The organism is Streptosporangium sp. NPDC048886 (genome assembly GCF_055586905.1).
The window spans coordinates 52,364-106,697 of the sequence record NZ_JBVJHH010000022.1 but is presented as its reverse complement, the minus strand read 5'-3'; the positions used below and the strand labels follow the sequence as shown (position 1 = coordinate 106,697).

The following is a 54,334-nucleotide window of genomic DNA, read 5'->3' as shown; positions in this document are numbered from 1 at the left end:
CCTGCGATACCCCGACGTCCCGCACCTGCTCATGGTCAAGATCGGCACGGGGGTTGGGACCGGCCTCATCGCCGGTGGCCAGGTGCACCGCGGCGCCGACGGCGCGGCCGGCGACGTCGGCCACATCCAGGTGACCGTCGACGATGTGAACGAGCCTCCTCTGTGCCGGTGCGGCAACGCCGGCTGCGTGGAGGCCCACGCCGGCGGATGGGCCCTCGTCCGCGACCTGCGGGAGGCCGGCCGCGACGTCGTAACCGTCGACGACGCCGTACGGCTCATCCGCAGCGGCGACCTCGTCGCGGTACGGCTCGCCCGGCGGGCGGCCCGCATCCTCGGCGGCGCCATCGCCGACACCGTCAACCTGTTCAACCCCCGGGTCATCGCGATCGGTGGCCAGCTCGCCCACACCGACGAGCAGCTCTTCGCCGGCATCCGCGAGATCGTCTACCGGCGGTCTCTGCCCCTGGCCACCCGTAACCTGCAGATCGTCCGCAGCGACCTCGACCCCCACGCGGGAATCCTCGGGCTCGCGCAGCTCCTCGTGGATGGGATCTACACCCCGCAACGAGTGCAGGAGCTCGTCGACGGCACGGTGACGTAGCCTCTGGGCGAATCGGCACTCGAAGACCGTTGTGCCGCGTGATCCGGCCGGGCAGAAGTGGCTCACCCCGGCCGACCGGCGGGGCCTGTCGGCCCTGTTCCGGACCTGTCTGAACCTGTACGGGCGCTCCGAGCTCGACATGGGCCGCCACCTGGAGCTGGAAGCACTGTCACTGACCGCCTCTCGACCGCGGCGCCGGACCATGGCGGGGCGGGGATCGCCCTTATGGTGATCTTCGCGGAGAACGGGGCGCTGAGACGGTCGCTGCCAGGCGGACGACGGGACACCGGGGGGAGGCGGACGACGGGACACCGGGGGATGGGCATGCGCCCGCGCCGCCGGTGAATCGGATATCCGAACAGGAATCCGGCGGCGTCCGGGAGTGCCGACGGCTGCCGGCACTCCGCGCGACCGGCCACCGGTTACCGGCCGAACCTGCCCTACCGGGCGGGGCTGGGCGCACTGGGCGCCGACGCCTGGCACGTGATGGGGATGCTTACCCGTCACCTACGTGGCAGCCGTCAGCGCACCCGCGCCTGAACCTGAATCCGCCGGCTTCCTTCCCCGTCCGGCCTCACACGACAGGCTGATTTGACTTCCATCAAAGCAGTGGCGCATGATGGCTCCTACTTAGATGAACTTCTATTCAAGGGGGTGCGCGATGCGCGCTCTGCTCACCCGACGACACCGCCCCGCCGCCGAGCGGGCGAGCATCACCTTCGATGAAGCCACCTCGCAGGTGTGCGACATCGAGTGCCGCGCCGGGGCCGCCGTCGAGCGCGCCCGCACCTCCGCCCTGTCGTTCCGCTAACCCACTAACCCACTTGCGCACCTGGAGAGCAGTCATGAGTGACAGTTGCTGCGGCACCACCCCGATCGCGATCGAGCAGTTCACCCCCCTCCAGCAGGCCCCCTCCGGGCAGAGGGGCGACCTGCCCGTGGTGGTGATCGGCGCGGGCCCGGTCGGCCTGGCCGCCGCCGCCCACCTGGCCGAGCGCGGCATCGACTTCCTGGTCCTGGAGGCCGGCGACCGGGTGGCCGCCTCGGTGGCCCAGTGGGGACACGTGCGGGTGTTCAGCCCGTGGAAGTACGACATCGACGCCGCCGCCCGCCGCCTGCTCCAGGCCGGCGGCTGGACGGCCCCGGACGGCGACTGGCTGCCCACCGGCACCGAACTCGTCGACGACTACCTCGCCCCGCTGGCCGAGCTGTTCGGCGACAGGGTTCGCCTGGGGGCGAAGGTGACCGCGATCAGCCGCCTCGGCCACGACCGGATGCGCACGGCGGGCCGCGAGAAGGTGCCCTTCCTGATCCGCCTGGCCGATGGCGGTGAGCTGCAGGCGCGGGCGATCGTCGACGCCTCCGGCAGCTACACCACGCCGAACGTGCTGGGCGCGAGCGGCCTGCCCGCCCACGGCGAGGACGAGGTGTCCGTCGATCACATCGACCACGCCCTGCCGGACGTGCTCGGCGCCGACCGGGAGCGGTACGAGGGCAGGCACACCCTGGTGGTCGGGGCCGGCCATTCGGCGGCGACCACCCTGCTGGCCCTGGCCGAGCTGGCCGAGGACACGCAGATCACCTGGGCGATCCGCGCCGGCGGCGCCAGCCGTACCTACGGCGGCGGCGACGCCGACGCGCTGCCGGCCCGCGGCGCACTCGGCACCCGCCTGCGCGCCCATGTCGAATCCGGCCGTATCCGGCTGCTGACCGGGTTCTTCACCCACCAGGTCCGCCGGAGCGAGGCCGGCATCGAGGTCATCAGCCGCGACCCGTCCGGGAACGAGCAGTCCGTCGTCGTCGACCAGATCGTGGCGGCCACCGGTTACCGGCCCGACCACACGATCGCCTCGGAGCTGCGCCTGGACCTGGACCCGATCCTCGGGTCCACCCGCGCGCTGGCCCCGCTGATCGACCCCAACCAGCACTCCTGCGGCACCGTCCCCGCCCACGGCGTGGATGAACTGGCCCACCCCGAAAGCGGCTACTACGCCGTCGGCGTGAAGTCCTATGGCCGCGCCCCGACCTTCCTGATGGCCACCGGCTATGAGCAGGTCCGCTCCGTCGTCGCCGCGCTGGCGGGGGACTGGGAGGCGGCCCGGGATGTGCGGCTGGAGCTGCCGGAGACCGGGGTGTGCTCCTCGAGCCTGGTCGAGGCCCAGGAGCAGCGGGTCGGCCTGGCCACCGGCATCGGCGGCGGCCTGCTGGCCGCCCCGCTGCCGCTGGCCACGGTGGGGGCCTCCGGGGAGTCCGGCGGCTGCTGCGGCTGAGCCGTTACGTGCCCCTGTCGGCGTGCTCTACTACGCCTTCTCCGTCTTCCTGGTCCCGATGAGCGGCGCGTTGAGGGCCGGCGGCACGCAGGTCGCCGCCGCGCTCACCGGTGCCGTGCTCACCATGGCACTGTGCGCGCCGCCGGCCGGCCGCCGGCTGGACGCCCACGGCGTCGCGGTCTGCGGGGCGCCGGCGCGCTGCCGCTGCCGCTGATCGGGAGCAGCACGGCAGGAGCGGTCGGCTGCGTGCTGCTGTTCGGCCTCGGCTTCGGGGTGCACCATCACGTTGCCGCACCTGCTGGCCGAGCGGTACGGCATCGCCGCCTACGCCGGCCTGTCCGGCCGGATCGCGGTGTTCTCCGTCGCCGGCAAGCCCGTCGCCCCGCTGGGCCCGGTGACACTTGCCCAGGCGGCCGGGTACGGGTGGGTGATGGGCGCGGTGGCCGCGGCCTGCGCACTCGCGGCGTTCGCGCCGTTCGCCTACCACCGCCTATAATTTAGACCAGCATCGAAGTAAGGAGTCGCGTCATGGTCGCCCCCGCCACCACCCAGTGCTGCGCGCCGATCGCCCGCGAGCCGCTCGGCGAGGCCGACGCGGCCGAGCTGGCAACGCTGCTCAAGGCCGTCGCCGACCCGGTGCGGCTGCGCCTGCTGTCGATGATCGGCTCGCACGCCGGCGGCGAGGCGTGCGTGTGCGACCTGACCGGCGTTTTCGACCTGACCGCGCCGACCATCTCCCACCACCTGAAGGTGTTGCGCACCGCCGGGCTGATCGACGGCGAACGCCGCGGCACCTGGGTCTACTACCGGATCATCCCGGAGGTGGTGAACAAGCTGGGCGCACTGTTCACCCCGCTGGCCACGCCCGCTCCGACCAGGGGGCAGAGCGGCCCGGCGGACGTGGAGCTCATCACCGTATGACCGTGCCCCCACGCCTGGCCGATGTCGTCGTCATCGGCGCCGGGCAGGCCGGGCTGGCGGCCGGGTACTACCTGCGGCGGGCGGGCGCCGATTTCGTCATCCTGGACGCCCAGGAGGCTCCCGGTGGTGCCTGGCGGCACGCCTGGCCGTCGCTGCGGCTGTTCTCGCCCGCGCAGTACAGCTCCCTGCCCGGCCGCATGATGCCGGTCCCCGCTGACGGCGGCTATCCGGACGCCGCCCACACCGTCACCTACCTCACCGACTACGAGCAGCGCTACCGGCTGCCGATCATCCGCCCGGCCGCCGTGCGGGCCGTCCGGCGCGCCGGCGAGCGCCTGGCGGTCGAGACCGGCACCGGCACCTGGCACGCCCGCTCCGTCGTCAGCGCGACCGGCACCTGGTGGCGTCCCTACGTCCCGCACTACCCCGGCATGCGCGACTTCGGTGGCGAGCAGCTGCACACCGCCGACTACCACGGACCTGAAGCGTTCCGCGGCAAGCGCGTGGTGGTCGTCGGCGGCGGCAACTCCGCCGCCCAGATCCTCGCCGAGCTCTCGCACGTCGCCCAGACGACCTGGGTGACGCTGCGCCCGCCCCGGCTGCTGCCCGACGAGGTCGACGGCCGCGCCCTGTTCGCCCTGGCCACCCGCCGCCACCAGGCGGCCCTGGTCGGGCAGAACACCGATGGCATCGGCGACCTGGGCGACATCGTCGCCGTCGCGCCGGTGCGCCAGGCCCGCGACCGCGGCGCGCTCAAGGCAGAACCGATGTTCTCGGCCGTCACTCCTGGTGGGGTGGTGTGGGCCGATGGCAGTACGGCGGCGTGCGAGGTGATCGTGTGGTGCACCGGCTTCCGTCCCGCCCTCGGGCACCTGGCCCCGCTGCGGCTGCGCGGCGCAGGCGGTGTGATCCCCACCGACGGCACCCGTGCCCTGGCCGAGCCGCGCCTGCACCTGCTCGGCTACGGCGACTGGACCGGCCCAGCCTCGGCCACCCTGATCGGGGCCGGCCGCACTGCCCGGCAGCTCGCCACGGAGATCACCGCCCAGCTGTAGACCGCCACACCCGAGTGGCGTTACTCCACACGATGATTCGATATCTATCTATCTTGACGATTATCTAAGTAGCGTGAGGCCCTATCTCCTGATTAGACATCCATCTAAGTTTCGAGGTGTGGGTGGGCTCCGCCGTCACACCTCCGGGGAGGAAATCATCATGACGGACCAGACCGGCGGCGGCTTCATCGGCGACCTGGCAGAGGCCTTCGCGCCGCCCGCCGCCGGAGGCTGCTGCGGAGCTCCCGCCGCCGCGCCCGGCTCTCAGGTGAGCGGCGCGGCCGGGCTGGCCGCAGTCGGTATCGGCATGGGCATGCCCGGCTATCAGACACCCGCCGAAACCCCCGACCGCGTGGAGCCGGACACGCTCGTGGCGGCGGCACGACTGCTGGTCGCCACCGTAGAGCTGCTAGCCGCCCAGCTTCGCCCTGATCGCCATGCGGTGGCACCACCCCGGGCGTAGCCGCTGTTGCTCAGGTGCCGATGGTGGAGACTGGGCAGCGACCTGCTGGGTGAAGTGCTCCGGAGAGCGGTCATCTTGCCGAGGTGGTGGGCGGCCAGTCGCAGGTGTGTGCAGGCGGTGTCCTCATCAACGGTTCGCCCGCGGGGATGACCGGCCTCATTGCGGGTGACCCTGAGCAGGTCGGCCACGCCGAGGAAGACCTGCTCGGCCGCGGCCCCGAGCGTCGCCGAGCAAGCCAGGCAGCGGCCTGCGCTGAAGGACTGCAGAGCCTCCTGCATGTACTGCTTGCTAGGCGATCGAGCGCAGGTCCGGCACCTGGCGGCGCAGCCGACGCGGGTAGCCTTCCGGATCGTACGGTTCCTGCGGGCCGCCCTCCACCGCACTGTGGCCCCGCTCTGACAGTTTCCACCGCCAGTCATCACTGGCCGGCTGCCGCTCGGGGGCCAGATAGATCAGGCCGTCAGTGAACAGCCCCACAACGCCTTCCGCGCCGTGCGACCGGCAGCCGGTGGCCGCCTGGATGGGCTGAGGCAGGTAGGCGTCGTGAAAGCGGGTGTCGGCGCGCGGAGTTGCCATCAGTTTGAGCACCTGGCTGCGGTACTGCATCCCGACAGGGGGCCAGCCGACTGCCGCCCGTACCGGACGAAAGCAGGAGTATCCGGCCGCTCCCCGAAGGCAACGGACTGCACGTCCGGATTGACGCCCGCAGTTTACCTCAGCCATTATTGAGTCAATTATGGCTGAGTCATCCAATGTGAGGCGACGTGCTGCCCTGCACGCGGCGCTGGGCGATCCGATCCGGCTCGCCATGGTCGATGAACTCCTGCTGGGCGATCGCTCACCCGGCGAGCTCGGGGAGGCGTTCGCCCTGCCGTCCAACCTGCTGGCCCACCACCTGAAGGTGCTGCAGGAGGCCGGGCTGATCACTCGGGCGCGCTCGGAGGCCGACCGACGGCGCAGCTACGTCCGCCTGCTGCCCGGCGCGCTGTCAGGGCTCACCCCCGCACCCTCCGCACCGCCGGCGGCCGAGCGTGTGGTGTTCGTCTGCACCCACAACTCCGCCCGCTCCCAGCTGGCCGCCGCCCTGTGGCAGCACCGCAGCCGTCTGCCCGCCACCTCGGCCGGCACCCGCCCCGCCGCACGCGTGCACCCGCGGGCGCTGGCCACCGCCCGCCGCCACCACCTGCACCTGGATCCACGCGCCACCGCCCATATCGGCGACACCGTCCGCGCCGGCGACCTGGTGGTGGCGGTCTGCGACAACGCCTACGAACACCTGCCCTCCCGGCCGAACCTGCACTGGTCGGTGCCCGACCCCGTGCCCGCCGACACCGACGACGCCTTCGAACGCGCCTACACCGACCTGTCCGGCCGCATCGACCGGCTCACCACCGCCCTGGCCCCGACGCCCCCCGCCGCCGAGCACCGTCTCGACAAGGACACGCCATGACCCAGCCCGCCTACCACCGCGACGACCTGACCATCGACCAGCAACACGCCCTGCTGGCCGCCGCCCACACTCTGGCAGGCGAGTTCGCCGGCACCTTCGGCACCGGGACCATCGACCGCTTCCTGCACACCAGCTACGACCAGTTCGCCGGCCGCGCCACCGTGGCCGACTTCCTGCCGCTGATGGCCGAGCACTTCGCCCGCCAGCGCCTGCGCGCCCTGGCCCGCGTCGAGGGCAAGGACAACTCCGGCACCCCGATCGTGCTGTTCCTGTGCGTGCACAACGCCGGGCGATCCCAGATGGCACTCGGCTTCTTCACGCACCTGGCCGGCGACCGGGCGATCGGCTGGTCGGGCGGCTCCGAACCCGGCGAGCAGATCAACCCCTCGGCCATCGAGGCGATGCGCGAGCGCGGTATCGACATCGCGCGCGAGTACCCCAAGCCCTGGACGCACGAGATCGCCCAGGCCGCCGACGTCATCATCACCATGGGCTGCGGGGATGCCTGCCCGGTCTTCCCCGGCAAACGGTATGAGGACTGGCAGCTGCCCGATCCGGCCGGGCAGTCGGTGGAGGCGGTCCGACCCGTCCGGGATGAGATCGAACGCCGGGTGCGCGCCCTGCTGGCCGACCTCGGCGTACCGGCCGCCGGGAGCGGCACGTGATCGATCTGGCCCGGCGGGCGCTGGCCGAAGCTGTCGGCACCGGCCTGCTGGTCACCTCGGTGATCGGGTCGGGCATCATGGCCCAGCGGCTCTCCCCGGGCGATGTGGGCCTGCAGTTGCTGGAGAACTCCACCGCGACCGCGTTCGCGCTGACCGCGCTCATCCTCATCATGGGCCCGGTCTCCGGCGCGCACTTCAACCCCGTCGTCTCGCTGGCCGACTGGCTGCTCGGCCGCCGTACCGGCGACGGCCTGGACGGGCGTGCCCTGCTGGCCTACCTGCCCGCCCAGGTCGCCGGCGCGCTCGGCGGCGCGGTGCTGGCCCACCTGATGTTCGAGCTGCCCGCCGTCACCGCCTCCACCCACCAGCGCACCGGCGCCGGGCTGTGGCTGGGCGAGATCGTCGCCACCGCCGGGCTCATCACCCTGATCTTCGCCCTGGCCCGTACCGGCCGCGCGACGCTGGCTCCGCCCGCCGTCGGGGCCTACATCGGTGCCGCCTACTGGTTCACCAGCAGCACCAGCTTCGCCAACCCCGCTGTCACGCTCGGCCGTACCCTCACCGACACCTTCGCCGGCATCGCCCCCGACTCCGCGCCCGGCTTCATCGCCGCCCAGCTCGCCGGCGCCGCGCTCGGCCTGGCCCTGATCCGGCTGCTGTATCCGCTGCCGGCCGCCGGGCCCGGGCAGCTGGCCGCCGACCCCGCAACGACAGCCCGGACATGACGAAGGCCCCGGCCGTCAGAGTGACGGCCGGGACCTGCAACGTGTGCGTACCGGTGTGCATGTCGCCTTTCGGCGAAAGGCGCAACGCGGCTCCAGCCGAACGGTGGTCCGCGAATACCACCCACGACGGCCGGCACCCGTGACGTCAGCCGGTGGAGGGTGGTCCGGGGCGGAGCGCGTACAGCGCAGCGCGCAGCGCGGACGCGTCCTGGTCCAGCAGCGGCCGCTCCCTGCTGATCGGGTCCACCTGAAGGCTGAACCCGTCCCCGCAGTGCCGGGGGAACACGTGCAGGTGCACGTGGAACACCTGCTGGCAGGCTGCTTCGCCATCGGCGAGGAAGACGTTGACGCCCTCGCAACGTAACCGTGAAAGGCGCAGCGCACGAGCCAGACGGTGGCCGATCCGCCACATGCGTGTGCTGGTCTCCTCGTCGAGGTCTTCGAGCCCCACGGCATGCGCGCGCGGTATGACCAGCGCGTCGCCGGGAGCTACGGGACGGATATCCATGATCACGACGACGGCCTCGTCCTCGTAGGGGACACTGGCCTCAGCCCGTCCCGCGACGATGTCGCAGAACACGCAGGAGAGGTCGTCCGGGACGCCCATGCGTCCATCATCCCACCCGCGGACCGGCCCCGCCGCGCTGACCTGCTGCCGGTCGCTGGATCCCGCTCCATGGTTGGATCAGAATGTCAGGCGAGGGAGGAAGACCCCACCCGGACCTCGCTGACAGGATCTGTTATGACGTGGTCAAGCGACCATGCGAAGGGTTGGCGGTGATGCAGCAGCCCACAGAAGTTCGCTGTGATGGAAATGTGACTGGTCGGGCAAGTTTTCGGCGCCGAAGGCCCCGCCCCGAGCGCTTCACCCACTTGCGACCGCAGGCTCCGTCGCCGGGCAGCAGATGTGTACTTTCGCGGCTCGTACCCGGAAAGCACGGGACAATGGCCTCGCCATGGTCGACTCTCCTGCCTGGTGCGCTCCGCACCCCGCCAACGTCCATCCGATCCCCCGCGACGGACGCCGACACTGTGGCGTTCTCGAACGGGTTCTCCGTCGACAGTGGCCGCAATTGACGCTGCCTTCACCCGCGCTCGTCGCCGCCGTCGACGAGCTCGCGGCCCTTCCTGTGCATATCGCCACCCGTCTGGCCGAAGAGCTCGATGAAATCTGGCTGGGCCCAGGCAGTGTCCCCGACCTGGACGGGCTCGGCGCTCTGCGTGGGCAGCCCACTCAGCCGGGTGGCACCGTGCGCTGGGAGCAGGTTCCCGGCCTGTGTACCGGCCGCCTGATCGCCATCGGCACCGGCGAGCACGTCTCGGCCAGTCTGGTCCTGCACGAGGTCGGTCATGCCCTGGACCTGTTCGACGGCATGTCCCAGGCCGCCGAATGGCGGACAATCATGCAGATGTGTCGGCCGGTCCTGCAGCACCCGCGTTATCTGGACACGCTCGAATGGTGGGCCGAAGCTTATGCCCTGTGCGCATCCCGGCAGGTAGGACGGCTGGTGCGCATGCTCGACGGCCGAGAGAACCTCGCCGAGATGGTGTGGGCGTACTATCGAAGGCATTATGGGGTGTGAGGGGAGGCGCCATGTGGACCGCACTCAAGCGTGACGACGGCCATCTCGTGGTGCCCGTACACGTTGACACTCCTGAGGGCTGGCACGCCGACGGTGCCGTCACTCTCGCTCCGGGCGATCCCGACTACGCCCTTCACGCCGCCGGCGCCGTCACCCTGGATGAGCTGGCGGGCGATCCGCAGCAGGACGCGGCCCTGCTGGCCTGCTGGCAAGCACGCTTCGCCCAAGCCGAACGCCGCAGCGCCTGACAGCAGGGACCACCCAGGTGATCACTGTTGAGCAGCTGCAAGGCTGATACCGCAGCATACGGACGACGACACCTGCTCAAGAGCAGCCAAGAAGACGGTTACGCTGCCGCGTAGCCGGAAGCCCTGATGTGTCTACCGAACCGGGGCAACTCCACGTGAAGCCGCCGGCCGGCACCACTCGTGCACACCCCACCAGTGGCCGGACCGATACCACGCTTCGCGCATCTTCGTCTGAACGTGGACGACGACATCATCGTCGAAGGCGTGCCGATGACGAGGAGGTCGAACGCGTTCTCTCCCGATTCGATCTGGGCGGGGTCCACGCCGCCGGCGACCACGACGACGATTGAGCCGCTCGGATCCGGCGCTTGAACGTGGCCACCGGTCGCGGCGGGCGACCGGGAACGATGGGTGTGAGGTGCTGCGCCCAGGTGTGTCCCCCGTCCAGGGGCAGCGCGCGTTCCGCGCACCCGGAAGCCGAGCAGGGGCGAGTTGCCCGGTGTCACATTTCCACCGCGCGCCGGGTCATTGAGCCGATGGAACGGACTCGGCCGGCGGCCGTCCACGAGCGGGGGGCACCTGTTCCGGCACCCCCTTTTCAACGAACCTGGAGGGATTCGTCCATGAAACTCACCGTCTTCGGCGCCAGTGGTGGCGTCGGTCGGCATCTGCTCGACCAGTCTCTGGCCAAGGGGCACGACGTTACGGCCGTCGTACGGGATCCGGCCAAGCTGGACGGGCAGCCTGTCCGCGTCGTGCGTGCCGCTGACATGGCCACGGCCGAGGTCGCGACCCTGCTGCCCGCCGTCGAAGGAGCCGACGCCGTTCTGTCGGCACTCGGCCCGCCGAACAACGCCGCGGCCGGGGTGGCCTCCAGAGGCACCAAGGCGATCCTCGCGGCGATGCGGGCCGCCGGGACCCGCCGGCTGATCGTGGTGAGCGCCGCCCCGGTGGGCACCACCCCCTCTCCCGGCCGCCCCAACCCGCCCCGGCACGACCCTGGCGATGGGCTGTTCCTGCGTTACCTGGTGTATCCGATTGTCAAGGCCGCGCTACGTCCGCAGTACCTGGACCTGGCCGTCATGGAGGACGCCGTGCGCGACAGCGGCTTGGACTGGACGTTGCTCAGGCCGGTTCAGCTGACCGACAAGCCGGTGACCGGCGCTTACCGGACGGCGGTGGGGCAGAACGTGCTGGGCGGCCGGTACGTCTCGCGCGCAGACGTGGCCCACGCCATGCTCGCGGTGCTTGACCGGCCGGAAACGGTCGAGCAGGTCATCGGCATGGCCAACTGACGCTCTCGTCGCCGACCGCAAGGGAGAAATCATGAAGGAAGTTCCGATCACCCGTACCGAAACGCCTGTCGACGAGCCGATCACCATGATCAACGCTTTCACCGTACCGGTGGAGGAGTCGGAGGCGTTCCTGCCGCTGTGGCGGGAGAACGCCGAGATCATGGCCAGGCAGCCGGGATTCATCCGCGCCCGGCTGCACCGATCGATGATCGACGACGCTGAGCTACGGTTCGTCGACGTGGCCCAGTGGGAGAGTGGGAGGCGGCTGGAAGAGGCGGCGAGCGCGAGTCGGCATGGCCATGATCACCAGCTGGATCATGGCCATGCCGGTTTCCCCTACCGAACGGTCGACGCCCGGCCGACCGACGGGCTCGGCGCCGTGCGGGCACTGCGGTCGTCGAGGGGACGGAGAAGGTCCCGCCAGTCCGATGGCCGGTTCGCCAGCGCTACGCCGATCATGATGATCAGGTGCACCGGCGCCGATACCTCCTCATACAAGGGGGCGACATCGACGAGATGGGTCGTCACCGCGCCGATCAGCACGGACACCAGTCCCGCGGCGCCGATGAACCTGACCCGACGCCGCGGGACGATCATCATTAGCCCGAGGACGAGCTCCAGGGCGCCGACTACGAACCGCATCCACGGTGGCCAACCCCAGTCGGCGAACTTCTCCGCGTAGGCCGGACCGAAGAATGTCGGCCCGGGCCAGAACTTGGTGACAGAGCCGATGAGGAACGACACGGCCAGATACCAGTAAAGGGTCGTGGACAGCCGTCGCGGCCAGATACGTGCGGTCATGAGCACTCCGTCGTGTTCGCCACGCGACTCAGCCCCGCTTCTGGCCCGCGGGCTGCCGGGTGGCGACGTTGAGCCGGTTCGACAGGTTCGTCACCGCCGCCATCAGAACGATCGCGGCCAGCCCCGCTCCGTCGTAATGCCGGGCCGCCTCCTCCCAGATCTGGTCGGGGACCGGGTCGGTACGGTCGGCGAGCCGGGTGGCGGCCTCGGTGAGGGCCGGCGCGGCCCGCTCGGCGTCGGTGAAGTACGGCGCCTCCCGCCAGGCCACGACCAGCCCCATCCGCTCATCGCTCTCGCCGCTCTTCCCGGCGGTACGGACACCCGACTCCACGCAGGGGCCGCAACCGTTGATCTGGCTGGCGCGCAGGTGCACCAGCTCCAGCGTGCTCTCCGGCACGCCGCCCGTACGGGCGGCCTTGAAGAGCTCCTGGACGGGTGCCATCGCCTCCGACAGGACGACGGCAGGATTCTTCATCCGTGCTTGCATGTGTTTCTCCGCTCCGTTGGCTGGACTTCCGCCCTGACGACACGCCGTGAGGAGAGGTTGTGACGGCGAGCCGTCTGTCACATCTCCGAGGTTTTTTCTGTCATCCGTTACAGGCAGCACGAGGGGGACGGGGTCAATGGAGGAGAAGGACCTGCTGGCCGGCTGGTTCCAGCAGCATCGCGACCATCTGTGGGCAGTGGCCTACCGGCTGCTCGGCTCGTCAAGCGAGGCCGACGACGCGCTCCAGGAGGCATGGCTACGGCTCAGCCGCGCCGGCACGGAGGACGTGCGGAACGTGCCGGGCTGGCTCACCACGATCGTCGCACGGGTAGCGCTGAACATGCTGCGCGACCGCAGGACGCGCCGCGAGGAGCCGCTACGCGCCTCCGGGCCGGACCCGATGGCCGACCCTCCCGAGGCGGACGGCCCCGAGCACGAGGTGGTCATCGCCGACTCGGTCGGCTTGGCTCTGCTGGTGGTGCTCGACATGCTCGCGCCCGCGGAACGGATCGCGTTCGTCCTGCACGACATGTTCGCTGTGCCGTTCGGCGAGATCGCGTTGATCGTGAACCGTTCGCCTGCCGCGGCCCGGCAACTGGCCAGCCGCGCCCGCCGACGCGTACAGCGGACGACGGCCCCCGACTCCGGGACCGATCCCGCCAGGCAGCGGGAGATCGTCGCCGCCTTCCAGGCCGCGTCACGTGGCGGTGACTTCGCGGCCCTGCTCGCGCTGCTCGACCCCGACGTGGAGATACGAGATCGGCTCCGAGCCAGGCTAGACATTGAGTGTATAGACGGTGTGTATAGTGATCGGCATGTCAGTTGGCTTTGCTCTCTTGGGCTTGTTGGAATCCGGTCCCCGCCACGGTTACGACCTGAAGCGCTCCTACGACGAACGGTTCGGCCAGGGCCGGGCGCTGCACTACGGCCAGGTCTACGCGACCCTCGCGCGGCTGCTGAAGAACGGCCTCGTGGAGGTGGAGTCCGAACCGGGCGACGGCCCGGACCGCAAACGGTACGCGATCACCTCGGCCGGCGTCACCGACGTGGCCGGCTGGCTGGCCCAGCCGGAGAAGCCCGAGCCGTACCTGCAGAGCACCCTCTACACCAAGGTCGTCCTGGCTCTGCTCACCGGCCGGGACGCCGCCGACCTGCTGGACACCCAGCGCACCGAGCACCTGCGGCTGATGCGCGAGCTGACCCGCCGCAAGAGCGACGGCGACCTGGCCGACCAGCTCATCTGCGACCACGCCCTGTTCCACCTGGAGGCCGACCTGCGCTGGCTCGAACTGACCGCGGCCAGGCTGGACCAGCTCGGCGACCAGGTGCGGGGGGACGCGTGATGAGCCGCCCGACCCCGAACGCGCCGCTGCTGGTCGCCGAGAACCTTGTCAAGAGCTTCGGTGCCACCCCGGCCCTGGACGGCGCCTCGCTGCAGGTGCACTCCGGAGAGGTGCTGGCGCTGCTGGGGTCGTCCGGCTCCGGCAAGTCCACGCTGCTGCACTGCCTGGCCGGGATCCTCACCCCGGACTCCGGCCGGGTGAGCTACGCAGGTCAGGACATGGCGGCCATGTCGGACGCGCAGCGCAGCGCGCTGCGCCGCACCGAGTTCGGTTTCGTGTTCCAGTTCGGGCAGCTGGTGCCGGAGCTGACCTGCCTGGAGAACGTGGCGCTGCCGTTGCGGCTGGCCGGGACGCGGCGGCGGGAGGCGACCCGGCGGGCGGCCGGCCTGCTGGAGCGGCTGGAAGTCGCGGACGTGGCGGACAAGCGGCCCGGCCAGGCGTCCGGCGGGCAGGGCCAGCGGGTGGCGGTGGCCCGCGCGCTGGTCACCGGACCTCGGGTGATCTTCGCCGACGAGCCGACGGGAGCGTTGGACTCGCTCAACGGGGAGCGGGTGATGCAGCTGTTCACCGCGGCGGCCCGGGAGACCGGCGCGGCGGTGGTGCTGGTCACCCACGAGGCGCGGGTCGCCGCGTACTCCGACCGGGAGGCCACGGTCCGTGATGGCCGCGTCCGCGAGCAGGAGTACGTCTGATGAGCGCGGGCGGCGCGCCGCGGCGCGGTGCCTTCGCGCGGTGGGTCGGCGAGCTGGCGTTGGGGATGCGGTTGAGCGTGGCGGGCGGCCGTTCAGGTTGGGCCCGGCTCGCGATGATCTCGCTCGGGGTGGGACTCGGGGTGGCGATGCTGCTCATCGCCGCCAGCCTCCCGACCATGGTGGCGGCCCGCGACGCCCGGCTCGCCGCCCGTGACGTGGACTGGACGCAGTCGATGCCCAGCGGCGCCGGCACCTTGCTCATCGACAGAGCGGACACGCAGTACCGAGGCAGGGAGATCTACGGGCGGCTGGTGCAGTTCGAGGGGGAGCGGGCCCCGCTGCCGCCGGGGGTGTCGCGGCGGCTTGCCTCCGGCGAGATGGCGATCTCGCCTGCCCTGGCCCGGCTGCTCGCCGCCGACGAGGGGGCGCTGCTGCGCGGCCGGTGGGGCGCGCGCGTGGTCGGCACTATCGGCGTGGAAGGACTGGCCGGTCCCGGCGAGTACGCCTTCTACCTGGGCACCGACCGGCTCACCGAAGACTCCGCCACCCGGGTGCGGTCGTTCGGCGGGTGGGACCTCGACGAGGGAGTGCCGCCGGTGCTGATGCTGCTGGGAGTGGTCGGGCTGGTCGTGCTGCTGCTGCCGGTGGCGATCTTCGTGACCACCGCGGTGCGCTTCGGCGGCGAGGCCCGTGACCGCCGGCTGGCCGCGCTGCGGCTGGTCGGTGCGGACGCCGCCATGACCCGGCGGATCGCCGCCGGGGAGACCCTGGCCGGCGCCCTGCTGGGGCTGGCCGTCGGCGGGCTGTTCTACGTCGCCGTGCGCGTGCCGGCCGAATGGATCCTCCCGGCCGGCATGAGCTTCTACCCTGCCGACTTCCGGCCGGTCCCGGTTCTGGCGGTGCTGGTGGTCGCGATGGTGCCGGTCGCGGCGGTGCTGGTGACGCTGTCCGCGCTGCGGCGGGTGGTGGTCGAGCCGCTCGGCGTGGTCAGGCTCAGTGGTGACCGCCGCCGGCGGCTGTGGTGGAGGCTGATGCTGCCCGCGGCCGGACTGGTCCTGCTGTACCCGTTGCGCAGCGGGCTCTCCGAGCAGGCGACGGGGTTCGAGTTCCAGGTCATGGCGGGGGTGGCGGCCCTGCTGGTCGGCGTGGCCCTGTTGCTGCCCTGGGTGGTGGAGGCGACGGTCCGCCGGCTGGGGGGCGGAGGCGTCGCCTGGCAGTTGGCGGTCCGCCGGTTGCAGCTGGACAGCGGCACCGCGGTGCGGGCGGTGTCCGGCATCGCCGTCGCGGTCGCCGGCGTGATCGCGTTGCAGGGGCTGCTCGCCGCCGTCCAGGCCCAGAACACCGCAGAGAACCGGCGCGACACCGACCGGTTCCAGGCCGAGGTGTTCCCCACGTCCAGGCTCGGCGGGTCCGGCGCCGACCGGGCGACCGAGCTGAGGCGCTGGGAGAGCGCGTTGCACAACGCCCCCGGCGTCCGTGCTGCCGCCGCCGTGGCATCGGTGAAGGCCGTCCCCGCCGGATCCGCCGCCGCACCGGACGCCTTCACCAATCTGCTGGTCGGGGACTGCGCCGTGCTGCGGCAGGAGGCCCAGCTCGGCGCCTGCGCCGACGGCGACACGTTCGTCGTCGTCTCGTCGGCGCCGCCACCCCGCCCCGGTACCGCCTACACCCTCGGCGAGGCCACGAAGACGGCAGCCGGACCGCTTCCGCGGTGGACCCTGCCCGCCACGGTCCGCACCGTCCAGCCGCACCCCGGGCCCGTCCAGCCGACGGTCGCAACTGTCCTGGCCACCCCCGCGGCGCTGCGCGGCAGCCAGCCCATCCCGTCCGGCGTCACGCACTACGTCACGCTGGACCCGGCCGACCCCGACGCCCTCGACCGGCTCCGCAACGCCGCCGCCCGGGTGAACCCGACCGCCCACGTCCAGCTGATCGAGTCGCGGGCACTCGACGATACCCTGGTGACCATCAGGCAGGGGCTCCTCGCCGGCGCCACTGCGCTGCTGCTGCTCATCGGCGCCAGTCTGCTGGTCAACATCGCCGAGCAACTCCGCGAACGGCGCCGGCTGCTCGCCGTGCTCGTCGCCTTCGGCACCCGCCGCAACACCCTGAGCGGATCGGTCCTCCACCAGATCGCCATTCCGATCATGCTCGGCCTCACCCTGGCCGTTCTGACCGGCACCGGACTGTCGGTGATCCTGCAGGCCGCCGCCGGCGCCTCGATCCGGCTCGACTGGCTCGGCATCGGTGCCACCTCCGGCGCCGCCGCCCTGGTCGTCCTGCTGACCACCACGGCCAGCCTGCCGCTGCTGTGGCGACTGACCAAGCCCGGTGGACTGCGCAGCGAATAGAACCCACGACACCCACGACCCCTCCGACGCCCCCGCGTCGTCGCCGGTATGCCGAGCTGACACCGCCCGTACCGGCCAGAACGAGAAGGCATGACATGAGACGACAAGTCTGGGCCGGCGCGGCCCTCACCGCGCTGGTGACCAGTGCGGCGCTCGGCATCGCGCCGGTGCGCGCGGACTCGCAGGGCGAGCCGCGTTCCGTGACGGAGAGCATCGGCTGGAAGCCGTGTCCGGACACGCCGGCGGTGGAGTGCGGCGGCGTGACCGTGCCGATCGACTGGTCCCAACCGGACGGACCGGCGATCGAGATCGCGCTCGCCCGGCGGAAGGCCACAGACCCGAGCGCACGCATCGGCTCCATCCTGATCAACCCGGGCGGCCCGGGAGCATCGGGCGTGGAGGACGTCCAGGCGGACGCCATAGGCGGCAGTTTCTCCGCCGACGTGCGCCGCCGCTTCGACCTCGTCGGGTTCGACCCCCGGGGCGTGGGCCGCAGCCACCTGATCCGGTGCCGGCCCACGACGTTGCAGCCCCCCGACGTGCTGCCCACCACGGCGGAGCAGTTCCGCCGCCTCCGCGAGCTCAACCGGGCGTACGGCGACAGCTGCCGGAAGCTGAGCGGGCCGCTGGTCGACCTCGTGGACAACAAGAGCGTCGTCCGGGACATGGACGCGATCCGGGCCGCCCTCGGCGAGCGCGAGCTGACCTACTACGGCAACTCGTACGGCACCCTGATGGGCCAGCAGTACGCCCAGATGTTCCCGCACCGGGTCCGTGCGATGGTGCTCGACAGCACCATGGACCACAGCCAGGCCACGACGTGGAGTTTCCTGCGCAGTGAGGCGAAGGCCGTGCAGGAGAGCTTCGACCAGTACGTGGCCTGGTGCCGGCGCTCGACCGACTGCGCGCTGCACGGCAGGGACGTCCGCCGCGTCTTCGCCGAGCTGTACGCCAGAGCCGAACGGGGGGAGCTGATCGATCCGCGTACGACGGAGAAGATCAGCCTCATCGAACTGCTCCTCGACACCCAATACGCCTTCATCGGCCCGTACTGGAAGTCGTTGTCGGAGGACCAGGAGAAACTGCTGGCGGGCAAGCCGGAGCCGGCGGTCACCGCCACGCCGAAGCTGGTCGCGGAGAAGCCGGTCGAGGACCCGGCCACGCCCATCTTCTGCCAGGACTGGAGAGTGCCGGTCCGCAACGTCGACGAGGTGCAGGCATACCGCCGAAAACTCGCTCAGGTGGCGCCGGACATGAAACTACCCGCACAGGCCTGGGCCTCGACCATGACGTGCGTCGGCTGGCCGGCCCGGGCGCGCAACCCGCAGGAGCCGCTGCGGTGGAAGGGCGTGCCCCCGGTGCTGATGCTCAACAGCCGGTACGACCCGGTCACACCGTACGAGTGGGCCCAGAACGTGGCGCGCCAGCCGGGTACGGTGCTGCTCACCTACGACGGGTGGGGCCATGGGGTGTACTCGATGGACAGCGGCTGCGTCACTGCGGCGACCGAGCGGTACCTGATCAGCCTGCGGACGCCGGCGCGCGGTGCGCACTGTCCGGCCATCGAGCCGCCGGCCGGTGGCTGACCCGGCTCGGCGTAGCAGGCGCTTGGAGCCGGTGATCAGGTGGATCACCGAAGGCTTGGGATCGCCCGCGGACCCCGAGCCGGGCGACCACATCGGCACAGGCCGACGGACCCCGGATGGGTGCTCACCCGGCTCCTGCGTGTCTTGAAGCAGGCGCCGCATCCACGCGGGGTGGATACGGCGCCTGCCCGGCGATCAGGGGAGGCGGAGGGAGAGGGCGCGGAATTCCTCCATCCCGGCGACCGTGGTGTCGGGGTCGCGATGGTGGAGGCCGACCATGCCGAGGGCGCAGGACCACCGGGCATCGCGTTCTCGCCGGCGGCCTCGCCGTTCGGGCTGATCAGGCCCAGGCCGGCCGCGACCCGGATGAGCGCCATGGCGAAGAGCACGAACCGCCCGAACGCCGCCGGCCGCTCTGGGACGCCGGCATCCTCTTGCCGCCCTCGTCTCTGACGGGATCGCCCTCGTCTTTTGACGGGATCGTCGATCGGTTGTGCCCGCTCGGCCCGGCGTCTGCGCATGTGGACCGGCCACGCCGAGCTCAGCGAGTGCGTTGTCAGTCGCCGATGGCCTGGTAGAGCGTGGTCCAGAAGTCGTGGATGAGCCGCATCGAATCCGGGGTGGACAGCCCGACCTGGGTGAGCAGGATTCCGGTGAGCTGGTTGTCCGGGTCGGCGTAGGCCGTGGTGCCGCTGCCGCCGTCCCAGCCGAACTGGCCGACGGGCGCGTAGTCGCCACGGTAGGTGCGCACCGCCATCCCGAAGCCCCAGCCGCCCTGCTGCCCCTGGCCGAACATGATATGGACGTTGTTCCTGTACATGGCGTCCCGGGCGGCTTGTTGCTCGGGCGTGAGGTGATTGGTGGTCATCAGCTCGACGGCGGGCCGGGACAGGATCCGTTCGCTCCCGTGCATGCCGTGATTCAGCAGCATCTGGAAGTAGGCGTGGTAGTCGTCGACGGTGGAGACCAGCCCGCCGCCGCCGCCCTGGAAGGCCGGAGGCCGGCTGAGCCTTCCACCTGCCGCCTCGTCCCACACATGGAACTCTCCGGTCTGCGGGTCGGGCCCGTAGAGGGGCGGCAGCCGGTCGATCTTGCCGGCCGGCACGTGGAAGGCGGTGTCCTTCATGCCCAGCGGATCGAGGATGCGCTCGCGCAGGAACGTCTCCAACGGCCGGCCCGTGACCCTGGCGACAAGCACGCCGACTACCTCGTTGCTGAGGTCGTACTGCCACCGCTCTCCGGGCTGGTACGACAGCGGCAGCTCGCCGAGGCGGCGCATCCACTCGTCCGGGTCAGGCGCCGGCCCGGATGCCACGCTGTAGTCGGTCCGCTCGAAGGTCGCGGCCCTGATCGGGGAGTCCAGCAACGCGAAATCCACTCCGAGTCCGAACGTGGAGGTCAACAGGTCCCGTACGGTGATCGGTCGCCGCGCCGGCACGGTGTCGTCCAGCGGGCCGTCGGGCCGCTTCAGCACCCGCCGGTCGGCGAGTTCGGGCAGCCACCGATCGACCGGGTCGTCCAGCCGCAGCCGGCACTCATCGAGCAGGGCCATCGCCGCCGCCATCGTGACCGGCTTGGACGTGGACGCCATCCGGAAGATGGTGTCGCGGCGCATCGGCGCGCCACCGTCATGGCGCATCGTCCCGAGCGCTTCGACGTGCGTCTGTCCGCCCCGGCCGACCAGGGCGACCAGCCCGGGAATCTTCCCGGAATCGACATGCCGTGCCAGCACCTCGCGCAGCCTGCGCAGCCCCGCTTCGGAGAAGCCGCTGTTGCTTTTACCCATCATGAACGGTCATTCCTTGTCTCGCGATAGTAGGCGTTGGGCACAGCTCGAAAGCGCAACGGCGGCCCTGGTGGCTACCGACCCCTTCGAGGCGGCCATGCGATGAGCGTGCACCCTGACCCAAGGTCAAGGTCAACTCCTGTCGCGACCAGAGGAGCTGGAACAGATACGCGCTATCCTCGCCTCTGTGATCGCCCGCAACCCATACTTCAAGGCGAGCGCGGAGGTCGCCAGCGACCACGGCTCGATCCTGCGCGAGGACTTCCGCGCTGTCGCCGACGCGGTTCGCGAGACCGCAGCCGCCCACGATCTGGAAGCGCGCTGAGCCGATGGCAGACGGGCTCACGATCGGTCAGGCGGCGGCGTTCGTCGGCGTCACGATCAAGACCGTGCGGCACTACCACCGGCTCGGCCTGGTCGCCGAGCCGGAACGCGACGGTTCCGGCTACCGACGCTACCGATCGGCCGACCTGCTCCGGCTGGTCCAGGCCAGGACTCTGGCCAGGGCCGGCGTGCCGCTGGCCGAGATCGGTGACCTGCTCGACGCCGATCCCGAGCGGTTCGCCGCCGCCCTGGACGACGTCCATCGTCGGCTCACCGAACAGATCGAGGACCTGATCGCGCGCCGCGACACGCTGCACCGGCTCGACCATGGCGACCGGGCCCTGCTGCCCGACCGGGCCTGCGCGGTCTTGGAGCGACTCGCCGATCTCGGCTTCGGTTCCGACTACGTGGCCACTCAACGGGAGGCTCTGGTGCTGGCCCGGGCGCTGATTCCGGAGATCTTCGACAGCTTCCTGACCCAGCTCGAACATTCGCTCGACGACCCCGAGTTCGTCGAGCTGACCAAGCGCGGCTTGGACGCGAGGTCCTGGGATCCGGACGACCCGCGGATCGAGAAACTGGCCTCCGCGCTGGCTGGCAAGCTGCTGGCCAACCGTGCGGTGCTGGCGACGCCGACCGGCTTCGGGAACCAGTCCGACGCCGCCGCCCGGTACGGACTGGTCAACCATCACCGAGCAGACCAGGAGCCGTCCATCGCCCGGTTGAACGCGCTGGTCGAGGCGGACCTGCGCGCGGCCGGCATCGACATCCCGCATCAGTGACGGCCGCCCAGCAGGCCCGGTGCTGTGGCGGGACACCCGCCCTGGCCCGCCACGCCCAGACCGGGACCCGTCCAGCGGACGGGCCACGCGTACAGCCAGTGACCTGCACGGCCGTCGTAGCTGACGTCGTATGGCAGTTCCCTTACCGGTCCCCGAGCCGACGAAGAGCAGACGTACGTGCGGCTGCCGATCGACCGTCCGAGCCCATGGCCTCCGGGCTCGCGATCATCCCACCGGCAACATGATCCGCATCCAGGAGCCGCGCTGAGCCGTCCGCCTACCGCGTCAAGATGGTGGACCTGAGCCGTCCGGCTCTTGCGGTCATGACCCGCACCGCGCTGACGGCACCGTGAAGGAGTCGGCGCACGACGCCGGTGCCGGCCGGCCAGGAACACCGGCCCGCTGGTACGGCCGGCGGACGGGGCAGGACCCGGGCGGTGGCGGTGGCGGTGGCCCAGTTCATGTATTCGAAAGCGCCGCCCTTGGAGGTGACACGGGCGCGGCGGAACTCCGGGGCGAGGTCTTCGCCGTTGAAGGTGAGGATTTCCTCGGCGCGGGCGGCCGTGTCGTACAGCAGTCTCCAGAGGACTCTTTCCCGCAGGGCGAGCGGGGGCAGGGTTCCACCGCGGCTTGAGGGTTTTCCTCCATCGGCCCAGCACCGTGGACAACACGCGGCTGGAAGTCTCCGGGACCTGTTCAACGACAGGCTTGGAGCCATGAGCGATGGCTACCACGAACAGCCCGGCGGCGCGGAGCCCGGCATCGAGACATCCGTCCCGCCAGCGTGGCGGGAACTGCTGGGCCGGGAGTATCTCGGTGCGGCTGTCGTGCTGGCCGGCGGAGTGCTTGTCGGTGCGATCAACATCTATCTGGCGGCGAGCCTGCTGCCGACCGCGGTGGCCGATCTCGGCGGCGCGAGCTTCTACGCCTGGAACATGACGGTCTACCTCGTCGCCATGGTGATCGCGACGATGCTCACCGGCCGGTCCCTGTCACTGTGGGGGAACGTCGGCGCCTACCTTCTCGGCTTCGCCATGTTCACCGCGGGCTCGCTGGCCTGCGCGCTGAGCCCGGCGATGGCGTTGCTGCTGGCCTCCCGGGGCGTGCAGGGGCTCGGCGCCGGGCTGCTGTCCGGGCTGGGATTCGCCGTCATCCGATCGGCGCTGCCGGCCCGGCTGTGGACACGCGGCGCCGCGCTGATGTCGGCGATGTACGGCGTCGGCAACTTCGCCGGTCCGGCGCTCGGCGGCCTGTTCGCCCAGTTCGGGTCGTGGCGGCTGGCGTTCGCGGCGATGGCGGTGATCGGGACCGGATGCGGTGCGCTCGTACCTCGTGTGCTGCCGCGCAGCGAACGCGGCGGCGGGCGGGTGCCGGTCCCGGCCGGGTCGCTGCTGCTGATCACGGGGGCCGCCGGGGCCGTGAGCATGGCGGGGGTCGTGGCCGGCACGCCGGCGAAGGCCGCCGGCATCGCGGTGGCGCTGCTGCTGGTGGCCGGATTCGTCGTACATGAGCGGCGCAACGAGTTGCGGGTCTTCCCGCGGACGACGTACCAGAAGGGGGCGTCGTTGAAGTGGATCTACCTGACGCTGGGGCTGCTGGCCTTCGGCGTCGCGGCCGAGTCGTTCTTGCCGCTGTTCGGTCAGCGGCTGGCCGGGCTGCCACCCCTCGCGGCGGGGTTCTTCGCCGCGGCCATCTCACTCGGCTGGTCGCTCACCCAGATCGGCAGCTCGTCGGTGACAGGGCAGCGTGCGGTGCGCCGGCTGCGCGTACTCGGCCCGGTGCTGCTGGCGCTCGGCCTCGTCGTTCAGGGGCTGCTGCAGCGCGAGGACACGCCGATCTGGCTGGTACTGGTCTGGGTGCCGGTGCTGTTCGTCGCCGGTGCGGGAATCGGCCTGGCCTACCCGCACCTGTCCGTGGCCGCGATGTCCAGCACCTCCGATCCGGAGGAGGGCGGACGGGCGGCCGCGGCGATCGCCACCGTGACGAGCCTGGCGATCGCGTTCGGCACGGCGGTGGCCGGGGCCCTGGTCAACCTGGGCGGGTCGATGCTCGACGCGGCACGGTACGTACTGTTCGGGCTCGCGATCATCTGCGCGGTCGGCGCTCTCACCGCACGAGCCGCCGATCGCACGGACCGGAAGGAGCCCGCCGATCAAGCCCCGCTTCATCGAGGATCGTGACCCGATGCCCGGCTCAGGACCTCGATCCCCTGTTCGGCGCATGCCTGACATCATCGCCGACCGCAATTCGAAACAAGGAGATCCCATGGCTGACGACCTGTCAGAGCCACAGATGTTCCCGATGGCTCGTGCGGCGCCATGTCCGTTCGATCCGGCACCGGAGCTGGGCCGCCGGATCAAGGAAGCGCCGGTTTCACGCGTGAGGCTGTGGGACGGCAGCACCCCCTGGGTGGTCACCCGCTACGCGGATGCCCGCGCGGTGCTCGCCGATCCGCGCGTCAGCGTAGACGTCGCAGAACCCGGCTTCCCGCACACCAACGCGGTGAGCAAGGCCCGCGACGCGCAGATGAAGACGCTGATGCAGATGGATGCGCCGGAGCACATCGCGCAGCGGCGGCTCATGACCGCGGACTTCATGATCAAAAAAATGGAGGCGCTGCGGCCCAGGATCCAGCAGATCGTCGATGACCTCATCGATGAGATGCTCGCCGGCCCGAACCCGGCCGACCTGGTGGAGGCGATCGCGCTACCGGTTCCCACGCTGGTGATCTGCGAGCTGCTGGGAGTGCCCTACGCCGACCGCGCCTTCTTCCAGCGCGTGGCGGGCGCGCTGGTCATGGACGAGGGCGACCCCGCGCAGGCCATGGCCGCCAGCGAGGAACTGAACGTCTACCTGGACGCCCTGGTGGACAGCAAGAACGCCGAACCGGGCGACGACGTCCTCAGCAGGCTGGCCGTCGAACAGTATCGCAGTGGCGCGATGACCCGGCGGGAGATCTCCACGATGGGTCAGCTCCTGCTGGTGGCCGGGCACGACACCACCGCGAACATGATCGCGCTGGGTACGGCCGCGCTGCTGGCACACCCGGAGCAACTGGCAGCGGTGCGCGACGGGGATGCGGGGCTGGTGGCCAACGCCGTCGAAGAACTCCTGCGCTATCTGTCCATCACTCACACCGAGGCCCGCCGCGTCGCGCGGGAGGACCTCGAGATCGGCGGCCGGCTGATCCGCAAGGGTGAAGGCATCATCGTGGTGAAAAGCACCGCCAACCGCGACCCGTCGGCCTTCCCCGCCCCCGGCACTCTCGACGTCCGCCGCAAGGCCCGTCACCACGTCGCCTTCGGCTACGGCGCCCACCAGTGTCTGGGCCAGTCACTGGCCCGAGTGGAACTGCAGGTCGTCTACGGCACCCTCTACCGGCGTATCCCGACGCTGGCCCCGGCCGTGCCGCTGGAACACCTGACTTTCAAACACCGCGCCGTCTTCTACGGCGTCCGCGAACTGCCCGTCACCTGGTAAATCTCCGAAGGAGAAAGCACATGAAGGTCACCGTCGATCAAGACGCCTGCGCCGGCTCGGGGCAATGCGTCCTCATCGCCCCCGACACGTTCGGCCAGCGCGATGAAGACGGCATCGTCACGCTCCTCCACGACAGCCCGGAACCGGGACTGCGGGAGGACGTCCGTGAGGCCGCCCGCATCTGCCCGGCCCTGGCGATCCAGCTGACCAGGTCGTGAACCAGCTTTCTCGCATCGTGATCGTAGGAGCTTCGGTGGCCGGTCTGACCGCCGCCGAGGCCCTGCGCCACAACGGGTTCACCGGTTCATCGACCCCGGGCGACGGCGAGGAGATGCATCTCCGCAGAGCGGACCCGCGCACGGCCAGTCGAGGCAGCGCTCGCTCCGGGCGGTGAGGCTGCCGTTGGCCAGATCGAGGGGCTTGGCGAGGCTGAGTGCCTTCCGCGAAGTGATTTCGGCGCGATCCGGCCCGGGGCGGGTCGGCTGGCCTGGGCGGCTGCTGCGGCATGCCGCCAGGCTTACTTCATGGAAGGGGGATTTGCCGGAAGAGAACCGGCGGCCACTGCCACTTTCCGACGTACTTGGCCTACCTCCCTCATAAGAACAGTTCGGCAGCTGGCCGCGCTCGCTCGGCGCTGGGTTCCGTCATCCGCCCGCTTCCTTGGTGCCCCGCCTTGGGCTGCGCAAGGAAGGGGTGTCTCCCCTCAACGACGGTTACGTTGAGTCGCGACTGATCGCAAATTGTGATGGGTCGGATCGTTCCGTGAAAGGACAGCCGATGCGACACATCTCCGCGCTCCTGGCCGCAGCCGCCGCCGGAGCCCCCGCGCTCACCTGTGCCGGCCCCGCCTCCGCCGCGTCGGGAGTCGTGGCCGGGCCGAGATCGCCCCCCCCTGCGCTGACGACATCTTGACAGCGGGCCCGGAGCTGCCGATGATCGATGCGCTATACCGATTTATCTCCGGCCCCCACCTGACTTGCTATCAGGTGGCGGGCTGGACTTAACCGCTATAGCAGACTGCCCCCCTGTGACGAGGAGTCGATCGATGAGTGCACCGCTGATGCGCAGAAGGACTCTGCTGTCAGTCCTGGCCGCGACCACCGCCGGTGTCGCGTTGCCCACCACGGCGCACGCCAAGCGCCGCTCACCCGCGAAGACCGGACCGATCTCGGTCGTCTACATCGAGGTCAACAGCGAGAGCATGACGAACGCCGCGAAGTACACGCTCGCCAGGGGCGGTGCTCAGGTGTTCGACATCGCGGTCATCTTCGCGGCCAACATCAACTACGACGGCACGAACGCCTACCTGCACTTCAACGAGAACGTGCAGCGGGTGCTCGACAACGTGGCGACCGAGGTCCGCCCGCTGCAGCAGAAGGGCATCAAGGTCCTGCTGTCGGTCCTCGGCAACCATCAGGGCGCCGGCTTCGCGAACTTCCCGTCGCGGCAGGCCGCTGACGCGTTCGCCCAGGAACTGGCCGACGCGGTGACGAGGTACGGGCTCGACGGCATCGACTTCGACGACGAGTACGTCGAGTACGGCAACAACGGCACCGGTCAGCCCAACGACTTCTCGTTCGTCTACCTGGTCTCGGCCCTGCGCGAGAAACTGCCGGACAAGCTCATCACGCTGTACGACATCGGCCCGGCCGCGGACCGCCTGAGCTACGACGGGGTGAGCATCGCCAACACCTTCGACTACGCCTGGAATCCGTGGTACGGCACCTGGTCCGTGCCGAGCGGCCCGAGCTCCAGGTCCCGTCTCTCCCCGGCCGCCGTGTCGTTCACCGCGACCAGTTCGTCCACCGCCGCGAGGCTCGCCCAGCGCACGGTCAACGAGGGGTACGGCGTCTTCCTCACCTACAACCTCACCGCGGCGAACACGGCCTCCTACATCTCGGCTTTCACCAACAAGCTCTACGGCAGCTCCGCCGTCTACAACCCCTAGACCCAATACCGTGTGGTTAGACACGGTGTGAGAGCGTCAAGCCCGCCGAAATACGTGCGGAGCTCCCGCTGGAACAGTGTCGACCAAGATCACTATTCGGCGGGAGCTCCGTTGGAGACCAAGTCCGTCATCGACCACGTCCGTGTGGTGCCATCGGACGCATTCGCCCCGGCCACCCGGGGGAGCTGACCCGACAACTGGCCTTCGACGTGGTCGATGAGGCGTTGCGCCAGACCCGCCGCACGCAACAGCGAGTACGTGACCTGCCCTCCCGGGGGTGGCCTTCCTCCTCCTGGCCGGGGCACTGTTGCCCGACCTGGGCTGGCGGCAAGGTGGACGAAGTGCTGCGGCTGACCGCCGCGGGCGAGGACATCCGCCTCGCCGACACCGCGCGTCCCGGCTTCGACCGGCTCTCCCCGGCCCTCGCCGGCTACGCCCGCCGGTGAGGGCCGGGGCCGCGGAAGTCAGGGACCGCCGATACCTGGCCGTCAGGGGTGGCGGTGGGGGAGTCCGCGGGTGCGTACGACGACCGGCGTCCGGCGCGGGTGCTCGGATGGCTCGGGTGCGCGGTCCCTTCGGCAGCCTTCAGCTGAGCTGCTCGGCCAGTCCGACGATGATGCCCTCGGGACCGCGGACGTAGCAGAGCCGGTAGCTGTCCTCGTACTGCGCCACCTCGCCGACGAGTTCGGCGCCGTGAGTGCGCAGACGGGAAACGACGTCCTCGATGTCGTCGACGGCGAACATGATGCGACGAATGCCCAGAGTGTTCGTCGGCGCGTCCTTCGGCCCGGCACCGACCGCCTTCGGCGTGTGGAACATCGCCAGCTCGATTCGGCCGTGGCCGTCCGGCGTCCGCAGCATGGCGACGTCCTGTCGGACGTCGTCGAGCCCGATGACACGCTCCACCCAACGTCCCTCGATCGGCGCCTTACCCTCCAGCTCCATGCCAAGTTCGACGAAGAACGAGATGACGGCGTCAAGGTCGTCGACCACGATGAGGACGTTGTCCATCCGCTGGATCGTCATGCTGGGTCTCCTTGGTGTCGTGCAGCCACGGTGGCCGCATCCACCCTAGGACGGAACCGCCAGGCCGTTCTCGACATCCTCTGCCACATCTTCGAGAACCTCTCGAGGCGCCAGCGCCCGTCACACGCCAGTCGTACCGCTTCAGACGGAACACCGCAGGTTGGAGATCCTCCCGCCGGCCTGTGGGCCAACCTCGATTCCGGTTCCGACGTTCCCCCACCCCAGGGCTGACACATGCATAGCTGGTCTGATGGCCACCCGGCACACGTGGTGCCGGGTGGCCATTCCTCGTCAGGCCTCGCAGCCGGTCTCGGTCTCGGCGTTGCAGACGTCGAATCCGCCGACGCCGTTGGCGACGTCGAGGCCGCCGTTGCCGATCAGGGTGTCGTCCTCGGAGCCGCCGTTGAGGCCGTCCCGGCCCGAACCGCCGTTCAGGGTGTCCAGACCCGCGCCGCCGAGGATCGACGACTGCAGCGACGTGGAGTTGGTGACGGTGTCGTCGCCCCCGAGCAGCGACGCGTCGATGAACTGGATTCCGCTCCCGACCCCCACGCACTGGGCCACGTTGGCGCCGGACTGCGTACAGCCGGCTCCCGCGCTCACCCCGGACGTGGAGTCAACAGTGATCTTGCCCTGGAACACCCCGATGTTGACCGTCTCGCCGCTGGAGGTGCCGACGATGAACAGTGTGCGCCCGCTGACGTGCACGGACGTGCCGGCCGCCGCCTGCGCGGGAATCGTGAGGGCGGTGGCGGCCATGAGGCCGGCTGAGATGATCGCCAGGGTGGTGACAAGGCGATGTACGGACGACATTTGAATCTCCCCGTCTGATGGTCGAATCGTTGACGGGACAAATGAAATCGGTCTCCTCGCCCTCCGTCTGCGTCTTCTTACCGGTTGGGTTCGCCCGCCTGGAAGTCCGTACCGCCATCGGAACGGTGGATGGCGGCAACTCCGCCCGCGTCGGCTCGCTGACGCCACCTGCCGTTCGTCGCCGCTCAAGGCCCTCCACGCGGATCCACGTCATCGGCGGTGGTGGACGCGATCTGACCGGTCGTTCGCAGGGGCCGGTCACCAGGCGAATCCGCCGACATAGGTGTCGCCCCGCCAGACGACCCTGTTGGGGAAGGCGCCGGCGGCCGTCGGGATCGAGCCGGCGACGCCGGCCGAGTTCGGGGCGGCTGACGGCGCGGCCGTGACCAACCACGCCATGCTCTCCCCGGCGCTGTACCCGCGCGAGCAGAACCGCAGCCTGCGCGACATCGCAGCCCAGCTCGTCATCACCAAGGGCAGGAAGAAAGGCCGGCACCCCATGCGGCCGGAGCTACACTCAAATTCGCTATATTCAGTAAATGCTAAATCTGTCCCTCACTGTGGACGGCTGTGACCTTCGATACGCCGACAGCGGCGGTGACGGCGTTCCGGTGGTGTTCTCACACGGCGCCGGGGCCGATCACGTGATGTTCGACGCCCAGCGGGACCACATGCGGGCACTCGGATACCGGGTCGTCACCTGGGATCTGCGCGGCCACGGGCTCTCTCGACCGGCCGGCGCGCCGTTCACCGCCGAGCGGGCGATGGCGGACCTGCTCGCGCTCGTCGAGCACCTGCGGCTCGACCGGCCGGTGCTGGTGGGTCAGTCGCTGGGCGGCAATCTGAGCCAGGCGCTGGTCCGGCGGCATCCCGAACTGTGCCGGGCGCTGGTGGTCATCGGCTCGACCTGGAACACGGGGCTCCTGTCCGCCAAGGACCGCCTGCTGCTGAAGATGGCGGCGCCTTCCCTGTCGGTGATCCCGGCCGGGCGGCTCCCCGAGCTGACGGCCGGCGCCTCCGCGGTCACCCCGGCGGCCAGGGCCGATGCGCGCAGGGCGTTCTCGCAGCTCACGAAGCAGGAGTTCGTGGAGGTCTGGCGGGCGACCGTGACCTTCCTCGACCCGGATCCGGGTTATCGCATTCCCGTGCCGCTCTGCCTGATCCGCGGGGACCGGGACCGTACCGGGAACATCGCCACGGCCATGCCGAGGTGGGCCGCGGCCGAAGGGGTTGAAGAGATCGTCGTGCCCGGCGCCGGGCACATCGCCAACCAGGACGCGCCCGAGGCGGTCAACGCCGCGGTCGAGACGTTCCTCCACACAAGCCTCCAGACGAGGGGGACAGCGTGAACGCGGAGCGACGGGCCACGTTCGTCACCTCGGTGGGTGATCTACTCGCCTCGTGGCACCTACCGCACGCCACCGGTCGCGTCTACGGACTGCTGCTGATCACCGACCGGCCGGACACCCTCGATGCGATCGCCGCCGAGCTAGGGCTGAGCAAAGGGGCGGTGAGCACCGCGGTGCGGCAGCTCGACTCCTGGGGACTGGCCAGGGTGATCCCGCAGCCGGGTAGCCGCAGGCTGCTGGTGGAGGCGGCGGGCGGGTTGGAGACGCTGCTCGAGGCGAGCCACGCGCGAGCCAGAAAGCTGATCGCCGCCCTGCGCGACGGCGAGACCCTGGTGGGCCCCGGTCCGGCCCAGGACCGCCTGCAGGACGTGATCGGCCTGTTCGAGGGGTACGTCGACGTGGGCGCGGAGCTGCTGCGCCAACGCCGCCGCTGAGACCGCCGCCCGGTCGGCTGTCGCCGGGTCCCCGAAGCTGCAGGCTGCCGCCCACAAGCGCCGGCGACCCCGACGAGATCGTCATCGACTGATCATGTTCCTCGGGGAGTCTCCGCGATCCTGACTCGTCGGCCGGGTCTCGCCGGCACCGCCGGTGCCGGCCAAGATCAGCAGCCGCGACCGGGACAGCGCCTTCCCGGCCGCGGACAGCGCCTTCCCGGCCGCGGACAGCTTCCGCCGCATCCGTACCCGCGGGTGAGCGGTCAGTTCGCCCCTGTCGCGACGTAGCTGACCGCGTTCTTGGGAACGACCGAGGTCCACGGGACGATGATGACCGCGCCATCGCGCTCGAACACCCGGGCGTTTTCCCCCTCGGTGCCGAACTCCTGCGGCAGCCCCGCCACCGCCGTCGCCTTGCCGGTGCCCGCCTCGAGCCGCACCAGCCGGGGTGCGAGATCCCGCCGGTCGCCCACCTCCAGGGCCAGCAGTCCCTTGTCGTCGGCGCGGATGTAGGTCAGCTTGGTGTTCTGGGTGCCCGACGACTCCCATACCTGCTTGCCGGTCCTGAGATCGAAGGCCACCGCCGTGTTACGCGAGCGCAGCTCGCCCGGCACGTTCTCAGGGAAGGTCGCCAGATACAACCGGTCACCGTGTACGGCGTAGCGGCGCTGTTCGGCCATGCCGTCGAAGAACGCGACCGTGTTCATGGCGAGCATGTCCACATGGCCGGTCCTGACGTCGACCTTGCCGCCGTTGTCGTCGAACACGGTGAACGTGCTCTGACCGCCCTTCTCCACGTGAACGATGACCGGGTCGGCCGACAGGACCGTGGGGCCCAGCCCGAGCTCGCCGAGCGGATACCGCTTGACCGGCCTGCCGCTCTCGGGGTCGAGTATCTCCAAGCGGTTGCTCGTACCGTTGAAGGCGCAGTCGAGGATGAGGACCACGCGGGTGGCCGCCGCGTTGACGTCATCGAGATGGCAGCCCTCGGGTGGCGCGGCGGTCCACTGCCGGGCGCCGTCGGACAGGCGGTAGCCGTACACGGTCTCATCCACCGACACCACCGCCATGCCTGCCGCGCTCATCACCTTCGGCGCGGCGAGCATGTCGGACAGGGTGGACTTCTCGGCCGGGATTTTGACCTTCCAGGTGATCTGGCCCTTGGCCGCGTCCACGCCGGCCAGGTGGTCGCACAGGCGGGCACTGCCGTACGCGACCGCGCCCTTGCCCGCCGCCAGCTCGGCGGTGGCCCCGCAGAGCTGCTCACCCGGCGAGGGCACGCCCCAGGCGCGCTTGCCGGTCTTCAGGTCGTAGGCGAGCAGACCGTCCTTCTGCGCGCGGACGATCGTGGTGTCGGTCAGCCAGGCGGCGAAGGCCAGGCCCGCGGTGAAGTCGGTGCTGTCGGCGTTGACCAGCGGTACCGACCACTGGCTCGCCGCCGCGGGGCCGACGCTCTGCCTGCCGTCCCGACCGGCCCCCGGGCCGGTGCCCGCGACGAACCACGCGGTGCCCACACCCACGGCCAGCAGCACCACCAGGCCGAGCGCGACGAACAGCGCGGTGTGGCCCTTCTTACGCTGCGGCGGCGGTGGCGGGGCGTCCCAGCCGGTCTGCTGCTGCGGGTGGGGCTGTTGGTAGGGGTACGGCGGGCCGCTCGGGTATCCCTGGGGGTGCGGCGCGGGTCCCGGTGGCCGGGGGGTCCACGGCCCCGGCGGTCCGTAGGCGGGCTGTCCCTGGCCTGGCGGTCCGTAGACGGGTTGGCCTGGGAGTGGCTGGCCGTACCCGGGACCGTGAGCCGGTTGACCGGAGGATGGCTGGCCGTACCCGGGGCCGTGAGCGGGCCCGCCCGACGGTGGTTGGCCGTGACCGGGGGAGCCCTGGATGGGTTGTCCCCAGTTCGGGAGCCGGTCGGGAGCCGGCTGCCCACCGTACGGGTTGCCGTTGTGCTGGTCGGTCATCTGCGTTCCCCCATCACGCCAGCTGCTGGCGCACGTATGCCGCCCACTGCCGTTCGAATTGCGCCTTGCTCACGCCGAGCACCTCGAACAGCGCGGCCTCACTCTTGTCGCCCTGCGCCCGGTAGGCCGCGGCCACCCCCTCGGCCAGCCTGCGCTCGCCGTACTTCCTGGCGATGAAGCGCATGGCGAGGTTGCCCATGAAGTAGTTGGCGTTGATCAGGTTCTTGTACTCCCAGAAGACGTTGTCGGGAAGCTTGCCCTCGAACGGCCTGGCCAGCCGCCCTGCCAGGTAGGCCCTGCCTTCCGGGAAGCGACGGACCTGAGCGACGCTCTGGTGCCGGGTGGCGGCGTAGTCGGCGAAGCCCTCGACGATCCAGTTGGCCTTGCCGAACAGCGAGAACTGGGCGCTGTCGAGGGTCGCGACCAGTGAGTGGGCGATCTCGTGCTGGGCGATCTCCTGGATGCCCGCTCCGTCGTCGAAGAAGGTCGAGGTGGTGTCCAGCACGATACGGCTGCCGCCGATCCTGACGGTGTCGCTCATTCCCCAGCTGGGCATCGGAATGGACACGCCCGCCTCGTGCGCCTTCTGCTTGCGGAACAGGTTGCCCAGCTGGGCCTGGCCCTTGGCCAGTGCGATCACGAACCCGGTGGACACCGCGGCGTCCGGTGGGCCGTTGCGCCGCCAGAAGGCCAGGTCCGCAGTGGTGGCCTCGGCGACGGCCGGCGCGATGCGCCTGGCGAGGGCGGCGTCCTGCGGCCTGGCCAGCACGATGCTGGAGCCGGCCTTCACCACGGCGACATCGGGCCAGATGTCCCACGGGCCGGGGTAGTACACGGTCTTGGAGCCCTCGCCGCTCGTGATCGACGGGGGCGCGCCGCCCACCTTGGTGACGACCAGGGGCGCGTCAGCCGAGGCCTTCTCGATGGTCCAGCGGTACCACTCCGATACCGGCCGGAGATCGATGCCGGTGAAGCGGTGCACGAACGCGACGTCCTGGGTGAACGTCACGCCGCGCCCGAAGCTGTCCTCGGTGCGACCCGTGCGGCGCAGCGTCTCATAAGACATCTGGGTCAGCGGTATCTTGCGCAGGTTGGCGAACAGTCTCGCCTGGCCGCGGACCAGGGCGGCGTTCTTCTGGTCGAAGATCGAGGTGAACGCCTTGGCGTCACCTGACGTCAGCGCCTCGCCGTGTGCCTTGAGCAGCGCGGAGATCTCCTCATCGGTGACCACGACCGTGTCGGGGTCGACCGGCCCCTGATCGGTCGGCCCTGGGGCCGCCGATCCGGTCGGACGCGGGTCGAGCGCCGACGCGGAGCCCTGGTCCCGCAGGACCACCCCCACTCCCGCGCCTGCGGCGACGACCAGGACGAGGGAGAGGATGCTCAGCGTCACCCACAGTCCGGTCCTGCGTCTGGGGGGTGGTGGGGGCGGCGGCTGCTGCCATTGGCCCTGCTGCCATGGCGGCGGTGGTTGGGTCGGATACTGCGGGCGGAAACCAGGCCCCGTCGTCACTATTGCCCCGTTAGAGCTGGTAGTTCACGAAATGCGGCAATAGTACCAGTGGCCACAGATCGTCAAGCGATCATGCATGGACCAGTTGAAACGGCGGCCTTCCCCGAACGTGCCCCCAGAAATCCGGGCATGTTGTGCCGTCAAACGACGGCTGGCCGAGGTCGCAGATGCTGACCATGACGCTGCGGTCGATGCGCAGTTCCTCGCTGAGCGTCTGCTGGGAGCAGGGGCCGACGGCGTCGAGCATCTGGAGCACGAGATGCTGCCCGACCCCGAGGCCTTCCTCGGTGGCGTGCGTGTCCTGAAATTCACCTCATCGGCACCGACATCTGCACATCTACTTGTAGGCGGTTTCGCACGTCCAGCTGTCCGCCGACATTCGCGGAGCTGGGTGCAGATGTCGCGGCCGGGGACGACGTCGCATCGGGCAGGAGGTCCGATGCGGTCGTGCGGCTCACGGATTCGGCCAGAGGACGAAGAGGGGGTAGGCGCGCCGGCTGGGCCGGTCGCCGATCTCCTTGATCGCCGCACGGATTTCGCGCAGGTGCTTGGTGGTCATCTGCAGTGGGGGCTCGTCGGGCTGGTAGGTGGTGCGGATCGGGTAGTCCACGCCTGGCTGCCTGGTCATCTCGATGTGGCAGCCGAGCACGTGGGTGACCGGCCGGCGGTCGGAGAAGGCGATCAGGCGGTCGATGGTCTGGGTGAAGGCCGACCAGTCCTGGATGTAGAGACGGCCCGGGTAGACCGTGTCGCCAGTGAGCAGGAACCCGGTCCACCGGTCGTAGAACGTGACCGCCGCCTCGTGGTGACCCGGGGTGGCCAGGCACTCCAGCACACGGCCTCCCAGGTCGACCTGCGCCACGGCGTCGGGATCCTTGCCGAACCCGAAGTATTCCCAGGCGGTGACCAGGTCCGCGCCGACCACCGTGGTATCGGGGCGGTCGGTGAACTGATCGTCGCCCGCGATGTGGTCGCCATGCGAGTGGGTGTGCAGCACCAGCAGGTGGTACTCCTCCCGGGGGTGACGGGCGAGCCAGTCGGCGACGAGCTCATCGACCACCCGGCGCAAGGGGAAGAACGTGGCGGATGCCGTGGCGCCGGTGTCGATCAACACCGCCCGTGCGTTTCCGAACAGCAGGAACAAGAACGGCGCCTCGTAGTTGATCGCCATGTTCTGCCGCAAGATGAACGTGTGCTCGTCGTACGCGTGGACCTGGATGTCAGGATCGGTGTTGTGCTTGGCCGACGGTGAGCCGTGAATCCACCGGACATCCAGCGCGCAAGGCTCTGGAGTCACTCCAGTGAAATCGATCAGAGGCATGCCTGCGTCCACGAGGTCTCCTTCGAGTGCGTCGTCTTTGCAGGCCGGGTACGGCGCACATCTCGTCCGGGGCAAGCGCTTACGGGCTTCCGCGGCGACGGTACCACGACAGGGATCAGCCACTCTTCATGATCTCCGGGGTGCGACGTTCACGCCGTGCCCTGTCCGGTGACGGCTGCGGCGATGTGCCGGATAACGTGCTGGAGTCGCGCATCGCCATGGCGGGCCGAGACCTTGCTCGGTCCCACCCCGTGATCGCCCATGTACGCGACAACAGACGGTTGTCACGTCCACGACTCGCCGTCGACGGTGCCATGGTGGAGCCGGTCTTGAAGGACACGTCGGGCGGCGCGCCAGGCCGGCTCCTCAGATGGTTGGGCTGAGTCCCGTCACCTGCAGTGGCCCTGGAGGCCCGCAAGGCCGGCGAGGACGACGAGTCGCCCACACTCCAGCGCAACGACGTCGTCCTCAGCCGCCGCGAGAGGGTTACGTCCCCGACCGGACGGCGCCCGGCCCAGCTGCCTCCCGACTACACCCTGGCGACCGAGCTCGTGAACGAACTCGTCGAAGCCGCGGACGAGCGGGTTCTCTCCAAGACCATCGCCCGCTACGGACGGGTCGACCTGCTCTGCATCGACGAGCTCGGCTACATGGAACTCGGAGGCTGTGCGCGATCGCCACGTCCGGCGTGAGATAGCGGACCGACTCCAGGTCCCCGACCAACGCCGAGTCGGCCAGGACGCCGCGGAAGAGCTTGTCGTGGTTGTGCTGGTGGGGCCGGCGGCCGTGGGTGACGGTGCCGTCGTAGGAGACGTAGCCGGAGTCGTCGGTGAACAGCGCGCCGAACGCCTGGGCGTCACCCGCCGTCCAGGCCGCCAGGAAGCCGGCGAAGAGTCTTTCGATCTGAGCGCTGTCACCGGTTCGCGTGCTGGGAGCGGTTCGGGTGAGGATGGTTGAGCGCAAGGGGGTGCGTGCCTCCATACATGATATCTTCGCTTCGAAGAACGAAATATACGATGACAGAAAGATTCGAATGTCGAAACATAGTGTCTTCGGAGAGATCGCCATGGAGCTCCGGCAGCTGCAGCAGAGCTTCGACGCTTTCGACGAAGCGGCCGCCACCCGGCTCGGCCTCAACCGCACCGACCTGCGCTGCCTCGACGTGGTGCTGGCCGACGGCCCGGTGCCCGCGGGCCAGATCAGCCTCGCGCTGAAGCTCAGCCCAGCGGCCACCACCACGGTCATCGACCGGCTGGAGCGCGCGGGCATGGTGGCCCGTTCCACTGATCCGGGTAACCGCCGCCGCGTCCTGGTCGCCGCGACCGAGGCCGCCCGCTCGGCCGATGCCGAGATCTTCGTCCCGGTCGGCCAGGCGGGCGCCCAGGCGCTGCAGGAGTACGGGCCGGACGAACTGGCCGTCATCCTCGATTTCCTGCGTACTGCCCGAAGAGTCCAAGAGGAGCAGGCCGCCCGCGTCAGGGCTCTTTCCTGAGCTGGGAATAGGTGATGATGAAGGGGGGAGGGGGCTGGTCTTTCTTGTTCGTTCCGCGGTGACGACCTCACAGTCCGCCAACCCCGAAAGGCCGGGTGTCCGATAGCGGCGCAGCCAGGAACGCGCCGTCTGCCGCGACACCCCGAATTTGGCCGGCGGTCCACTCGCACTCGCGCCGGCGAGGACCGCCGACACCGCCCGATAACGCTGCTCGACAGCGGACGGATCCACCAGGGCCAACCCCGACATCCCGACGCGCGCCACCCGCAAACGACGCACGCGAGATCGGCCGGCACCGGTGCCTGTCAAACATGTCCTGGGACTGATCTGTCAAGCATCTCCCGGAACAGGGCGGGATCCACCAACCAAGATCGAATGCGGGCTTTCTTCGCGGTTTCAGAGGCGGCCCGCCACGGCGGGCCGACCTGCGCAGATCGCCCGGCTTCCGAGAAGATCGTGTTCTCGGAAGCGGAGACGGTCATGACTTCTGAGAACACGCGCGGCTGACCCGCGGCAAGGTCGGCGGCCGGCCCGCCGTCGCCACCCCCGAGGTCATCCGGGCCGCCCCCGACATGCTCCCCGACCCCGAGAACTCGATCACCAAGCTCCTTGGCGTCAGCCCCGGCACCTTTTACAACCACATCCCCGACCTGCAAGAACTCCGCGCCTCCGGGCGCGCTCCCGCCGGCTCACCCCCGGCTGCCCGCTACCGCCAGAATCCGGCCCTATCCTCTCCGGGGCCTCGATGGTGCGGGCGTGGTCCATCGCCTGGACGGACTCCGGCCGCACCTTCACCCGGATGCTGATCTTCTCGGCATGGACCGGCTCGCAGCCCGCCTCCCTCAAGGCGTCGAGCCGGCAGCCCGTGCGGGGTGGGAAGAGCTGCCCGGCTTTCGGGAGGGTGCCGCCGCATCCTGATGCCGGGATGTCTGCGCCGCTCAGGTGGGGCTGTCCCTACCCTGAGTTGACGCGCTGGCATGATCCCCCAGCCAAATGCGGACATCTAGGTTTATAGCGCCTTAATCTCCACTGAAGGGCTATTCCTTATGTTTGGCACGAAATTCCGTCGAGCCGCGTCCCGTTCCGCGGTCGTCGCTCTGGCCGGCGCGGCGGCTCTCACGATGACGGCCGGAAGCGCCGGAGCGATCATCAACGGCACCAAGCCCACCGAGTCCTACGACTTCATGGCCTCCATCCCGATCGCCGCACCCGCCATGGGCCTCAAAGACGGCAACTGCGGAGCGGCGCTGATCAACCCGCGATGGGTGGTGACCGCGGCTCACTGCGTCGACATGGAGATCGGCTCGATCGTGAAGGGCACCATCCGCATCGGCAGCGACCAGCGCAGATCAGGCGGCACGGTCCGCAATATCGCCCAGGCGATCCAGCATCCGGACTACGCCCAGGGCACGGACAAGGCGCCCTACAACACCGCCGACCTCGCGCTGGTCCGCCTGGACCGCCCCGTCTCCATCAAGCCCGTCCCGATCGCCGACCACGCGGGCAAGCCCGGCACCCCGACCCGGATCATCGGTTTCGGCATCACCAAGTTCAGCACCAACCCGACCGAGTGGAAGATGTCCAAGACGCTCAACCAGCTCGACACCCGCCGCGGCGCGATCTCCGAGTGCGGGCCAGGCTATGCCGGCGACACCCGCCTGTGCACCGTCAGTCAAAAGCCCAAGGCCATGGCCTGCAACGGCGACTCCGGCGGCCCGCAGCTCCAGCGCGGCCGGGGTGGCCGGTGGGAGCTGATCGGCGTCACCTCCGGCCCCGGAGCCAAGAGCCCGTCCTGCGAGCAGGGTCCCGGCCTGTACACCAACGTCACCGCCTACACCGACTGGATCAACAACACCATCCGCACATACAGCTGACCCGTTCGACCGCCTCGGCGGCCTCCTCTGGCGTCAGCTCCACCCGCCCAGTCTCGCGGGACCTCCTCGCGCAGCCCGCAGGTTCTGCGAGGAGGTTTGCGGATGACGACCTGCGCCAACGCGCCCGCCCGGCAGGGAGTCTCCGGCCTCGCAGAGCCGCTCACCTCTGCGAGCACGAGCCCGCGAGCCGAGAAGATGCTCTGGGAGCGAGATAGTCACATGATCCGTCAGCGGCCGGAACCGAGGTCTGGCCGCCGACAGCGATCCCCCTGACGGCCGCTGATCATCGTTGACGGCTACGCCCTGTCGGTCTTTGCCCGATCGGGATGGCTCTCGTGCAGGAGCGAACGCAGTTCGGCGGTGTCGATGATGTGGGCCAGTCTCGGGAAAATGCTGGTCATCAGGGTCTGGTGGGCTTGCGGGTCCGGGTCGGCGACGCCGTCGGAGAGGACGTAGAGCTGGTAGTCGCGGTCGGCGGCGTCAGTGACGGTGGACAGTACGACACCACTGGTGGTGACGCCGGCGATGACCAGGGTGGTGATTCCGCGATCCCGCAGTTGCCGGTCCAGGTCTGTCGTCGACAGCGCGCCGTAGCGGGTCTTGCGGACGGTGATGTCGCCGGGCTCGGGAGCGAGCTGATGGTGGATGTCTGCGGCGGGATCCGCGTGGTGCATGAGACGCTGCTGGCCGAGGAAGGAGAAAGTCTTGTTGGCCGGCGGGATCGCCGCCCAGTCGGCTTCGGTGAATCCGACTCGCACGTAGGCGATGGCGGCGCCGTACGCTCGCATGTCGGCGATGGCGCCAGCCACCCGTGACAGCAGCGCTTCCGGCTTGGCCAGGCCGGGGATTGAGGCCAGGATTCCCTGCTGGTAATCCATGACGAGCAGTGCGGCCGTCCGGGGGTCCAGCGCCGGGGTCGTGACGGTCATTTTCTCTCCTTGGGTGATGAGGGCGCCCTGACACGCGAGATCGCGCGCCGGGGCCGACTGCACATTGGGCACGTGAGCCACGATCTGCCGCGCCGCGACTCCACCGGCCACGGTGAGGGCCGTCGCGCTCATCTCCGAGCTCTACGCGGAGGGGCGGACCGCTCCGACAGGGGCGCGGCCCGATCGCGGTGACGGCGGTGGCGGCCCGTCAGGCGCGGCTCGGTGCCGACTCCGGCTCGGCGAGGGGTGCCGTGGCGCGTCGGGGGAGCAGCAGCGGGGTCGCCAGCAGGAGCGCGCCGGCCAGGCCGATGGCCGTGCGCGGGCCGAGCAGGCCGCCCAGCACGCCCCATGCGGCAGTCAGGAGCGCGGTCGAGGCCTTGGTCGTCACCGACCAGGCGGACAGCGTGCGGGCGACCCGCTCGGTCGCGGTGCGCTCGAGGCGGTAGGTGGTGTAGACGGGGTTGAAGATCCCGCAGCAGAAGATCAGCCCGAACTCGACGCCCATCACCAGCAGCAGCCCTCCGGTCCCCGGCCCCAGGAAGGCCAGCCCGATGGGCCAGATCACGCGCAGCACCCCGGCCACGATCAGGACCTGGTGCTGCCCGAACCGGGTGACGAGCGGTCGGGCCAGCCGTGAACCGAGCAGCCCGCCGATCGCGGGCGCGGCGAAGGCGAGGCTGTACTGCCACGGTGCGAACCCGAGTTGGCCGAGCATCAGGACGGCCAGCAGCGCGTCGGTGGCCATCAGCAGGCCGTTGAACAAGACGGTGTTGAAGAACAACGGACGCAGCGTCGCGTCGGCGAGGATGTACCGCCAACCGTCGAGCAGGTCCCCGGCACGCATGCGCGCGGCCTCCCGGCGCTCGGGCCGCGGCTCCTGGCCACTCGTCGCGCGGATGCCCAGGGCCGAGAGCAGGTAGCTGACCGCGTCGGCCACCACCGTCGCCACCGGACCGAGGAGCCCGATCGCGGCACCGCCCAGCGGCGGCCCGATGATCGTGGTCGTCCAGGCCGTGGACTCGAATCGGGCGTTGGCGACGAGCAGGTCCTCGGCCGGTAGCAGCGTCTTCAGGTACGCGCCGGAGGTGGCGCGGAAGGTGATGTCGGCCGCCGCGACGACGACCGAGACCAGCAGGAGCTGGACGAAGGAGAGCACGCCGAGCGCGAACGCGGCGGGGATCGTCAGCAGCGCCGCGGACCGCACCAGGTCCATCCCGATCAGCACCGGCCGCTTGCGGCGGAACTCCACCCACGGGCCGAGCGGCACCGCCACGGCCGCGCCCACCAAAGCCCCCACGGAGGACAACGCCGCGACCTCCGCCGGCCCGGCGTGCAGCACCTGGATCGCGATCAGCGGGAACGCGCCGAAGGCGATCCACGTACCGAGCGCGCTGGTCCCGTACGCTCCCCAGAGCCACCCGAACTGCCGCCCCAACCGGTGCCCGCTCCGCATGCCCGACGCTCCTCGCCACTCATCCGCACAACCGATCCGCGATCGCATGCATCAAAGCGCGCGCCATACTAGGAGATCAAACAACCCCAGGGCCGCCCGGTAACAACCAACGGTTGTACCCATAGGCTGTCCGCATGGACCTCGACATCGTCCGGACCTTCGTCGCCGCCGCCGACGCGGGGCAGTTCCAGGAGGCCGCCGCCGAGCTGGCGGTCACCCAGCAGGCCGTCTCCAAGCGCATCGCCGCGCTGGAGCGCAACCTCGGAGTACGGCTGTTCACCCGCACTCCGCGCGGTGCCGAGCTCACCATCGACGGGCAGGCGTTCCTGCCCCACGCCCGCGAACTGCTCCGGGTCGCCGAGCGCGCGGTCGCGTCCGTCCGCACCGGCAGCCGTCCGCTGCGCGTCGACATGATCGCCTCGCGCGGCGCGGCGTCGGGCCTGATGCGCGGCTTCCACCGCGCACACCCCGAGATCGAGCTCGACGTGGTGATGCTGTTCGAGATCGAGACGGCCGTCGCCGCCATTCGGTCCGGTGTGATCGACGCGTCCTTCCGCGCCGTCGCCGTGCCCGGCCGGCCCCTTCCCGAGGACATCGAGTCCGTCCGGGTGCTCGACGAGCCGCTCCAGCTCCTCACCGGCCCCGCCCACGCGCTGGCGGGCGCCCGGTCGGTGCCCCTGACCCAGCTCGCCGGGCACCGGATCTGGATGCCCGGCATCGTCCCCGGTACCGAGTGGGCCGCCTACTACGACGACCTCGTCGCCGAGTTCGGCCTCACCATCGAGGCGACCGGCCCCAACTTCGGCTCCGACGCGCTCCTCGACACCGTCGCCGACACTCCGGCCCTGGCCACCTTCATGGGCGCGCATACCCGCCTCGTCTGGCCCGCCGACCACGGACTGCGCCGCATCCCGGTGACCGATCCCACGCCCGTCTACCCGCACTCGCTTCTGTGGCACCGCGACAACCCCCACCCCGCGCTGGCCACCCTCCGCGCCCACCTCGCCGCCACAGCGGCCGGCCACGGCACCGCCGGGACCTGGGCGCCGGACTGGGCAATCCCGCGCTGAACGCCGCCGCCCCGCCGCCCCACACCCCGGCCCTGCCTCCGTATGAAGCCGGGCGTCTTGATCTCTTCCGCGCCGGCGCGATCAGCTCTTCCTCATCCGCCCGCGTGGAAGGTCGCAAGCCCGGGTCTCTCGGACCTGTGCGCGGTGGCCCTCCGCCGAACGGCCGGTCAAGTCGTACTTCGCGAACTCGCAAGCCAGTGCCTTCACCAGTCCGGCGACGTGCTCCATCGCGGCCTGCGGGATTTCCTCCAGCAGATCAGGAAGTCGGCCATCCAGCTCAACTCGGTCTTCGTAAATGATCGGTTGACAGAGGCCGGTGCGCGCGGCATCCGCCCAGTCCGTCCGTCGCGGAAGTTCCCGCAACTGCCGCGTTCGGCGAAGGGGGGCTGCGAGCCGGGCTCCGAGCCGATCGTGCTGGGGCCGGCGGTCGAAGGTCAGTAGTGGAGGCTGGGGAACCAGTCGCCCCGGCCGTAAGGGGTGAGGTCGAGGAGATGCCAGACGGGGGCGAGGAGGTCGATGCCGCGCTGGTCGATATCGCCGGCCATGCGGGGGTGGGCGGAGTAGAAGTGGCGGACCGCGCCGTCGCCGTCGCGGGTGAAGACGGAGATGGTGGAGTCCTGTTCGCCGTCCTTGTCCTCGCTGCCGAGGTCATACTTAAACGTGCTGTCGCCGCAGCTCAGCAGCCGCAGCCGGTGCCAGCCGCGGTTGCGGGCGTGCTGCCGCAGGACGGGCAGGTCGGCGGCCGCGGCGACAGCGAAGTCGGCGTTCTGGGCGATGTGGTGGGCGATGGCGCTGAAGCCGTCGATCCATAGGGTGCACATGGGGCACGGGTCGGTCTGCAGCTTGCCGTACATGAAGTGGTAGACGATCAGCGGGCGGTCCGGCGCGGTGAAGAGCCCGCTGAGGGAGACCTCGCGGACCGGCACATCGCCCGCGCCAAGGTCGGCGGGGCCCTCGATGAAGACGTAGTCGTCGACGGGCGGCCCCTGCGGGAGCGCCCGCCGCTGGGCCGCGACCTTCTCGCGGTGGCGCATGAGGTCGATCTCGGCCAGGCGCAGTTCCTCGCGGGCGGCGAGGTAGTCCGCCGATTCGTCGGCCAGTCTTGTCTGCCACATGGCGTCCTCCGGGTGGCGATCCCCGGCCCGGATCCCGGATCCCGGGTCCCCAATCCTCCGAGTCTATGGCGATTCTAAGGCTCGCCGACAGTCGAGCTGAAGTCCGCCTGGTCTGCTGATCCAGGGGTGGGACTGGTGGTGCAGCTGTTAGCGCTGGGGGATCCCGTCGCAGGTCAGGGGAGGGTCGGGCAGGATGCCGCAGCGGCTTCTCCGTGGTCGTGACCTTCGTTGCAGATGGTCCAAGCTTCTTCGCGTTTCACGTTCGGCCGGCTCACGGCGGCTACGAGAAGCAAGATCGTCCTCACCGCCAACGGCTGTTCCGCTGTTCCTCAACCCCGTACTCGTATCCGCGGCCCGACGACATGACGCGGATCGTGGCCCGCAGAAGGCGACTGACTCTCAGGATGACACTCCGTAGCGGGTGGCGATCGCGGCGGCGCGCTTGCACAGGGAGGTGCGCAACCACTGCGGGGCCAGGGCTTCCGCGTCCGTGCTGAGCTGCCACAGCGCCCATTCGGCGTGTCTCGGATCTTGGAAGGTCACCTCCAGCCGCAGCCAGCCGTCTGCGTCGGCTTCCTCGGCGCGGACGGCCAGCGCGGTGCCCAGCAGCTCCTCCCGCCGCGCCGGGTCCACCCGTACCAGCACGGTGACCTGGTCGCCGCCGGTCCGAAACCGGGTGCTGCGTTCCTGCCAGGCCCGGTCCAGATCGACCCGGTCTGGTCGCTGCGCGGGTTCGGCGAGTTCCTTGGCGGCCAAGACCCGGGACAGCCGGTAGGTGCGGTCCGCGCCAGACTTCGTGGCCAGCAGGTAGCCCCGGTCGCGTATGGTGACCAGGCCGATCGGGTCCACCGTACGCCACTTCGGGGTCTGGTCCACAGCCGCGTAGTGGATCTGCAGCTTGTGTCCGGCGAACACCGCGCGCAGGACCTCGGCCGCTATGGCGTCAGGCACCTCCTCAGCGATCAGCCGACGCGACAGGAGGTCGGTCTCCGGGTCGATGAGCAAGCGCTCGGCCGCGCCGGCCGCGGTGTCCCGATAGCTTTCGGGTAGCGCGTCAACCACCTTGAGCATCGCCGAAGCGAGCGCCGAGCCGAGGCCGAACGCCTGCGCGCCGCGCCGCGATCCGGCGACCAGCAGGGCAAGGGCCTCGTCGGGGTTCAGTCCGGTGAGCTCGGTCCGGAAACCGGGCAACAACGCGAAACCGCCGTGCCGGCCGCGTTCGGCGTAGACCGGGACGCCGGCCGCGGACAGTGCCTCGATGTCGCGCAGCACGGTGCGGGTGGATACCTCCAGCTCGCGGGCCAGCGTGGCCGCGGACAGCCGACCGTGCTGCCGCAGCAGCAGCACCAGCGAGACCAACCGGTCGGCGCGCATAGGTGAACTTTATCGAAATACACGACACAGGATGTCGTGATTCATTGGGAGGCTCAGCACCACGACGTCAAAGATCGTGGCTACCGAGCCGATGGACGTACGTAATGTCGATGACTCGAATGGAGCTGATGTGGCAATGGAGCGAACGGCGGTCAACCCGTGGGCGTGGTCGGTGGAGATGGGGTACAACCAGGGTGAGATCGTCTCCGGGCACACCCGGACCCTGTACTGCTCCGGGCAGACCGCGATGAGCGGTGCCGGCAAGCCCCAGCATGCCGGTGACATGGCGGCGCAGTTGGCGTTGAGCCTCGACAACCTGGAGGCCGTGCTCGGCGAGGCCGGCATGTCCCTCGCGAACCTCGTCCGGCTCAACGTCTACACCACCGACGTCGATCTGCTTTTCCAACACTACGGCGTGCTGGCGTCGCGGCTGGGCGCCGCCGGGGTGGCGCCGACCACCACGATGCTCGGGGTGACACGGCTGGCGATCCCCGACCTGATGGTCGAGCTTGAGGGGACCGCCGTCGCGTGATGCGACCTCGCCGCCTCCGGCAGGGCTGCCGGAGGCGGCACGAGTAGCAGGCAGGTGGGGGATTTCCGGTGCTCAGAATGGTGACAATCGGCGTCTACGGCTTCGACGGCGAGTCCTTGTGGGTAGCTCGCTCCCCGCTGCGCCCACCGCTCCGCTTGCGGTTCGGACGCGCCCGCGCTCGCTCGACGAGGTGGTCGGGCAGCAGCACCTGCTGCGTCAGGGCTCGCCGCTGCGGGTGCCCGCCACCGATGATCCGCGCTTCATCGCGCAGGCTCGTGGTCCACGCGGCTGAAGACGCTCGCCCACGGCAACCAGCGTGCCGTGGGCGAGCGCCTCGACAAGATTGGAGGATCACGAGGGGAACGTGAATGTCGGCGGTGGCGCATAGGCGACCGGGGAGAGTTGTTGCGAGTAATCGCCAGAGGACCTACGGCTCTGACCGCGGGGGATACCGTGTCCCGGTGGGATGACCCGGTCGGTGAGCGGTGAGTGCCCGCTTACTCGGATGGTGCTGCGGCTGCGCCGATGCCGCTGTCCAAGATGTCCAGTGCCCGACCGGCCGTGCCGGTCAGGGTCGCGGCGATCTGTTCCGCGTCCGGCACCATGATCAGTATCATCCTATTTATGGTATTGGTCTAGTTGAGAAGATTCACCTGGCCATCTACCAGGACTTTCATGGCCGCCTACACCTTCCGCATCAAGGCGACGGCGGCGGCGCCCTGGTGGATCGGCTCGCGTTCCTGCCGCGGATCGACCGGTAGCGGCGGCGACAGCCGTCCCCACTCGGCGTCGGATAGATCATGTCGATTCGGTGATGTCCCCTCGCGCCGATCTACCTCGGATCACCACCGAAGATCCATGAGACAAGCCCGGAGGGTGAAGGTGCAGCTCGGCAAGATGACGCCGAGCCCGCCCGGACAACGTCCCCGCGCCGCAAGGGCCGTGATGGCGTTCATGCCCGGTTGACTTGGAGCGCGCTCCAACCCCTAGCGTCGTGGGCAGAAGGTTCCGAGCCCAGGAGGCAGCAGCATGACCGACGTCCCCACCCGGCACCTAGGCGAACTGGCGGTCTCCGCGCAGGGCCTGGGGTGCATGGGCATGAGCCACGGCTACGGCGCCGCGGACGACGCGCAGTCGATCGCGACGCTGCACCACGCCCTCGACCTCGGGGTGACCTTCCTGGACACCGCCGACTTCTACGGCGCCGGGCACAACGAGCAGCTGATCGGACGGGCCATCGCCGGGCGCCGTGACGAGGTGGTGCTGGCCACGAAGTTCGGTTTCGCCAACCGCCTGGGCGAGCCCACCCGCATCCGCGGCGACGCCGCCTACGTGCGGCAGGCGTGCGAGGCGTCGCTGCGCCGACTCGGAGTCGACCACATCGACCTCTACTACCAGCACCGGGTCGATCCGCAGGTGCCGATCGAGGAGACCGTCGGCGCGATGGCCGAGCTGGTGCGGGCCGGGAAGGTCCGCCACCTCGGGCTGTCCGAGGCCGGCGCGCGAACCATCCGGCGGGCGCACGCGGTGCACCCGATCGCCGCGCTGCAGAGCGAGTGGTCACTGTGGACCCGCGACCTGGAGGCGGAGATCGCCCCGGTCTGCCGCGATCTCGGGATCGGCCTGGTCCCGTTCTCCCCGCTCGGACGCGGATTCCTGACCGGCCGATACAGCTCGGTCGAGGGGCTGGCGGAGACCGACGTGCGGCGTAGCCAGCCGCGTTTCGCCGACGGCAACCTCGAACGGAACCTGGCGATCGTCGCGAAGCTGAACGAGTTGGCTGCGGCGAAGGGAGTCACCGCAGGCCAGCTCGCCCTGGCCTGGGTGCAGCACCGGGGCGACGACGTGGTGCCGATCCCCGGCACCCGGCGGCAGCGGTACCTGGAGGAGAACCTCGCGGCCCTGACCGTCGAGCTGTCCGCCGAGGACCTCGCCGCCATCGAAGCCGCCGCCCCGCCCGAGCAGGTGGCGGGCACCCGCTACGACACGACCAGCCTCACCTTCGTCGACGGCTGAACCCAGCGGGACTAGGAGGAATGGCGAGGGGCCTGGTGCTCCTCCAGTGCGGCCAGGCCCTTGCCGGATCGGAAGAATTCCGCCACCCGCCACCTTGCCCCAGCCACGCGCACCAGCTCGAGGCCATCGCCGCCCAGCAGGACCTCACGTCTGAGGTCACGCAGGTGTGGCCGGAGGAGGCCACAGCAGGGTGAAGGTGGTGGCGCTACCGTCGGCGGTGTGCGTCAGCGCGGAATGACGCAGCCGGGGCAGCGTTCACGGCCCCCGGGCAACCCGGCGGCGGCCCTGTCCCGGAGCCGACGACGAGGACGGGGCCCAGGCGCCCCCAGCAGTGGCAGCCACACCTCGTCCACGATCTCGACGATCGACTCGTCCGACGCCGCACATCGTCATGAACATGTCGTGGCGCAACAGGTCCATAGGACAGCAGCTGTAGATCTTGAGGCCCGAAGTTGTTCACGAGAAACAGCAGCATGGGGTCATGCGACGTGTTCGGTGCACAGGCAGCTGACGCCCTTGTCGATCCACTCCTGCCCGGCCCATTCCGGGTGCCGCTCGATCAGCAGCGCCCGGACCTCGGCCACGATCTCGCTCTCGCCCATCGCGGAGTCACGCCGCCGCCAGGTCTCCTCACGCAGCTCGCGCAGGTAGTCGCGGACGTCGGTGAGGACCTGCTGTCCGCCGACCTCGCCGTGACCGGGAACCACCACCCGGTGCCCGACAGCCGCCAGCCGCTCCATCACGGCCAGCCAGCCGACGCCGGAGACGTCGGTGTCGTGCGGCGGGAACCAGGGGAAGATCGCGAACTGTCCGGTCTCGGCCAGATCGCCGGTGAACAGCACACCGGCGTCCGCTACCTCGACCACCTGGTCGCCCTTCGTGTGGCCCTGGCCGGTGGGCCGAAGCCGCACGGTGCGGCCGCCGAGGTCCAGGACGTATCCGTCGTCGTAGACCACATCGGGGGTGGGCGTGCCTAGGCCTTCGAGGCGGTGGGTGATCGGCGCGCCGAAGCCGCGGAACATCTCCAGGTACCCCGGGCCCTTCGTCTTCAGGTCGTCCGCCTGCGCGCGGTTGACCAGGTAGGTGGCCTGGTCGGCGAACGCGTGCGCGCCGAAGGCGTGCTCGGGGTGGAAGTGTGTCGTGGTCAGGTACAGACGGCGGCCTCTGGCCACTTCGGACGCCAGGGCGAGGACCTGCTCGGCATTGGCGGTGCCCATGCCCGTGTCGACGACGAGGACGGCCTGCGTGCCGCCGATGACGCCGATGTTGGGGACCAACGGGACTCCGCGGTCCGGGATCACCAGCAGGTCGGGGGCGATCTCCTGGGCGCCGGCAACGTGCACGGCAGGATCGGGAAGCAGCACTTCGTTCATGCTTCGATTGCACCGCCACGGTGCCACGGTCGTCCAAGACCGGTCTCAGCGGTCCCGATACCGTACGGATATCGTTGCAGCATGGAGCTGCGAACACTGCGCTACTTCGTCGCGGTCGCCGAGGAACTCCACTTCGGCCGGGCGGCTGCCCGGCTGTACATGAGCCAGCCCCCGCTGAGCCGAGCGATCAAACAGCTCGAGACCAGTCTCGGCGCCCCCCTGCTCCACCGATCCTCCCAGGGCGTCACCCTCACTCCCGCCGGAACGGTGCTGCTGAAGGAGGCACGCAACCTGCTCGACCAGGCCGACCGGGTACGCGCACGCGTGGCCGCAGAGGCCGGCCCCGCGGCCATCACCATCGGCCTCCTCGGCGACGGCACCGACCTGGGCGCCGTCCGGCTGGCCAACGCCTACCGCCGCCGGCACCCGGGCGTCGAGGTCCGCATCCGCGAGGCCGACCTGACCGATCCCACCTGCGGACTGCGCGCCGGACTGGTCGACCTCGCCCTGACGCGCGCCCCCTTCGACGAGACCGGCCTGGCCGTGCACGAGCTGCGCACCGACCCGGTCGGCGCGGTACTCCGCGCCGACGACTCCCTCGCCCGCCGCGGGCGCCTGGAGCTGGCCGACCTGGCCGGCCGTCGCTGGTTCCAGTTCCCGGACGGCACCGACCCGCTCTGGTGGTCGTACTGGAACGGCGGCGAGCCCCGTGAGGGACCGGTGGTACGGGCAGTCCAGGAATGCCGGCAGGCCGTGCTCTGGAACGGCACGGTCGGCATGACCCCGCTCGGGCATGACATGCCCGAGGGCCTGACCGCGGTACCACTGATCGATATGCCGCCGAGCCGCGTGGTCACGGTGTGGAACGAGGGCGACACGAACCCGCTGATCCCCTCGTTCGTCCGCATCGCGACAGCCGCCTATCACGGCTGAGCGCCACTGCGCCTCCGGCCGCGCCAGGGAATCCGGCGGACATGCTGTGATCGGTGACTGTGCGTCACCGGTCAGATCTCGAAGAGAGCTTCCTCTGTGGCGGGATCGGATGTCATGGGCCTCGTTTCCCTGACGAAAGAGAGGCGCTGTGCCGGTCGAGGCGCGCGGCACGGTGAGCTACCACGCGTAGGCCTGGGGCGCTTCGCCTCCCGGGCCCGGCCAGATGTCATCGAGCTTCTTGAGTGTCTCCTCGGTGAGGGAGACCTTGAGCGCGCGCTGGCTGCGGCTGAGTTGCTCGGTCGTGCGCGGGCCGATGATCTCCTCGGAGACGCCGTAGCCCTTGTCCGTGTCCGGGGACTGGGGCCGCCGTAGACGTCGGCGGTGTCGAAGAAGTTGATCCCCACCTCGACGGCCTGGTCCATGATGTCGAAGGCGGCGGGCTCGTCGGTGGTCATGCCGAAGTTCATCGTGCCCAGGCCGAGCCGGCCGACTCGCAGGCCGCTCCGGCCGAGGTGCTTGTAGTCCATGTCGACTCCTCCTGAACGCCTGGCCGTCACCAGCGGGTGCCGGCCGGGGCCGCGGTGTACGTAAGGGCCAGGCACCGGGTCGTCAGGGGCGCAGCAGGACCTTGACGGCGCGGCGTCCGTCCATCGCTCGGTAGCCCTCGGCGGCCTCCTCCAGCGGGAGTTCGAGATCGAAGACTTTGCCGGGATCGATCTTCCGGTCCCAGATCAGATCGATGAGCTCGGGCAGGAAACGGCGTACCGGAGCAGGTCCGCCGTGCAGGTGCACGCCGGAGAAGAACAGCTCCTCGCCCGGCAGCGCGACGTCGTGGGTGACGCCCACATAGCCGACGTGTCCGCCGGGGCGGGTGGAGCGGATGGCCTGCATCATCGACTCCTGGGTGCCGACAGCCTCGATGACCGAATGTGCGCCCAGCCCGGTGGTGAGCTCCTTGAGCTGTGCGACGCCTTGGTCGCCGCGTTCGGTGATGATGTCGGTGGCGCCGAATTCGGTGGCGAGCTTCTGCCGGTCGGCGTGGCGGCTGAAGACGACGATCCGTTCGGCGCCGAGCTGCTTGGCGGCCAGGACGCCGAGCAGTCCGACCGCGCCGTCACCGACCACGGCGACGGTCTTGCCCGGGCCGGCTTCGGCGGCGACCGCGGCGAACCAGCCGGTGCCGAGCACGTCGGAGGCGGTCAGCAGCGAGCCGACCAGGTCAGGCTCGGGCATGGCGGGGGTGGCGACCAGGGTGCCGTCGGCCAGTGGGATGCGCGCGTATTGCGCCTGGGTGCCGAGGGCGCCGATCGGCTCGGCGCGCACACATCGGGACTGGTAGCCGGCCCGGCAGATCTCGCAGGTGTTGTCGGAGGCGAAGAACGATCCGACGACGAAGTCCCCGACCTTGGCCGTTTCGACCTGGTCGCCGATCTGCTCGACGACGCCGACGTACTCGTGGCCCATCGGCGCCGGCCCGTCGGCCTTGTCCACGCCCCGGTAGGGCCACAGGTCCGAGCCGCAGACGCAGGACGCGACGACGCGGATGATCGCGTCGGTCTGCTGGACGATCTGCGGGTCAGCGCGGTCCTCGACGCGCACGTCGCCTGGGGAATGCAGAACTACTCCACGCATGAGAGGTATCTCCTTCAACAGTGTCAGGTGATGGCGGCGGATCAGCGAACGCTTTCAAGCGTTCGAGGTCCGTCTCGGCGGGTGCGTCGCCGGCCGGTGGCCGGATACCCGGCAGCACCGAAAGCGGCAGCTTCCCGTACGGATCCTTCGGGATACCCCACCAAGGGGGGCATTCCCCTGGTGGGCGAGGTCTGAACGGCCGAGCTGGTCTCCTTCCTGGCGTTTCGACGGGGAGCCGCGCCGGACACGGCGTCCGTCCGCACGGCTTGTTCAGCGCGTCGGCGCTCCGGCGAGCTCGGGTCCGTTGACCGGGTACGACTCCGCCGTTCGCGCGCGGCGACGGGGGGTGAAGGCGGCGCAGGCGGCCACCGCAAGCGCGACCGAGACGACGGCGACGATGCCGAGCGGCAGCATCGTGGCCGCCCCGGCAAGGCCGACGAAGGGGGCGGCGACGCCGCCGAAGGCGAAGCGCACCATGCCGAGCAGCGATGAGGCGGTGCCGGCCAGCTGCGGGTACCCGGCCAGGGCGAGCGTGGTCGTCGGCGGGGTGATGACGGCCACGCCGCTGACCATGACCAGCAGCGACACGATCACCACGGCCAGCGGCAGCGCGAGCAGCCCGGCGGCCAGCAGCCCGAGCGCGCCGAGCGCGCACATCGCCAGGCCCGCGGCGAGCGTGCCGCGCACGCTCCAGCGCTCGCTGGTACGGCCGGCCACGTATCCGAAGGTCATGAAGCCGGCCGAGTTCAGGCCGAAAGCGAGCGCATACTGCTGCGGGGACAGGCCATAGACGCTCTGGAGCACGTAGGTCGCCCCGGCGAGGTAGGCGAACAGGGCGGCGTTGACGGAGCCCTGCACGAGCACGGCGCCGGTGAACACGCGGTCCGACAGCAGCGTGCGGAAGTCGCGGCCGGTCTGCGCGAGGCCGCCCGCGGTGCGGCGGTGGGCGGGCAGCGTCTCGCGGTAGACGAGGGTGGTGGCGGCGAGGACGACGGCGCCGATCGCGGCGAGCAAAAGGAACAGGCCGCGCCAGTCGGTGACCGTGGCGAGCCGGCCGCCCAGCAGCGGCCCGACGATGGCGGCCAGGCCTCCGAGGACGGTCGTGCGCCCGTAGTAGCGGATGAGCTCGCCGCCGGAGTAGACGTCGCGCCCGGCGGCCTGCGCGATCACCAGGCCGACCCCGCCGGCCAGGCCCTGCACGAGCCGGGCGGCGATGAGCGTCTCGATGCTCGGGCTCAGCGCGCACAGCGCCGAGGTGACGATGTAGGCGAGCAGTCCCGCATACAGGGGCAGGGTGCGGCCGGACCGGTCTGACAGCGGCCCGGCGACGAGCTGCCCGAGCGCCAGGCCGATGAGGCAGGCGGTGACGGTCAGCTGCGCCGTCGAGGTCGCCGCGCCCAGTTCGACCGTCAGCGCCGGCAGGACGGGCAGGTACAGGTCCATCGAGATGGGCCCGAACACGGTCAGCAGGAGCAGCAGCGTCGGAAGCAGACGTGGGCGTTGGTTCAGCACCCCATCAGTCAACGCCGCCCGGCGCGGGTGCGGGAGTCTCTGCTGATGGGTGTACCGGCAGGGCACCCCAGACCCGCCAGACCCCATCTACGCTGGGCTTATGGACAATCGCCGCGAAGTCCGCGAGTTTCTCACCTCGCGCCGGGCGAAGGTCACGCCCAAACAGGCGGGCCTGCCGGCAGGCTTCAACCGGCGCGTACCCGGCCTACGGCGCACCGAGGTCGCCATCCTGGCCGGGGTGAGCGTGGAGTACTACGCCAAGCTCGAACGCGGCGCCATCGCCGGCGCCTCCACCTCCGTCCTGGAGGCGATCGCACGGGCGCTGCACCTGGACGACACCGAACGCGCGCACCTGTTCGACCTGGCCCGCGCCGCCGACGGCATCCCCGCCTCCGGCCGCCCGCGCCGCCGCGCGAGCAGGCAGAGCGCCTCCCGCCCCAGCCTGCACTGGGCCCTGGACGCCGTCACCGACGGCATCGCCTTCGTCCGCAACCCCCGCCAGGACCTGCTGGCCGCCAACGCGCTCGGCCGCCGCTTCTACGCGCCCGTGATCGGCGACGGCGGCCGCACCCCGAACCTCGCCCGCTTCCAGTTTCTCGACCCGGCCTCCCGGCAGTTCTACCCCGACTGGGAGCTGTTCGCCGAGATGTGCGTCGCGATCATCCGTGCAGAAGCCGGCCGGGACCCGCACGATCGCGCCCTGCAGGACCTCGTCGGGGAGCTCTCCACGCGCAGCGAGACGTTCCGCACGCTCTGGGCCGCGCACGACGTGCGCAGCCACGGGGCGGGGACGAAGCGATTCATCCACCCCGAGGTGGGTGAGCTCGTCCTCGCCTACGAAGAACTCGCCATCACCGCAGAACCCGGACTGGTGATGATCATCTATACCGCCGAGCCCGGGTCACCCTCCGCCGAACGCCTGCGTCTGCTGGGGTCCCTGGCCGCTGAGCAGACGACGGATGCCGACGACGAGGCGGGAGCCAGTCGAACGCGATCGCGCTAGGTCCTGTTCTGGATTCGGATCATGCGTTTGAGGACTGGCCCGCACAGTGCTCTCCGGTCCAGGCGCACGAGGCGTGGCGCGTGACCTCACCCCCTGGGTCAGGAGAAGCAGTCCAGCCCGGTGAGTTCGCTCGAGAGGGCCCACAGCCGGGACGCGGAATCGGGATCGATCGCCCATGTCTTGACGCCGCCGACGAGCATGTCGTCGGTGGTCGCGGGCTCGGCGATGTCGCAGTCCTGGCAGTAGGCGCCGCCGTACTCGTCGAGCAGAGGTGACGTGGCCGCCCATACGGCCGTCGCCGCACCCTGCGCCGGGGTTTTGAAGCCGTCGGCATGGCGGCCCTCCGGGGTGATCCAGCCCTGGGCGATCTGCTGCTCGCGGGGGATACGCCGTTGCAGCGGGGTGAGGATGCTGCCCGGGTGCACCGCGAAGGCATGCACGCCACCGGCCGCGCCGAGGGCGTCGAGATGGACGGCGAACAGGGCGTTGGCCGTCTTGGACTGCCCGTAGGCGAGCCAGTGGTCGTAGCCGTGGCGGAAGTGCGGGTCGTCCCAGCGGATGTCTGACAGGAAGTGCCCGGACGAAGCGACGGACACCACCCGCGCCCCGGTAGGGGCCAGGGCCGGGCGCAGGCGGTTGACCAGGGCGTAGTGCCCGAGGTGGTTGATGGCGAAGTGCGGTTCCCAACCTGGGCCGATGAGCGTGTTCGGGTAGGCCATGACACCCGCGTTGTCGATGACGATGTCGAGGAGCCGG

At 70.2% G+C, this 54,334-nt stretch carries 57 protein-coding genes, 6 pseudogenes and 1 riboswitch (2 of these 64 cut by a window edge); of the genes and pseudogenes, 40 read left to right on the top strand and 23 right to left on the bottom strand.

Annotated features, from left to right (window positions below):
* The 9 genes from ACZ6R6_RS26825 to ACZ6R6_RS26785 all read left to right on the top strand — a co-directional run.
* A protein-coding gene (locus ACZ6R6_RS26825) for an ROK family protein (protein WP_470097724.1) crosses the window boundary here: on the top strand, positions 1-601 show its end. Its footprint begins 608 nt before the window's first position; the window shows 601 of its 1,209 coding nt (coding positions 609-1,209); its start codon lies off the left edge, out of view; it ends in the stop codon at positions 599-601.
* A gap of 31 nt (positions 602-632) precedes the next feature.
* Positions 633-833, top strand: coding sequence for a hypothetical protein (locus tag ACZ6R6_RS26820; RefSeq protein ID WP_470097722.1), 201 nt, complete (start codon positions 633-635; stop codon positions 831-833).
* Between the two features lie 429 nt (positions 834-1,262).
* A complete protein-coding gene (locus ACZ6R6_RS26815; RefSeq protein WP_470097720.1) occupies positions 1,263-1,412 on the top strand; it encodes a hypothetical protein in 150 nt (49 codons plus the stop codon).
* A gap of 34 nt (positions 1,413-1,446) precedes the next feature.
* Positions 1,447-2,871 carry an FAD-dependent oxidoreductase gene (locus ACZ6R6_RS26810; RefSeq protein WP_470097718.1) on the top strand — a complete coding sequence of 475 codons (1,425 nt, stop codon included), beginning with the start codon at positions 1,447-1,449 and terminating at the stop codon, positions 2,869-2,871.
* A 22-nt stretch (positions 2,872-2,893) separates the two neighbouring features.
* Complete coding sequence (locus ACZ6R6_RS26805; RefSeq protein WP_470097716.1) at positions 2,894-3,085, top strand: hypothetical protein; 192 nt, start codon at positions 2,894-2,896, stop codon at positions 3,083-3,085.
* Positions 3,086-3,157: 72 nt separating this feature from the next.
* Positions 3,158-3,367 carry a hypothetical protein gene (locus ACZ6R6_RS26800; protein WP_470097714.1) on the top strand — a complete coding sequence of 70 codons (210 nt, stop codon included), beginning with the start codon at positions 3,158-3,160 and terminating at the stop codon, positions 3,365-3,367.
* A gap of 32 nt (positions 3,368-3,399) precedes the next feature.
* A complete protein-coding gene (locus tag ACZ6R6_RS26795) occupies positions 3,400-3,792 on the top strand; it encodes a metalloregulator ArsR/SmtB family transcription factor (protein ID WP_470097712.1) in 393 nt (130 codons plus the stop codon).
* Positions 3,789-4,847: an ArsO family NAD(P)H-dependent flavin-containing monooxygenase gene (locus ACZ6R6_RS26790; RefSeq protein ID WP_470097710.1), complete on the top strand. Its 1,059-nt coding sequence runs from the start codon at positions 3,789-3,791 to the stop codon at positions 4,845-4,847. The genes ACZ6R6_RS26795 and ACZ6R6_RS26790 overlap by 4 nt, the downstream gene beginning before the upstream one ends.
* A gap of 160 nt (positions 4,848-5,007) precedes the next feature.
* Positions 5,008-5,310 carry a hypothetical protein gene (locus ACZ6R6_RS26785; protein WP_470097708.1) on the top strand — a complete coding sequence of 101 codons (303 nt, stop codon included), beginning with the start codon at positions 5,008-5,010 and terminating at the stop codon, positions 5,308-5,310.
* Positions 5,311-5,598: 288 nt separating this feature from the next.
* On the opposite strand, the gene ACZ6R6_RS26780 is transcribed toward ACZ6R6_RS26785, so the two are convergent.
* Positions 5,599-5,916, bottom strand: a complete 318-nt coding sequence (locus ACZ6R6_RS26780; RefSeq protein ID WP_470097707.1) for a hypothetical protein — start codon at positions 5,914-5,916, stop codon at positions 5,599-5,601.
* A gap of 148 nt (positions 5,917-6,064) precedes the next feature.
* Here ACZ6R6_RS26780 and ACZ6R6_RS26775 point away from each other — a divergent pair, with 148 nt between their 5' ends.
* Genes ACZ6R6_RS26775 through ACZ6R6_RS26765 form a run of 3 tightly spaced genes read left to right on the top strand, consistent with a single transcriptional unit; the run spans position 6,065 to position 8,150 of the window.
* Entirely contained in the window at positions 6,065-6,760 is a 696-nt protein-coding gene (locus ACZ6R6_RS26775) for an arsenate reductase/protein-tyrosine-phosphatase family protein (protein ID WP_470097705.1), read from the top strand.
* The gene (locus tag ACZ6R6_RS26770) at positions 6,757-7,425 is read left to right on the top strand and encodes an arsenate reductase ArsC (protein WP_470097703.1); all 669 of its coding nucleotides are present in this window, start codon (positions 6,757-6,759) and stop codon (positions 7,423-7,425) included. Before ACZ6R6_RS26775 ends, ACZ6R6_RS26770 begins: the two co-directional genes overlap by 4 nt.
* Positions 7,422-8,150, top strand: a complete 729-nt coding sequence (locus ACZ6R6_RS26765; RefSeq protein WP_470097701.1) for an aquaporin — start codon at positions 7,422-7,424, stop codon at positions 8,148-8,150. The genes ACZ6R6_RS26770 and ACZ6R6_RS26765 overlap by 4 nt, the downstream gene beginning before the upstream one ends.
* A 145-nt stretch (positions 8,151-8,295) precedes the next feature.
* On the opposite strand, the gene ACZ6R6_RS26760 is transcribed toward ACZ6R6_RS26765, so the two are convergent.
* Positions 8,296-8,757: an HIT family protein gene (locus ACZ6R6_RS26760; RefSeq protein WP_470097699.1), complete on the bottom strand. Its 462-nt coding sequence runs from the start codon at positions 8,755-8,757 to the stop codon at positions 8,296-8,298.
* Positions 8,758-9,223: 466 nt separating this feature from the next.
* On the opposite strand from ACZ6R6_RS26760, the gene ACZ6R6_RS26755 reads away from it, so the two are divergent.
* From ACZ6R6_RS26755 to ACZ6R6_RS26735, 5 genes and pseudogenes are all read left to right on the top strand, one after another.
* Positions 9,224-9,733 carry a hypothetical protein gene (locus tag ACZ6R6_RS26755; protein WP_470097697.1) on the top strand — a complete coding sequence of 170 codons (510 nt, stop codon included), beginning with the start codon at positions 9,224-9,226 and terminating at the stop codon, positions 9,731-9,733.
* Between the two features lie 11 nt (positions 9,734-9,744).
* On the top strand, positions 9,745-9,981 hold the full coding sequence (locus tag ACZ6R6_RS26750; RefSeq protein WP_470097695.1) for a hypothetical protein: 237 nt from the start codon (positions 9,745-9,747) through the stop codon (positions 9,979-9,981).
* A gap of 237 nt (positions 9,982-10,218) precedes the next feature.
* Positions 10,219-10,353 (top strand): hypothetical protein, encoded by a 135-nt coding sequence (locus tag ACZ6R6_RS26745; protein WP_470097693.1) that lies wholly within the window; start codon positions 10,219-10,221, stop codon positions 10,351-10,353.
* Positions 10,354-10,604: 251 nt separating this feature from the next.
* Positions 10,605-11,276 (top strand): NAD(P)-dependent oxidoreductase, encoded by a 672-nt coding sequence (locus ACZ6R6_RS26740; protein WP_470097691.1) that lies wholly within the window; start codon positions 10,605-10,607, stop codon positions 11,274-11,276.
* A 31-nt stretch (positions 11,277-11,307) separates the two neighbouring features.
* Positions 11,308-11,538, top strand: a pseudogene (locus tag ACZ6R6_RS26735) (antibiotic biosynthesis monooxygenase family protein); the annotation flags it as partial.
* A 74-nt stretch (positions 11,539-11,612) separates the two neighbouring features.
* Here ACZ6R6_RS26735 and ACZ6R6_RS26730 read toward each other — a convergent pair.
* Together ACZ6R6_RS26730 and ACZ6R6_RS26725 are read right to left on the bottom strand one after the other, a co-directional pair.
* Complete coding sequence (locus ACZ6R6_RS26730; RefSeq protein WP_470097690.1) at positions 11,613-12,077, bottom strand: DoxX family protein; 465 nt, start codon at positions 12,075-12,077, stop codon at positions 11,613-11,615.
* A 28-nt stretch (positions 12,078-12,105) separates the two neighbouring features.
* Positions 12,106-12,552, bottom strand: coding sequence for a carboxymuconolactone decarboxylase family protein (locus ACZ6R6_RS26725; protein WP_470097689.1), 447 nt, complete (start codon positions 12,550-12,552; stop codon positions 12,106-12,108).
* Between the two features lie 148 nt (positions 12,553-12,700).
* On the opposite strand from ACZ6R6_RS26725, the pseudogene ACZ6R6_RS26720 reads away from it, so the two are divergent.
* The 5 genes and pseudogenes from ACZ6R6_RS26720 to ACZ6R6_RS26700 form a co-directional block, all read left to right on the top strand.
* A pseudogene (locus tag ACZ6R6_RS26720) lies at positions 12,701-13,132 on the top strand (sigma factor); the annotation flags it as partial.
* Between the two features lie 247 nt (positions 13,133-13,379).
* Positions 13,380-13,907 carry a PadR family transcriptional regulator gene (locus tag ACZ6R6_RS26715; protein WP_470097688.1) on the top strand — a complete coding sequence of 176 codons (528 nt, stop codon included), beginning with the start codon at positions 13,380-13,382 and terminating at the stop codon, positions 13,905-13,907.
* On the top strand, positions 13,907-14,599 hold the full coding sequence (locus ACZ6R6_RS26710) for an ABC transporter ATP-binding protein (RefSeq protein WP_470097829.1): 693 nt from the start codon (positions 13,907-13,909) through the stop codon (positions 14,597-14,599). The genes ACZ6R6_RS26715 and ACZ6R6_RS26710 overlap by 1 nt, the downstream gene beginning before the upstream one ends.
* A complete protein-coding gene (locus ACZ6R6_RS26705) occupies positions 14,599-16,950 on the top strand; it encodes an FtsX-like permease family protein (RefSeq protein WP_470097686.1) in 2,352 nt (783 codons plus the stop codon). Before ACZ6R6_RS26710 ends, ACZ6R6_RS26705 begins: the two co-directional genes overlap by 1 nt.
* Positions 16,951-17,045: 95 nt before the next feature.
* Positions 17,046-18,536 (top strand): alpha/beta hydrolase, encoded by a 1,491-nt coding sequence (locus ACZ6R6_RS26700; protein WP_470097684.1) that lies wholly within the window; start codon positions 17,046-17,048, stop codon positions 18,534-18,536.
* Positions 18,537-19,092: 556 nt separating this feature from the next.
* Here ACZ6R6_RS26700 and ACZ6R6_RS26695 read toward each other — a convergent pair.
* Entirely contained in the window at positions 19,093-20,325 is a 1,233-nt protein-coding gene (locus tag ACZ6R6_RS26695) for a serine hydrolase domain-containing protein (RefSeq protein ID WP_470097682.1), read from the bottom strand.
* A 184-nt stretch (positions 20,326-20,509) separates the two neighbouring features.
* Between ACZ6R6_RS26695 and ACZ6R6_RS26690 the strand changes: the two genes are divergently transcribed.
* From ACZ6R6_RS26690 to ACZ6R6_RS26655, 8 genes and pseudogenes are all read left to right on the top strand, one after another.
* A complete protein-coding gene (locus tag ACZ6R6_RS26690) occupies positions 20,510-20,647 on the top strand; it encodes a hypothetical protein (RefSeq protein WP_470097680.1) in 138 nt (45 codons plus the stop codon).
* A gap of 4 nt (positions 20,648-20,651) precedes the next feature.
* Positions 20,652-21,428, top strand: coding sequence for a MerR family transcriptional regulator (locus ACZ6R6_RS26685; protein ID WP_470097678.1), 777 nt, complete (start codon positions 20,652-20,654; stop codon positions 21,426-21,428).
* A gap of 716 nt (positions 21,429-22,144) precedes the next feature.
* On the top strand, positions 22,145-23,608 hold the full coding sequence (locus tag ACZ6R6_RS26680; protein ID WP_470097676.1) for an MFS transporter: 1,464 nt from the start codon (positions 22,145-22,147) through the stop codon (positions 23,606-23,608).
* A 40-nt stretch (positions 23,609-23,648) separates the two neighbouring features.
* A complete protein-coding gene (locus ACZ6R6_RS26675; protein WP_470097674.1) occupies positions 23,649-24,908 on the top strand; it encodes a cytochrome P450 in 1,260 nt (419 codons plus the stop codon).
* A gap of 20 nt (positions 24,909-24,928) precedes the next feature.
* Positions 24,929-25,126, top strand: a complete 198-nt coding sequence (locus tag ACZ6R6_RS26670) for a ferredoxin (protein WP_470097672.1) — start codon at positions 24,929-24,931, stop codon at positions 25,124-25,126.
* A 35-nt stretch (positions 25,127-25,161) separates the two neighbouring features.
* Positions 25,162-25,302 (top strand): hypothetical protein, encoded by a 141-nt coding sequence (locus ACZ6R6_RS26665; RefSeq protein ID WP_470097670.1) that lies wholly within the window; start codon positions 25,162-25,164, stop codon positions 25,300-25,302.
* A 651-nt stretch (positions 25,303-25,953) separates the two neighbouring features.
* On the top strand, positions 25,954-26,856 hold the full coding sequence (locus tag ACZ6R6_RS26660; RefSeq protein WP_470097669.1) for an endo-beta-N-acetylglucosaminidase H: 903 nt from the start codon (positions 25,954-25,956) through the stop codon (positions 26,854-26,856).
* 50 nt (positions 26,857-26,906) lie between these two features.
* Positions 26,907-27,119, top strand: a pseudogene (locus ACZ6R6_RS26655) (hypothetical protein); the annotation flags it as partial.
* Positions 27,120-27,441: 322 nt separating this feature from the next.
* On the opposite strand, the gene ACZ6R6_RS26650 reads toward ACZ6R6_RS26655, so the two are convergent.
* From ACZ6R6_RS26650 to ACZ6R6_RS26640, 3 genes are all read right to left on the bottom strand, one after another.
* Positions 27,442-27,867, bottom strand: coding sequence for a VOC family protein (locus ACZ6R6_RS26650; protein WP_470097827.1), 426 nt, complete (start codon positions 27,865-27,867; stop codon positions 27,442-27,444).
* Between the two features lie 306 nt (positions 27,868-28,173).
* Positions 28,174-28,695 (bottom strand): calcium-binding protein, encoded by a 522-nt coding sequence (locus ACZ6R6_RS26645; protein ID WP_470097667.1) that lies wholly within the window; start codon positions 28,693-28,695, stop codon positions 28,174-28,176.
* A gap of 258 nt (positions 28,696-28,953) precedes the next feature.
* Positions 28,954-29,094 (bottom strand): hypothetical protein, encoded by a 141-nt coding sequence (locus tag ACZ6R6_RS26640; protein WP_470097665.1) that lies wholly within the window; start codon positions 29,092-29,094, stop codon positions 28,954-28,956.
* A gap of 140 nt (positions 29,095-29,234) precedes the next feature.
* Between ACZ6R6_RS26640 and ACZ6R6_RS26635 the strand changes: the two genes are divergently transcribed.
* Positions 29,235-30,044: an alpha/beta fold hydrolase gene (locus ACZ6R6_RS26635; protein WP_470097663.1), complete on the top strand. Its 810-nt coding sequence runs from the start codon at positions 29,235-29,237 to the stop codon at positions 30,042-30,044.
* The gene (locus ACZ6R6_RS26630) at positions 30,041-30,478 is read left to right on the top strand and encodes a GbsR/MarR family transcriptional regulator (protein ID WP_470097661.1); all 438 of its coding nucleotides are present in this window, start codon (positions 30,041-30,043) and stop codon (positions 30,476-30,478) included. Before ACZ6R6_RS26635 ends, ACZ6R6_RS26630 begins: the two co-directional genes overlap by 4 nt.
* 263 nt (positions 30,479-30,741) lie before the next feature.
* Here the strand turns inward: ACZ6R6_RS26630 and ACZ6R6_RS26625 are convergent, their stop codons facing one another.
* The 4 genes from ACZ6R6_RS26625 to ACZ6R6_RS26610 form a co-directional block, all read right to left on the bottom strand.
* Complete coding sequence (locus tag ACZ6R6_RS26625; RefSeq protein ID WP_470097659.1) at positions 30,742-32,436, bottom strand: outer membrane protein assembly factor BamB family protein; 1,695 nt, start codon at positions 32,434-32,436, stop codon at positions 30,742-30,744.
* A 13-nt stretch (positions 32,437-32,449) separates the two neighbouring features.
* Positions 32,450-33,829, bottom strand: a complete 1,380-nt coding sequence (locus ACZ6R6_RS26620; RefSeq protein ID WP_470097658.1) for a hypothetical protein — start codon at positions 33,827-33,829, stop codon at positions 32,450-32,452.
* A gap of 190 nt (positions 33,830-34,019) precedes the next feature.
* Complete coding sequence (locus ACZ6R6_RS26615; RefSeq protein WP_470097657.1) at positions 34,020-34,196, bottom strand: hypothetical protein; 177 nt, start codon at positions 34,194-34,196, stop codon at positions 34,020-34,022.
* A gap of 207 nt (positions 34,197-34,403) precedes the next feature.
* The gene (locus tag ACZ6R6_RS26610; RefSeq protein WP_470097656.1) at positions 34,404-35,246 is read right to left on the bottom strand and encodes an MBL fold metallo-hydrolase; all 843 of its coding nucleotides are present in this window, start codon (positions 35,244-35,246) and stop codon (positions 34,404-34,406) included.
* Positions 35,247-35,295: 49 nt separating this feature from the next.
* Positions 35,296-35,363, bottom strand: a riboswitch (guanidine-III (ykkC-III) riboswitch).
* A 437-nt stretch (positions 35,364-35,800) separates the two neighbouring features.
* Here ACZ6R6_RS26610 and ACZ6R6_RS26605 point away from each other — a divergent pair.
* Positions 35,801-35,929, top strand: a pseudogene (locus ACZ6R6_RS26605) (ATP-binding protein); the annotation flags it as partial.
* Between the two features lie 67 nt (positions 35,930-35,996).
* On the opposite strand, the pseudogene ACZ6R6_RS26600 reads toward ACZ6R6_RS26605, so the two are convergent.
* Positions 35,997-36,251: pseudogene (locus tag ACZ6R6_RS26600) on the bottom strand (SgcJ/EcaC family oxidoreductase); the annotation flags it as partial.
* Positions 36,252-36,303: 52 nt separating this feature from the next.
* On the opposite strand from ACZ6R6_RS26600, the gene ACZ6R6_RS26595 reads away from it, so the two are divergent.
* Positions 36,304-36,762, top strand: a complete 459-nt coding sequence (locus tag ACZ6R6_RS26595) for a MarR family winged helix-turn-helix transcriptional regulator (RefSeq protein WP_470097654.1) — start codon at positions 36,304-36,306, stop codon at positions 36,760-36,762.
* Between the two features lie 84 nt (positions 36,763-36,846).
* On the opposite strand, the pseudogene ACZ6R6_RS26590 reads toward ACZ6R6_RS26595, so the two are convergent.
* A pseudogene (locus ACZ6R6_RS26590) lies at positions 36,847-37,011 on the bottom strand (helix-turn-helix domain-containing protein); the annotation flags it as partial.
* An 872-nt stretch (positions 37,012-37,883) separates the two neighbouring features.
* On the opposite strand from ACZ6R6_RS26590, the gene ACZ6R6_RS26585 reads away from it, so the two are divergent.
* A complete protein-coding gene (locus ACZ6R6_RS26585) occupies positions 37,884-38,636 on the top strand; it encodes a S1 family peptidase (RefSeq protein ID WP_470097652.1) in 753 nt (250 codons plus the stop codon).
* 296 nt (positions 38,637-38,932) lie between these two features.
* Here ACZ6R6_RS26585 and ACZ6R6_RS26580 read toward each other — a convergent pair whose 3' ends face one another.
* A complete protein-coding gene (locus ACZ6R6_RS26580) occupies positions 38,933-39,697 on the bottom strand; it encodes a cysteine hydrolase family protein (RefSeq protein WP_470097650.1) in 765 nt (254 codons plus the stop codon).
* A gap of 76 nt (positions 39,698-39,773) precedes the next feature.
* Positions 39,774-41,018 (bottom strand): MFS transporter, encoded by a 1,245-nt coding sequence (locus ACZ6R6_RS26575; RefSeq protein WP_470097648.1) that lies wholly within the window; start codon positions 41,016-41,018, stop codon positions 39,774-39,776.
* 134 nt (positions 41,019-41,152) lie between these two features.
* On the opposite strand from ACZ6R6_RS26575, the gene ACZ6R6_RS26570 reads away from it, so the two are divergent.
* Positions 41,153-42,088: a LysR family transcriptional regulator gene (locus tag ACZ6R6_RS26570; protein ID WP_470097646.1), complete on the top strand. Its 936-nt coding sequence runs from the start codon at positions 41,153-41,155 to the stop codon at positions 42,086-42,088.
* A 434-nt stretch (positions 42,089-42,522) separates the two neighbouring features.
* Here the strand turns inward: ACZ6R6_RS26570 and ACZ6R6_RS26565 are convergent, their stop codons facing one another.
* Both ACZ6R6_RS26565 and ACZ6R6_RS26560 read right to left on the bottom strand, forming a co-directional pair.
* Positions 42,523-43,203: a DUF899 family protein gene (locus ACZ6R6_RS26565; protein WP_470097644.1), complete on the bottom strand. Its 681-nt coding sequence runs from the start codon at positions 43,201-43,203 to the stop codon at positions 42,523-42,525.
* 399 nt (positions 43,204-43,602) lie between these two features.
* A complete protein-coding gene (locus ACZ6R6_RS26560; RefSeq protein ID WP_470097642.1) occupies positions 43,603-44,577 on the bottom strand; it encodes a helix-turn-helix transcriptional regulator in 975 nt (324 codons plus the stop codon).
* Positions 44,578-44,713: 136 nt separating this feature from the next.
* Between ACZ6R6_RS26560 and ACZ6R6_RS26555 the strand changes: the two genes are divergently transcribed.
* The gene (locus tag ACZ6R6_RS26555) at positions 44,714-45,109 is read left to right on the top strand and encodes a RidA family protein (protein ID WP_470097825.1); all 396 of its coding nucleotides are present in this window, start codon (positions 44,714-44,716) and stop codon (positions 45,107-45,109) included.
* A 1,029-nt stretch (positions 45,110-46,138) separates the two neighbouring features.
* Entirely contained in the window at positions 46,139-47,125 is a 987-nt protein-coding gene (locus tag ACZ6R6_RS26550) for an aldo/keto reductase (protein ID WP_470097640.1), read from the top strand.
* A 479-nt stretch (positions 47,126-47,604) separates the two neighbouring features.
* Here the strand turns inward: ACZ6R6_RS26550 and ACZ6R6_RS26545 are convergent, their stop codons facing one another.
* Positions 47,605-48,498 carry an MBL fold metallo-hydrolase gene (locus ACZ6R6_RS26545; RefSeq protein ID WP_470097638.1) on the bottom strand — a complete coding sequence of 298 codons (894 nt, stop codon included), beginning with the start codon at positions 48,496-48,498 and terminating at the stop codon, positions 47,605-47,607.
* An 81-nt stretch (positions 48,499-48,579) separates the two neighbouring features.
* Between ACZ6R6_RS26545 and ACZ6R6_RS26540 the strand changes: the two genes are divergently transcribed.
* Positions 48,580-49,431 (top strand): LysR family transcriptional regulator, encoded by an 852-nt coding sequence (locus tag ACZ6R6_RS26540; RefSeq protein ID WP_470097636.1) that lies wholly within the window; start codon positions 48,580-48,582, stop codon positions 49,429-49,431.
* 71 nt (positions 49,432-49,502) lie between these two features.
* On the opposite strand, the gene ACZ6R6_RS26535 is transcribed toward ACZ6R6_RS26540, so the two are convergent.
* The 3 genes from ACZ6R6_RS26535 to ACZ6R6_RS26525 form a co-directional block, all read right to left on the bottom strand.
* Entirely contained in the window at positions 49,503-49,958 is a 456-nt protein-coding gene (locus ACZ6R6_RS26535; protein WP_470097634.1) for an aldo/keto reductase, read from the bottom strand.
* A gap of 82 nt (positions 49,959-50,040) precedes the next feature.
* On the bottom strand, positions 50,041-51,063 hold the full coding sequence (locus ACZ6R6_RS26530) for a zinc-dependent alcohol dehydrogenase family protein (protein ID WP_470097632.1): 1,023 nt from the start codon (positions 51,061-51,063) through the stop codon (positions 50,041-50,043).
* Positions 51,064-51,333: 270 nt separating this feature from the next.
* The gene (locus ACZ6R6_RS26525) at positions 51,334-52,575 is read right to left on the bottom strand and encodes a multidrug effflux MFS transporter (protein ID WP_470097630.1); all 1,242 of its coding nucleotides are present in this window, start codon (positions 52,573-52,575) and stop codon (positions 51,334-51,336) included.
* A gap of 100 nt (positions 52,576-52,675) precedes the next feature.
* Between ACZ6R6_RS26525 and ACZ6R6_RS26520 the strand changes: the two genes are divergently transcribed.
* On the top strand, positions 52,676-53,578 hold the full coding sequence (locus ACZ6R6_RS26520) for a helix-turn-helix transcriptional regulator (protein ID WP_470097628.1): 903 nt from the start codon (positions 52,676-52,678) through the stop codon (positions 53,576-53,578).
* Between the two features lie 98 nt (positions 53,579-53,676).
* Here ACZ6R6_RS26520 and ACZ6R6_RS26515 read toward each other — a convergent pair whose 3' ends face one another.
* Positions 53,677-54,334: the 3' portion of an SDR family NAD(P)-dependent oxidoreductase gene (locus tag ACZ6R6_RS26515; protein WP_470097626.1), read on the bottom strand. It continues 299 nt past the right edge of the window; the window shows 658 of its 957 coding nt (coding positions 300-957); its start codon lies off the right edge, out of view; its stop codon occupies positions 53,677-53,679.

Coding starts and splice junctions, on each gene's coding strand:
- ACZ6R6_RS26815 (WP_470097720.1), top strand. CDS start 1,263: ATGCGCGCTCTGCTCACCCGACGACACCGCCCCGCCGCCGAGCGGGCG.
- ACZ6R6_RS26810 (WP_470097718.1), top strand. CDS start 1,447: ATGAGTGACAGTTGCTGCGGCACCACCCCGATCGCGATCGAGCAGTTC.
- ACZ6R6_RS26795 (WP_470097712.1), top strand. CDS start 3,400: ATGGTCGCCCCCGCCACCACCCAGTGCTGCGCGCCGATCGCCCGCGAG.
- ACZ6R6_RS26790 (WP_470097710.1), top strand. CDS start 3,789: ATGACCGTGCCCCCACGCCTGGCCGATGTCGTCGTCATCGGCGCCGGG.
- ACZ6R6_RS26785 (WP_470097708.1), top strand. CDS start 5,008: ATGACGGACCAGACCGGCGGCGGCTTCATCGGCGACCTGGCAGAGGCC.
- ACZ6R6_RS26780 (WP_470097707.1), bottom strand. CDS start 5,916: ATGCAGTACCGCAGCCAGGTGCTCAAACTGATGGCAACTCCGCGCGCC.
- ACZ6R6_RS26770 (WP_470097703.1), top strand. CDS start 6,757: ATGACCCAGCCCGCCTACCACCGCGACGACCTGACCATCGACCAGCAA.
- ACZ6R6_RS26760 (WP_470097699.1), bottom strand. CDS start 8,757: ATGGGCGTCCCGGACGACCTCTCCTGCGTGTTCTGCGACATCGTCGCG.
- ACZ6R6_RS26750 (WP_470097695.1), top strand. CDS start 9,745: ATGTGGACCGCACTCAAGCGTGACGACGGCCATCTCGTGGTGCCCGTA.
- ACZ6R6_RS26740 (WP_470097691.1), top strand. CDS start 10,605: ATGAAACTCACCGTCTTCGGCGCCAGTGGTGGCGTCGGTCGGCATCTG.
- ACZ6R6_RS26730 (WP_470097690.1), bottom strand. CDS start 12,077: ATGACCGCACGTATCTGGCCGCGACGGCTGTCCACGACCCTTTACTGG.
- ACZ6R6_RS26725 (WP_470097689.1), bottom strand. CDS start 12,552: ATGAAGAATCCTGCCGTCGTCCTGTCGGAGGCGATGGCACCCGTCCAG.
- ACZ6R6_RS26715 (WP_470097688.1), top strand. CDS start 13,380: ATGTCAGTTGGCTTTGCTCTCTTGGGCTTGTTGGAATCCGGTCCCCGC.
- ACZ6R6_RS26710 (WP_470097829.1), top strand. CDS start 13,907: ATGAGCCGCCCGACCCCGAACGCGCCGCTGCTGGTCGCCGAGAACCTT.
- ACZ6R6_RS26705 (WP_470097686.1), top strand. CDS start 14,599: ATGAGCGCGGGCGGCGCGCCGCGGCGCGGTGCCTTCGCGCGGTGGGTC.
- ACZ6R6_RS26700 (WP_470097684.1), top strand. CDS start 17,046: ATGAGACGACAAGTCTGGGCCGGCGCGGCCCTCACCGCGCTGGTGACC.
- ACZ6R6_RS26695 (WP_470097682.1), bottom strand. CDS start 20,325: ATGATGGGTAAAAGCAACAGCGGCTTCTCCGAAGCGGGGCTGCGCAGG.
- ACZ6R6_RS26685 (WP_470097678.1), top strand. CDS start 20,652: ATGGCAGACGGGCTCACGATCGGTCAGGCGGCGGCGTTCGTCGGCGTC.
- ACZ6R6_RS26680 (WP_470097676.1), top strand. CDS start 22,145: ATGAGCGATGGCTACCACGAACAGCCCGGCGGCGCGGAGCCCGGCATC.
- ACZ6R6_RS26675 (WP_470097674.1), top strand. CDS start 23,649: ATGCCTGACATCATCGCCGACCGCAATTCGAAACAAGGAGATCCCATG.
- ACZ6R6_RS26670 (WP_470097672.1), top strand. CDS start 24,929: ATGAAGGTCACCGTCGATCAAGACGCCTGCGCCGGCTCGGGGCAATGC.
- ACZ6R6_RS26660 (WP_470097669.1), top strand. CDS start 25,954: ATGAGTGCACCGCTGATGCGCAGAAGGACTCTGCTGTCAGTCCTGGCC.
- ACZ6R6_RS26650 (WP_470097827.1), bottom strand. CDS start 27,867: ATGGACAACGTCCTCATCGTGGTCGACGACCTTGACGCCGTCATCTCG.
- ACZ6R6_RS26645 (WP_470097667.1), bottom strand. CDS start 28,695: ATGTCGTCCGTACATCGCCTTGTCACCACCCTGGCGATCATCTCAGCC.
- ACZ6R6_RS26640 (WP_470097665.1), bottom strand. CDS start 29,094: ATGGCGTGGTTGGTCACGGCCGCGCCGTCAGCCGCCCCGAACTCGGCC.
- ACZ6R6_RS26635 (WP_470097663.1), top strand. CDS start 29,235: ATGCTAAATCTGTCCCTCACTGTGGACGGCTGTGACCTTCGATACGCC.
- ACZ6R6_RS26625 (WP_470097659.1), bottom strand. CDS start 32,436: ATGACCGACCAGCACAACGGCAACCCGTACGGTGGGCAGCCGGCTCCC.
- ACZ6R6_RS26615 (WP_470097657.1), bottom strand. CDS start 34,196: ATGCTCGACGCCGTCGGCCCCTGCTCCCAGCAGACGCTCAGCGAGGAA.
- ACZ6R6_RS26595 (WP_470097654.1), top strand. CDS start 36,304: ATGTCGAAACATAGTGTCTTCGGAGAGATCGCCATGGAGCTCCGGCAG.
- ACZ6R6_RS26585 (WP_470097652.1), top strand. CDS start 37,884: ATGACGGCCGGAAGCGCCGGAGCGATCATCAACGGCACCAAGCCCACC.
- ACZ6R6_RS26580 (WP_470097650.1), bottom strand. CDS start 39,697: ATGAGCGCGACGGCCCTCACCGTGGCCGGTGGAGTCGCGGCGCGGCAG.
- ACZ6R6_RS26575 (WP_470097648.1), bottom strand. CDS start 41,018: ATGCGGAGCGGGCACCGGTTGGGGCGGCAGTTCGGGTGGCTCTGGGGA.
- ACZ6R6_RS26570 (WP_470097646.1), top strand. CDS start 41,153: ATGGACCTCGACATCGTCCGGACCTTCGTCGCCGCCGCCGACGCGGGG.
- ACZ6R6_RS26565 (WP_470097644.1), bottom strand. CDS start 43,203: ATGTGGCAGACAAGACTGGCCGACGAATCGGCGGACTACCTCGCCGCC.
- ACZ6R6_RS26560 (WP_470097642.1), bottom strand. CDS start 44,577: ATGCGCGCCGACCGGTTGGTCTCGCTGGTGCTGCTGCTGCGGCAGCAC.
- ACZ6R6_RS26555 (WP_470097825.1), top strand. CDS start 44,714: ATGGAGCGAACGGCGGTCAACCCGTGGGCGTGGTCGGTGGAGATGGGG.
- ACZ6R6_RS26550 (WP_470097640.1), top strand. CDS start 46,139: ATGACCGACGTCCCCACCCGGCACCTAGGCGAACTGGCGGTCTCCGCG.
- ACZ6R6_RS26545 (WP_470097638.1), bottom strand. CDS start 48,498: ATGAACGAAGTGCTGCTTCCCGATCCTGCCGTGCACGTTGCCGGCGCC.
- ACZ6R6_RS26540 (WP_470097636.1), top strand. CDS start 48,580: ATGGAGCTGCGAACACTGCGCTACTTCGTCGCGGTCGCCGAGGAACTC.
- ACZ6R6_RS26535 (WP_470097634.1), bottom strand. CDS start 49,958: ATGGACTACAAGCACCTCGGCCGGAGCGGCCTGCGAGTCGGCCGGCTC.
- ACZ6R6_RS26530 (WP_470097632.1), bottom strand. CDS start 51,063: ATGCGTGGAGTAGTTCTGCATTCCCCAGGCGACGTGCGCGTCGAGGAC.
- ACZ6R6_RS26520 (WP_470097628.1), top strand. CDS start 52,676: ATGGACAATCGCCGCGAAGTCCGCGAGTTTCTCACCTCGCGCCGGGCG.